43 protein-coding genes, 3 tRNA genes and 1 pseudogene (1 of these 47 running past the window's edge) are annotated in these 57,671 nt (G+C 67.2%); 12 read left to right on the plus strand and 35 right to left on the minus strand.

All coding sequences use genetic code 11. The annotated features are described in order from the left end of the window. From E5198_RS03930 to E5198_RS03975, 10 genes and pseudogenes are all read left to right on the plus strand, one after another. A pseudogene (locus E5198_RS03930) lies at window positions 1-257 on the plus strand (hypothetical protein); the annotation flags it as partial. Next, entirely contained in the window at window positions 254-1,918 is a 1,665-nt protein-coding gene (locus E5198_RS03935) for a BatD family protein (protein ID WP_136488716.1), read from the plus strand. The pseudogene E5198_RS03930 and the gene E5198_RS03935, both read left to right, overlap by 4 nt. Window positions 1,919-1,985: 67 nt before the next feature. Next, a complete protein-coding gene (locus E5198_RS03940; RefSeq protein ID WP_136488717.1) occupies window positions 1,986-2,402 on the plus strand; it encodes an SAM-dependent methyltransferase in 417 nt (138 codons plus the stop codon). After that, window positions 2,399-3,706, plus strand: coding sequence for a KGGVGR-motif variant AAA ATPase (locus E5198_RS03945; RefSeq protein WP_136488718.1), 1,308 nt, complete (start codon window positions 2,399-2,401; stop codon window positions 3,704-3,706). Before E5198_RS03940 ends, E5198_RS03945 begins: the two co-directional genes overlap by 4 nt. Further along, complete coding sequence (locus E5198_RS03950) at window positions 3,703-5,142, plus strand: hypothetical protein (RefSeq protein WP_136488719.1); 1,440 nt, start codon at window positions 3,703-3,705, stop codon at window positions 5,140-5,142. The genes E5198_RS03945 and E5198_RS03950 overlap by 4 nt, the downstream gene beginning before the upstream one ends. Before the next feature lie 193 nt (window positions 5,143-5,335). After that, entirely contained in the window at window positions 5,336-6,670 is a 1,335-nt protein-coding gene (locus E5198_RS03955; protein WP_136488720.1) for a cytosine permease, read from the plus strand. 110 nt (window positions 6,671-6,780) lie between these two features. Further along, a complete protein-coding gene (locus E5198_RS03960; RefSeq protein WP_136488721.1) occupies window positions 6,781-7,971 on the plus strand; it encodes a hypothetical protein in 1,191 nt (396 codons plus the stop codon). A 362-nt stretch (window positions 7,972-8,333) separates the two neighbouring features. Continuing rightward, complete coding sequence (locus tag E5198_RS03965; protein ID WP_136488722.1) at window positions 8,334-10,079, plus strand: hydantoinase B/oxoprolinase family protein; 1,746 nt, start codon at window positions 8,334-8,336, stop codon at window positions 10,077-10,079. 21 nt (window positions 10,080-10,100) lie between these two features. Further along, window positions 10,101-12,185 carry a hydantoinase/oxoprolinase family protein gene (locus tag E5198_RS03970; RefSeq protein ID WP_136488723.1) on the plus strand — a complete coding sequence of 695 codons (2,085 nt, stop codon included), beginning with the start codon at window positions 10,101-10,103 and terminating at the stop codon, window positions 12,183-12,185. A 104-nt stretch (window positions 12,186-12,289) separates the two neighbouring features. Then, a complete protein-coding gene (locus E5198_RS03975) occupies window positions 12,290-13,255 on the plus strand; it encodes a helix-turn-helix domain-containing protein (protein WP_136488724.1) in 966 nt (321 codons plus the stop codon). Between the two features lie 287 nt (window positions 13,256-13,542). Here the strand turns inward: E5198_RS03975 and E5198_RS03980 are convergent, their stop codons facing one another. The 5 genes from E5198_RS03980 to glaH form a co-directional block, all read right to left on the minus strand. Beyond that, window positions 13,543-18,120, minus strand: coding sequence for an AAA family ATPase (locus tag E5198_RS03980; RefSeq protein WP_136488725.1), 4,578 nt, complete (start codon window positions 18,118-18,120; stop codon window positions 13,543-13,545). 581 nt (window positions 18,121-18,701) lie between these two features. Then, a complete protein-coding gene (locus E5198_RS03985) occupies window positions 18,702-19,145 on the minus strand; it encodes a GNAT family N-acetyltransferase (RefSeq protein ID WP_218569038.1) in 444 nt (147 codons plus the stop codon). Between the two features lie 205 nt (window positions 19,146-19,350). Beyond that, entirely contained in the window at window positions 19,351-20,709 is a 1,359-nt protein-coding gene (locus E5198_RS03990; protein WP_136488726.1) for an aspartate aminotransferase family protein, read from the minus strand. A gap of 39 nt (window positions 20,710-20,748) precedes the next feature. Beyond that, complete coding sequence (lhgO, locus tag E5198_RS03995) at window positions 20,749-21,978, minus strand: L-2-hydroxyglutarate oxidase (protein ID WP_136488727.1); 1,230 nt, start codon at window positions 21,976-21,978, stop codon at window positions 20,749-20,751. A gap of 86 nt (window positions 21,979-22,064) precedes the next feature. Next, window positions 22,065-23,039 carry a glutarate dioxygenase GlaH gene (gene glaH / locus E5198_RS04000; RefSeq protein WP_136488728.1) on the minus strand — a complete coding sequence of 325 codons (975 nt, stop codon included), beginning with the start codon at window positions 23,037-23,039 and terminating at the stop codon, window positions 22,065-22,067. A 178-nt stretch (window positions 23,040-23,217) separates the two neighbouring features. On the opposite strand from glaH, the gene csiR reads away from it, so the two are divergent. Continuing rightward, entirely contained in the window at window positions 23,218-23,925 is a 708-nt protein-coding gene (gene csiR / locus E5198_RS04005; RefSeq protein ID WP_136488729.1) for a DNA-binding transcriptional regulator CsiR, read from the plus strand. 137 nt (window positions 23,926-24,062) lie between these two features. On the opposite strand, the gene E5198_RS04010 is transcribed toward csiR, so the two are convergent. The 15 genes from E5198_RS04010 to E5198_RS04080 form a co-directional block, all read right to left on the minus strand. Continuing rightward, window positions 24,063-25,781 (minus strand): bifunctional protein-serine/threonine kinase/phosphatase, encoded by a 1,719-nt coding sequence (locus tag E5198_RS04010; protein ID WP_136488730.1) that lies wholly within the window; start codon window positions 25,779-25,781, stop codon window positions 24,063-24,065. Window positions 25,782-25,823: 42 nt separating this feature from the next. Next, entirely contained in the window at window positions 25,824-26,636 is an 813-nt protein-coding gene (locus E5198_RS04015) for a formate/nitrite transporter family protein (protein WP_136488731.1), read from the minus strand. 58 nt (window positions 26,637-26,694) lie between these two features. Further along, window positions 26,695-27,045 (minus strand): nitrite reductase small subunit NirD, encoded by a 351-nt coding sequence (gene nirD / locus E5198_RS04020; RefSeq protein WP_136488732.1) that lies wholly within the window; start codon window positions 27,043-27,045, stop codon window positions 26,695-26,697. Further along, window positions 27,045-29,603, minus strand: a complete 2,559-nt coding sequence (nirB, locus tag E5198_RS04025) for a nitrite reductase large subunit NirB (RefSeq protein ID WP_136488733.1) — start codon at window positions 29,601-29,603, stop codon at window positions 27,045-27,047. The genes nirD and nirB overlap by 1 nt, the downstream gene beginning before the upstream one ends. 342 nt (window positions 29,604-29,945) lie before the next feature. Next, window positions 29,946-30,662, minus strand: coding sequence for an ABC transporter ATP-binding protein (locus E5198_RS04030; protein WP_136488734.1), 717 nt, complete (start codon window positions 30,660-30,662; stop codon window positions 29,946-29,948). After that, window positions 30,659-31,531, minus strand: a complete 873-nt coding sequence (locus tag E5198_RS04035; RefSeq protein WP_136488735.1) for an ABC transporter ATP-binding protein — start codon at window positions 31,529-31,531, stop codon at window positions 30,659-30,661. Before E5198_RS04035 ends, E5198_RS04030 begins: the two co-directional genes overlap by 4 nt. Further along, window positions 31,528-32,796 carry a high-affinity branched-chain amino acid ABC transporter permease LivM gene (gene livM / locus E5198_RS04040; protein ID WP_136488736.1) on the minus strand — a complete coding sequence of 423 codons (1,269 nt, stop codon included), beginning with the start codon at window positions 32,794-32,796 and terminating at the stop codon, window positions 31,528-31,530. The genes E5198_RS04035 and livM overlap by 4 nt, the downstream gene beginning before the upstream one ends. Further along, on the minus strand, window positions 32,793-33,707 hold the full coding sequence (locus E5198_RS04045; RefSeq protein WP_136488737.1) for a branched-chain amino acid ABC transporter permease LivH: 915 nt from the start codon (window positions 33,705-33,707) through the stop codon (window positions 32,793-32,795). Before E5198_RS04045 ends, livM begins: the two co-directional genes overlap by 4 nt. Before the next feature lie 161 nt (window positions 33,708-33,868). Further along, window positions 33,869-34,993 carry a branched-chain amino acid ABC transporter substrate-binding protein gene (locus tag E5198_RS04050; RefSeq protein ID WP_136488738.1) on the minus strand — a complete coding sequence of 375 codons (1,125 nt, stop codon included), beginning with the start codon at window positions 34,991-34,993 and terminating at the stop codon, window positions 33,869-33,871. Window positions 34,994-35,292: 299 nt separating this feature from the next. After that, entirely contained in the window at window positions 35,293-37,950 is a 2,658-nt protein-coding gene (pepN, locus tag E5198_RS04055) for an aminopeptidase N (RefSeq protein ID WP_136488739.1), read from the minus strand. Between the two features lie 11 nt (window positions 37,951-37,961). Continuing rightward, the gene (locus tag E5198_RS04060; protein ID WP_136488740.1) at window positions 37,962-38,792 is read right to left on the minus strand and encodes a DUF2797 domain-containing protein; all 831 of its coding nucleotides are present in this window, start codon (window positions 38,790-38,792) and stop codon (window positions 37,962-37,964) included. Then, a complete protein-coding gene (locus E5198_RS04065; RefSeq protein ID WP_090347312.1) occupies window positions 38,792-39,055 on the minus strand; it encodes a YeaC family protein in 264 nt (87 codons plus the stop codon). The genes E5198_RS04060 and E5198_RS04065 overlap by 1 nt, the downstream gene beginning before the upstream one ends. A gap of 142 nt (window positions 39,056-39,197) precedes the next feature. Continuing rightward, window positions 39,198-40,061 (minus strand): rhomboid family intramembrane serine protease, encoded by an 864-nt coding sequence (locus E5198_RS04070; RefSeq protein ID WP_136488741.1) that lies wholly within the window; start codon window positions 40,059-40,061, stop codon window positions 39,198-39,200. Continuing rightward, entirely contained in the window at window positions 40,058-41,029 is a 972-nt protein-coding gene (locus tag E5198_RS04075) for a metallophosphoesterase (protein ID WP_136488771.1), read from the minus strand. The genes E5198_RS04070 and E5198_RS04075 overlap by 4 nt, the downstream gene beginning before the upstream one ends. A gap of 2 nt (window positions 41,030-41,031) precedes the next feature. Further along, complete coding sequence (locus tag E5198_RS04080; RefSeq protein ID WP_136488742.1) at window positions 41,032-41,919, minus strand: NAD(+) kinase; 888 nt, start codon at window positions 41,917-41,919, stop codon at window positions 41,032-41,034. Between the two features lie 104 nt (window positions 41,920-42,023). Between E5198_RS04080 and E5198_RS04085 the strand changes: the two genes are divergently transcribed. Then, window positions 42,024-42,983: a DUF1853 family protein gene (locus tag E5198_RS04085; RefSeq protein WP_136488743.1), complete on the plus strand. Its 960-nt coding sequence runs from the start codon at window positions 42,024-42,026 to the stop codon at window positions 42,981-42,983. On the opposite strand, the gene E5198_RS04090 is transcribed toward E5198_RS04085, so the two are convergent. The 15 genes from E5198_RS04090 to E5198_RS04160 all read right to left on the minus strand — a co-directional run. Then, on the minus strand, window positions 42,974-43,918 hold the full coding sequence (locus E5198_RS04090; protein WP_136488744.1) for a 1-aminocyclopropane-1-carboxylate deaminase/D-cysteine desulfhydrase: 945 nt from the start codon (window positions 43,916-43,918) through the stop codon (window positions 42,974-42,976). The genes E5198_RS04085 and E5198_RS04090 overlap by 10 nt on opposite strands. Further along, on the minus strand, window positions 43,918-45,300 hold the full coding sequence (locus tag E5198_RS04095; protein ID WP_136488745.1) for a chromosome partitioning protein ParA: 1,383 nt from the start codon (window positions 45,298-45,300) through the stop codon (window positions 43,918-43,920). Before E5198_RS04095 ends, E5198_RS04090 begins: the two co-directional genes overlap by 1 nt. Window positions 45,301-45,932: 632 nt before the next feature. Then, a tRNA-Asp gene (locus E5198_RS04100) sits at window positions 45,933-46,009 on the minus strand. A gap of 105 nt (window positions 46,010-46,114) precedes the next feature. Further along, window positions 46,115-46,191: transfer RNA gene (locus E5198_RS04105), tRNA-Asp, on the minus strand. Between the two features lie 46 nt (window positions 46,192-46,237). Continuing rightward, window positions 46,238-46,313: transfer RNA gene (locus E5198_RS04110), tRNA-Val, on the minus strand. 95 nt (window positions 46,314-46,408) lie between these two features. Continuing rightward, the gene (locus E5198_RS04115) at window positions 46,409-47,173 is read right to left on the minus strand and encodes an SDR family oxidoreductase (protein ID WP_136488746.1); all 765 of its coding nucleotides are present in this window, start codon (window positions 47,171-47,173) and stop codon (window positions 46,409-46,411) included. After that, window positions 47,173-48,384 (minus strand): O-succinylhomoserine sulfhydrylase, encoded by a 1,212-nt coding sequence (locus E5198_RS04120; RefSeq protein WP_136488747.1) that lies wholly within the window; start codon window positions 48,382-48,384, stop codon window positions 47,173-47,175. The genes E5198_RS04115 and E5198_RS04120 overlap by 1 nt, the downstream gene beginning before the upstream one ends. Window positions 48,385-48,483: 99 nt before the next feature. Further along, window positions 48,484-49,989 (minus strand): amidophosphoribosyltransferase, encoded by a 1,506-nt coding sequence (purF, locus tag E5198_RS04125; RefSeq protein ID WP_136488748.1) that lies wholly within the window; start codon window positions 49,987-49,989, stop codon window positions 48,484-48,486. A gap of 25 nt (window positions 49,990-50,014) precedes the next feature. Then, on the minus strand, window positions 50,015-50,542 hold the full coding sequence (locus E5198_RS04130; RefSeq protein WP_136488749.1) for a CvpA family protein: 528 nt from the start codon (window positions 50,540-50,542) through the stop codon (window positions 50,015-50,017). 81 nt (window positions 50,543-50,623) lie between these two features. Continuing rightward, complete coding sequence (locus E5198_RS04135) at window positions 50,624-51,211, minus strand: SPOR domain-containing protein (protein WP_136488750.1); 588 nt, start codon at window positions 51,209-51,211, stop codon at window positions 50,624-50,626. 15 nt (window positions 51,212-51,226) lie between these two features. Beyond that, window positions 51,227-52,525 carry a bifunctional tetrahydrofolate synthase/dihydrofolate synthase gene (gene folC / locus E5198_RS04140; RefSeq protein WP_136488751.1) on the minus strand — a complete coding sequence of 433 codons (1,299 nt, stop codon included), beginning with the start codon at window positions 52,523-52,525 and terminating at the stop codon, window positions 51,227-51,229. Further along, entirely contained in the window at window positions 52,522-53,406 is an 885-nt protein-coding gene (gene accD, locus E5198_RS04145) for an acetyl-CoA carboxylase, carboxyltransferase subunit beta (protein ID WP_136488752.1), read from the minus strand. The genes folC and accD overlap by 4 nt, the downstream gene beginning before the upstream one ends. Before the next feature lie 262 nt (window positions 53,407-53,668). After that, the gene (locus E5198_RS04150) at window positions 53,669-54,289 is read right to left on the minus strand and encodes a phosphoribosylanthranilate isomerase (RefSeq protein ID WP_136488753.1); all 621 of its coding nucleotides are present in this window, start codon (window positions 54,287-54,289) and stop codon (window positions 53,669-53,671) included. A gap of 77 nt (window positions 54,290-54,366) precedes the next feature. Further along, complete coding sequence (gene truA, locus E5198_RS04155) at window positions 54,367-55,221, minus strand: tRNA pseudouridine(38-40) synthase TruA (RefSeq protein WP_136488754.1); 855 nt, start codon at window positions 55,219-55,221, stop codon at window positions 54,367-54,369. Window positions 55,222-55,223: 2 nt separating this feature from the next. Then, window positions 55,224-57,671, minus strand: partial view of a FimV/HubP family polar landmark protein gene (locus tag E5198_RS04160; RefSeq protein ID WP_136488755.1) — the 3' portion only. It continues 918 nt past the right edge of the window; the window shows 2,448 of its 3,366 coding nt (coding positions 919-3,366); its start codon lies off the right edge, out of view; its stop codon occupies window positions 55,224-55,226.

Here is a 57,671-nt window from a genome sequence, read left to right on the forward strand (position 1 = left end):
CAACCGCCGCCGAGGCCGGCCCGGCCGCCAGCGCCGTGCCCAGTGCCGGCGCCTTCGGCAGCGGCAGCGCTGGCGAGGAGCTGCTCGAGCCCGTCGGCGCCACGCCCGCCGCCGTCGGCGAACCCGTCCTCCCCATTCAGGGCGAGCAGCGCCAGGCCCTCGAGCAGTGGCTGCGGCAGATCCCCGACGACCCGGCCGAACTGCTGCGGCGCAAGTTCTGGTACGAACAGCAGCGCCACCAGGAAAAACCGCGATGACCTTTCCGACGCCCCGCGCCCTGCGCGCCCTGATCCTGCTCGCCACGCTGGCCCTGCTGTCGCTCGCCCGCGGCGCCCTGGCCGCCGAGCTGCGCGCGCAGGTCGATCGCCACGAGCTGACGGTCGGCGAGATCGTCGAGCTGACCCTGCAGAGCGACGACCCGACCCTGTTCGGCCGCCCCGACCTGAGCGTCCTGCAGGCGCAGTTCGAGGTGCTCGACACCCGCCTGCTGACCCGGCCGGCCGAGAACGGCACGCCGGGCGACCTCGACAGCCTGCTGGTGATCGGCCTGCAGCCGAAGCTGGCCGGCCGCCTGCGCATCCCGCCGCTGCAGATCGGCGAGGCGTTCTCCCCCGCCATCGAGCTGGAGGTGCACGAGGCCGCCCCGCGCGCCGGCAGCGAAGCCCTGGCGCCGGTGTTCGTCGATGCCCACCTGGACGAGGACAGCGTCTATGTGCAGGCCCAGGCCATCCTCACCCTGCGCGTCTACCACTCGCTGGCGCTGTACGACGACAGCCGCCTGAGCCCGCTGGAGCTGGCCGATGCGCGGGTCGAACCGCTGGGCGCCACGCGCACCTACGAGACCCTGCTCGACGGCGTGCGCCACGGGGTGATCGAGACCCGCTACGCGCTGTTCCCCCAGCACAGCGGCGAACTGCGCATCCCCGCCCTGCTGTTCAGCGCCACCGCCCTCGCCCCGGGCGAGGCCGGCGCGCAGCCGTTCGGCCCGCGCAGCGGGCGGCCGATCCAGGTGCGCTCGCCGGAGCTGACCCTGCAGGTCAAGCCCAAGCCGGCCGACTATCCGGCCGGCACGCCCTGGCTGCCGGCGCGGGTGCTGACCGTCAGCGAGCACTGGAGTCCCGAGGAGCAGCGGGTGCAGGTCGGCGACTCGCTGACCCGCAACCTGCTGGTGCGCGCCGAAGGCCTGGCCAGCGCCCAGCTGCCGGTGCTGGACATGCCGGTGCAGGAGCACTGGCTGCGCCGCTACCCGGAGCAGCCGCGCCTGCACAACCGCGTCGGCGAGCACGGCCTGACCGGCAGCCGCGAGGAAAGCAGCGCGCTGGTACCGACCACCCCCGGGCGCATCGAGCTGCCGGCGCTGGAGGTGGTGTGGTGGAACACCGTCGAGGATCGTCTGATGCGCAGCCGCCTGCCCGGCCGCACCCTGGTGGTGGAGGACAACCCGAACCTGGTCGATACCCCGCCGGTGGTGCCCGGCGAGCTGGCGAGCCGCGAGGCGCGCCTATGGCCCTGGCAGCTGGCCACCGCCATCTTCGCCCTCACCACCGCGCTCGGCTTCGGCCTGTGGTGGCGGGCGCGGCGCCTGCCAGCGGTGATCCGCGCCGCCGCCAGCGGCCCCAGTCCGCGCACCCTGCAGGACGACCTGCGGCGCGCCTGCCAGAGCAACGACCCCCACGCCACCCGCCAGGCGCTGGACGCCTGGGCGCGCCAGCAGCCGGAGACCCTCGCCGACATGGCCGCGCGCTACGTGCCGCTCTCCGACGCCCTCGACGGCCTCAACGGCGCGCTGTACAGCGCCAGCGGCCACTCCTGGCAGGGCGAGGCGCTGTGGCAGGCCGTCGGCAGCCTGCCGCCGGCCAGCAACGGCAACGCCGGCCCGCCGCCAGCCGGCTCGCTGCCGCCGCTGTATCCGCGCTGAGCACTCGAGGGCTCGCATGCCATAATCGGCTGCGCCCGAGCGTACCGTCCCCTATCAAGGAGCCTTCATGCAGGCCGACTTTCTCGATGCCCATGAACGTCACTGGCAGGATGCCGAACTGCTGCTGACCAATCAGCGACTGGCGAATGCCGATCATCTGTATGGTATGAGCGCCGAGTGCGGCCTGAAGAGACTGATGCTCGCGTTTGGCATGACATATGACTTTCAGAAGAATCTCCCTTCTGACAGAAAGGATCAGCAGCATGTCGACAAGCTCTGGATGCGCTATGACGATTATCGGACAGGCCATCACCAAGGTATGGGTTATGGCCTGCCGCCTGCCAACCCCTTTTCCAACTGGCACGCATCTCAACGCTATTCCAGCCAGGCAGATTTCAGTACGCCACGTGTGACCGATCACCGGACCGGCGCCGAGCTTGTCTGCAACCTGATTCGCAAGGCCAGACGTGAGGGGCTGCTATGACCACTTTCGACCAGATTCTGACCACCACCCATGCGGTTCTACAGCAGAACGCCCCCGACTTGCAGACTGTGGGAGTGCTGCTGATCAACCGTGACTTGAATGGCCGAGTACGGCTGATCGCACAGGAGACGGTCCGTAGCGATCCTCGGGCCATACAGGTACTGGAGAACATCTGCGCGCAACTGGCTGAACGGCTCGGGCCACATGCCTGGCCGGTGGAGCGTGCAATTCTGTTCGAAGATGATCTGCAGCAAGCCCGCAGCGACGCCCCGAGCTTCTCCCTGCGCGATTTCCCGCAGGTGCATGTCGTTGACCGCCTGGCTACCGAAGGCGACTGGGCACGCATATCCGCCGAATCCACTGGTGCCCCTCGCATCGTTTTCTTCTCCATCAAGGGAGGAGTAGGCCGCTCGACCGCACTGGCCGCGACAGCCTGGTCACTGGCACAAGCCGGCAAGCGGGTACTGGTGCTTGACCTGGACCTGGAGTCGCCAGGCCTGTCCTCGGCCCTGCTGCCGGAGGACTACCGACCGGCCTTCGGCATCACCGACTGGCTGGTCGAGGATCTGGTCGGCAATGGCGCATCCGTCCTCGGAGAAATGCTCAGCATCAGCCCATTGAGCCATGATGGCGAAATTCTGGTCGTGCCCGCACACGGCAGCGATCCCGGGGAATACATCAACAAGCTCGGACGGGTATGGATGCCCAAGGTGCACGCCGATGGCACCCGTGAAGGCTGGTCGGCGCGTCTGTCGCGTCTGATCGGCGCGTTGGAGCACAGCCAGCGCCCCGACGTGATCCTGCTCGACTCGCGCGCCGGGATCGACGAAGTGGCCTCCAGTTGCGTGACCGACCTGGGAGCTGGCCTGGTATTGCTGTTTGCAATCGACGGCGAGCAGACCTGGACAGGTTATCGCATCCTGTTCGAACACTGGCGGCAATACGCTGTTGCCCCGCTCATTCGTGAGCGCCTGAAGGTGGTCGGTGCCATGCTGCCTGACGACGAACGTCGTATCGAATACTTCGATGGTCTGCTTGAGCGCAGCCATGAGCTGTTTATCGAAGCACTCTACGATGAAATCCCCGCGGGGGAGATCGGCGATGAGAGCTGGACATTCGATGTCGACGACATCACCGGCCAGCACTATCCCCTGCCGATCGGCTGGAATCGGGGCTTTTTTGCCCTGCAATCACTCCATCAGCGGATGGGCAGTCTGGATCAGCGGCAAGTCGATCATGTCTTTGCCGAGCTCATCCAGTACATTTCCGCATTCGTTCAGCAAAAGACCCGGACAGACGCATGACCCTGGCCCAAGCCCTCCGAGAGGCAATGCTGGAAGCTCAGCTGGAAACCAGTAACTACGGGGAAACCCCGGCAGCCAGCAACCTGTACATCCCTCCGGCACACATCAAGGCACTCAATCTGGAGTCGACGCTGGTGGTCGGGGGTCGGGGAGTCGGCAAGTCCTTCTGGACTGCCGTGCTGGGTAATGCCGGACTGCGCAGTCTGATCGGCAGCAGCGTTCGCCGGCTGGATCAGGCGGAGGTCTGCATCGGTTTTTCGCTCAACGAAAATATCGACCGACATCCGAACCGCGACAGTTTTTCCCAGCTACTGACGGCTGGCCATGCTCCCTATGACATCTGGCGGGCCGTCATTCTGCACTGGCTTGCCGAGCAGCTCGGCCACTCGCTACCGGTCTCTCGGTGGCCTGCACGGGTCGAATGGCTGAAGCAGCACCCGGAAGACGTTTCCCGACTGATGGTGCAGGCCAACCAGAAATTCGCTGGTGAAAACCGCTATGCCCTGTTTGTGTTCGATGCACTGGACCGCACCAGTAACGACTGGCGCATCATGGACGAAATCGTGCGCGGCCTGCTGGAGGCCGCTCTCTGGCTGAAGTCCTTTTCGCATCTGCATGCCAAGGTATTCCTGCGGGAAGATCAGATGGAGCGCAACGTCACCAACTTCGCGGACGCCTCCAAACTGCTGGCCAGCCGGGCTACCCTGAACTGGGAGCGTCACGACCTGCATGGCCTGCTCTGGCAGCGCCTGATCAATGCACCGGAGAGCGCGGGTGAACGGCTGCGTACCCTTTTCCAGACTGTCGCGGGCTGCCAGCCGAGCCAACGTGAAGGCGTCTGGCAACTGCCCGATGAAGCACGCCGGGAAACACCGCTGCAACGCACCCTCTTCGAGAAACTGGCCGGCCCATGGATGGGACGCGATCCTCGTCGAGGCGTGCCCTATATCTGGTCCGTCAGTCATCTGGCCGATGGCCGTGGTCAGACCTCGCCACGCTCGTTCCTGGCCGCCATCCGGCAGGCGGTAGAGGATTCGGTTCAGCGCTATTCGGCCGAGGAATTGCCAATCCACCACGAAAGCATCAAGCGTGGAATTCGTAAGGCATCGGACAATCGGGTCGAAGAGCTTGCCGAAGAGTTCCCGTGGATCAGGACCTTCCTCGGATGCCTGAAAGGTCTCACGGTGCCCTGCAACTACGAGCTGATTCTGGAGCGCTGGCAAGATGCCTTCCCGACCGGACCGGCCTCTGCCTCTCTTGATGACCGCCTCCCTCCGCAGCATGCCGAGCGCGGCTGGGACGGCATCTGCGAAGACCTGCAGCGTCTCGGTCTGCTCGAGCGCAAGAAGGACGGCCGGATCGACATGCCCGACCTGTACCGCGTTGGCTTCGGACTTGGTCGCCGGGGCGGGGTCAAGCCGAGCAGCAAGCAATAAAGACGCTTGCTGCAGCCTAGCACCAATCATTCGCGCAGAAGCTCACACGCGCCATGCTCCTAGCGCGGCAGGCGCCGCGCAGCCCCTGTGCACCCGTCGGCAAAAACCCGGGCCCGCTGCGGCAAGCCCGGCGGCGGCGTTTTTTCTACTGTCATGACCTCTCGTTTCTTCCAACAACAACAAGAGATCTGTCATGGCCGGAAAACCTGCAAACCAGCATTCGGGTACCGATAGCGCGGTACCGCTCGATCAACGTCTCAGCCGCGGCTCGCTGACCATGGCCTGGTGGGGCATCTGCAGCGCGATGTTCTACCTGGTGGTCGGCGCCGCCCTGGCGATGGGCTTCGGCACGCGCAACGCGATCATCGGCCTGCTGCTGTCGGTGGTCTGCTACGGGGCGATCAACGCGGTGATCAGCCGCTACGCCATCGCCAGCGGACTGTCGGTGGCGCAGTTCTCGCGCCATCTGTTCGGCCGCGCCGGCGCGGCGCTGGCGACCCTGCTGTTCAGCGCCACCGCCATCTACTACGCCGCCTTCGAGGGTTCGGTGATGGCCGTGGCGCTCCACCACTACGCCGGCGCGGTGAGCCTCGAGCAGGCCTACCTGATCGTGGTGGTGTACAGCGTGCTGCTGATCTTCGGCCACGCCATGCGCTGGCTGGACAAGCTCAACGGCGTGCTGCTGCCGCTGTACCTGCTCGGCCTGGTCGCGGCGCTGCTGGTGGCGGTCGACCAGTACGGCTACTCCGCCGCCTGGCTGGATCTCGCGCCGGAAGGCGGCGCGCCCGCGTACGGTTGGTGGAACTGCTTCATCTACTTCATGGGCGTCTGGGTGCTGATGATGTACACCTGGGACTACGCCCGCTTCGGCCGCGCCGAGGACAGCGACTACCACGCCCGCTTCAACTTCGGCATGCCGTTCTACGCCGTGGCCTTCCTGCTCAACGGCCTGGCCGGGATCTTCCTCGCCGCCACCATCCCCACCGAGGGCGGCGTCAGCGAGGTGTCGGTGGTGCTGTCGATCGTCCAGCTGATGGGCCTCTGGGGCCTGCTGTTCGTGTGGGTCACCCAGACGCGCATCAACACCGGCAACTTCTTCCTCGGCGCCACCAACCTGCAGGCGCTGGGGGCCAGCCTGGGCCTCGGCCGCGTGCCCTACGTGGTGTGGGCGGCGCTCACCGGCCTCACGGTGTACCTGCTGATGCGCTTCGACGTGTTCAGCTACATCCTCCAGGCGCTGGCCTGGCAGAGCATCTTCATCGTCGCCTGGGTGGCCATCGCCCTGGCGCACATCTTCGCCGCCCGCGGCGCCGCGCCGGCCGACGACACCAGCCTGCCGGCCTTCGACGCCCGCGGCCTGCTGGCCTGGTTCGCCGCCGCCGCGGCCGGCATCGTCCTGCTCAAGGCCGGCGATGCGACCCTGGCGACCTTCTCGGCGCCGGTCACCTTCGTCGTCGCCTTCGCCGGCTACCGCCTGCTGGCCAGCGGCCGCCGCCGCGCCTGGTCGGCCGGCACCGACAGCCTCTGAGCCTGGAGCAGGCGCCCGCCTGCCCATCTTCCTCATCACGGAACGCGCCGCCTCCCGGCGGTGCGCTTCCGGTGTGCCCGCAAAACAACGACAACACTCGGAGACACCCGATGCGTCACCCGCTCACCCGCCGCACTTCCCTGCTGCTGTGGCCGCTGCTGGCCGCGCCGCTGCTGACCGCCTTCGCCCTGCCGGCCGCCGCCGTGCAGGTCACCGACAACCTCGACCTCGGCGGCGCGATCCGCGGCCGCCTGGACTACGACCCGGACCGCGACATCTCCGAGTTCGGCTTCGACACCGCCTTTCTCACCGCCACCTACACCTCGGACAGCTGGATCGGCGCGGCCAAGTACCGCTTCTACGGCAAGCACCGCCCGTTCGACTACACCGACAAGATCGGCGACATCTCCTTCGCCGAGTACGCCTGGCTGGGCTACCGGTTCGACGCCGAACGCCAGGTGCAGGCCGGCCTGATGCCGATCCCGTTCGGCCTGCAGCCCTACTTCGGCAGCACCTTCTTCGAGTCGCTGGGCAACGTGATCGGCCTGGAGGACACCCAGGACATCGGCATCAAGTACACCCAGAAGAACGCCGACTGGGACCTGCAGGCCGCCTGGTTCGCCATGCCCGCCGAACAGGGCAAGGGCACCAGCCGCGGCGGTCGCACCTACGGCACCAGCGTGGCGACGGCCGACGCCTACGTGGTCGACGGCAGCGACAACCACGAGGAGAACATCGTCGTCGCCCGCCTGGCGCGCAACCTGCAGCTCGGCGACTGGGCCTCGGAAGTGGGCGTGTCGGCGCTGGCCTCGACCCTGGAGAACCAGGACACCGGCAAGGACGGCGACCGCCGCGCCTTCGCCGTGCACTACCTCGGCCAGAACGGCCCGTGGGGCGTGCAGCTGCTCGCCGCGCGCCAGTCGATGAGCCCGGAGAACCCCGGCAGCGACCGCCTGGTGTCCTTCGGCAGCTTCGACGGCACCTTCAACGTCGCCGCCAAGGGCAACCTGTACGTCGCCGACCTCAGCTACGCCCTGCCCGGCCAGTACGGCTGGTTCTCCGGGGTGAAGTTCTATGCCAACTACAGCCACTTCACCAAGGACGCCAGCGGCTTCGAGGACTCGCAGCGCTTCATCGCCGGCAGCTCGTTCACCTTCGGCCCGCTGTGGATCGCCCTGGAATGGCTGCACGGCAAGCACGACCCGTACATCGGCGGCGGCAGCTACACCCAGAGCCTCGGCGCCGGCGGCAGCGACCGCTGGGAGAACCAGGTGTACAGCAACGTCGGCTACTACTTCTGACCTCTTCCGCATTCCCAACCAAGGCAATCGCATGAACGGTGTAGGAGCGAATTCATTCGCGACCAGGTCGCGAATGAATTCGCTCCTACAGGGAGGGCTACAGGGCATTTAGCCCACGCATGTTGGCCTTTTCAGCTTCGTGCGATTGCTCTGGTATCCCCCTTCGCCCCCTTTCAGGCCAGCCTCGCGCTGGCCTTTTTTTCGTCCGCGCCAGCGGCAAGCCACGCACGGCCGAGTGCACGCAGACGCAACAAAGGGTGCGCCCCGCGACAAGCCCGCCCGCCGCGCGCCGCGTAGCTTGTAAGCCAGGGCGGAGCCTTGCGGGGCCGCCTCTCCGACAACAACAAGATGTGTGGTGAACCATGAGTACAGTAGATCCGATCACCCTCGCGGTCGTGCGCGGGGCGCTGGAAACGGCCCAGCGCGAGATGACCCTGACCCTGGAGAAGACCGGCCGCTCCAGCGTGTTCAACCTGGCCCACGACTACTCCAACGCCCTGTTCGACCACTTCCCGGAAATGATCCTGCAAGGCCAGGACATCCCGATCCACCTGGGCTCGCTGATCCCGGCGATGAAGTGCGTGGCCGAGTTCTTCGACGGCGACATCGCCGAAGGCGACGTGATCTATCACAACGACCCGGCCTACAAGGGCAGCCACATCCTCGACTGCTGCATGTACAAGCCGGTGTTCTACCAGGGCGAACTGGTGTTCTGGACGGTGTGCAAGGGCCACCTCACCGACATCGGCGGCCCGGTGCCGGCCGGCTACAACCCGGACGCCAAGGAGATCTACGCCGAGGGCCTGCGCATCCCGCCGGTCAAGCTGTGGGCCGGCGGCAAGCGCCGCGAGGACGTGTTCAACCTGCTGCTCACCAACATGCGCGCCCGCCCCTACCAGGAGGGCGACCTCAACGCCCAGTACGGCGCCTGCTGCGTCGGCGAGCGCCACCTGCTGGAGCTGGTCGAGAAGTACGGCGTCGCCCAGGTGCGCGCCTGCATCGCCGAGCTGAAGAACATGGCCGACCGCCACATGCGCGCCCTGCTGCGCGACGTGCCGGACGGCCACTACAGCGGCACCGCGATCCTCGAGGACTCCGGCCACGGCCTCGGCGAGCTGGCGATCACCGCCCACGTCGAGATCCGCGGCGACGAGGCCCACGTGCGCATCGAAAGCCCGCCGCAGGTGCCCTACTTCATCAACTCCTACGAGGGCAACTCGGTGTCCGGCGTCTACCTGGGCCTGATGATGTTCGCCCAGGTGCCGCCGCCCTACAACGAGGGCCTGTACCGCTGCGTCAGCGTCGATCTCGGCCCCAAGGGCACCCTGTGCAACGCCGAGGAACCGGCGCCGCACGTCAACTGCACTACCACGCCGATGGAAACCCTGGCCGACGCCGTGCGCCAGGCGCTGGAGCAGGCCGCCCCCGAGCGCGTCACCGCCTCCTGGGGCCACGCCAGCGGCATCAACATCGCCGGCCACGACCCGCGCCGCGAGGGCGACGAATACGTGACCATGGTGCTCGCCTCGATCATCTCCGGCGCCGGCGCCAACAAGGTGATGGACGGCTGGCACGCCTGCGGCCCGCTGTGCTGCTTCGGCGCGCTGATGAGCGGCGACATCGAGCTGCTCGAGTACTCCTACCCGATCGTCATCCACCGCTACAGCCTGATGAGCGACAGCGGCGGCGCCGGCGAATTCCGCGGCGGCTCCGGCACCCGCCTGGAGATCGAACCGCTGGAGCACGAGATGACCGTGGTCGGCTTCGGCGAGGGCCGCCAGCTGGCCACCGCCGGCGCGGCCGGTGCGCGCAACGCACTGATCGAGCCCAAGCTCGGCCGCCTTATCCACCGCCGTGCCGACGGCGAGGAAACCCACTACATCCAGAACCCAGTGCTGACCGTGCGCCCCGGCGAGCGGGTGATCAACGTCAACCCCGGTGGCGGTGGCTACGGCGACCCGCTGCGCCGCCCGGTCGCCGCGGTCCTCGACGACCTGCGCAACGGCCTGGTCTCCGCCGAGGGCGCCCGCCTCGAGTACGGGGTGATCGTCGACGCCGACGGCCATCTCGACGAAGCCGCCACCCGCGCCGCCCGCGCCCCCCACTGAGCACTGCTGAGGAACATCGACATGCGTAACCAATATCGTCTGGGCATCGACGCCGGCGGCACCTTCACCGACTTCATCCTCGCCGACCGCGACGGCGGCGTGCAGCTGTTCAAGGCGCCGTCCACCCCGCAGGACGGCACCCTGGCCATCCGCGCCGGTCTCGCGCAGATCGCCGACGCCGTCGGCCGCTCGCCGGCCGAGATCATTGCCGACTGCGACCTGTGCATCAACGGCACCACCGTGGCGCTCAACGCGCTGATCGAGCGCACCGGGGTCAAGGTCGGCCTGCTGTGCACCGAGGGCCACGAGGACAGCCTGGAGATCCGCCTCGGCCACAAGGAGGAAGGCCACCGCTACGACGCCCACTACCCGCCGGCGCACATGCTGGTGCCGCGCCACCTGCGCCGCCCGGTGGGCGGGCGCATCCTCAGCGACGGCCGCGAGTACAGCCCGCTGGACGAGGCCGCGGTGCGCGAGGCCATCGACTACTTCCGCGCCGAGGGCGTCGAGGCGGTGGCGATCTCCTTCGTCTGGTCGGTGCGCAACCCGGCCCACGAGCTGCGCGCCGCCGAAATGGTGCGCGCCGCCCTGCCCGGGGTGTTCGTCTGCACCGGCGTCGAGGTGTTCCCGCAGATCCGCGAGTACACCCGCACCTCCACCACCGTGGTCAACGCCTACCTGAGCCCGGTGATGGCGCGCTACGTCGAACGCATCGACGCGCTGTTCGAGGAACTCGGCGCCCAGCAGCCGGTGCGCTACTTCCAGTCCAACGGCGGTCTGGCGCCGGGCGGCATGATGCGCGAGCGCGCGGTCAACGCGATCAACTCGGGCCCGGCCTCGGCGCCGCAGGCCGGCCTGTCGGTGGCCAAACCGTTCGACATCGACAACGTGATCACCGTCGACATGGGCGGCACCTCGTTCGACATCACCCTGACCAACGCCGGGCGCACCAACTTCAGCAAGGACGTCGACTTCCTGCGCCAGCGCATCGGCGTGCCGATGATTCAGGTGGAGACCCTCGGCGCCGGCGGCGGCTCGATCGCCCACCTCGACGAGTTCGGCATGCTCCAGGTCGGCCCGCGCAGCGCCGGCGCCAAGCCCGGCCCGGTGTGCTACGGCAAGGGCGGCACCGAGCCGACCGTGACCGACGCCAACCTGGTGCTCGGCTACCTGCCCGACGGCGCCCTGCTCGGCGGCAGCATCCGCCTCAACCGCCAGGCGGCGCTGGACGCCATCCGCAGCAAGATCGCCGACCCACTGGGCATCAGCATCGAGCGCGCGGCCTACGGCATCACCACCCTGGTCAACCTGAACATGGTCAACGGCATCCGCCGGGTGTCCATCGAGCGCGGCCACGACCCGCGCGACTTCGCCCTGATCGGCGCCGGCGGCGCGGCCGGCATGCACGTGGTGCGCCTGGCCGAGGAGATCGGCATCCACACCGTGCTGATCCCCAAGGTCGCCTCCGGGCTGTGCGCCTTCGGCCAGATCCTCTCCGACATGCGCTACGACCAGCTGACCACCCTGCCGATGCGCCTGGACGCCGGCCACGTCGACCTCGCGCAGCTCAACCAGGCGCTGGCCGAGCTGCGCGACAAGGGCCTGGACAACCTGCGCGAGGACGGCTTCGGCGCCGACACCATCGAGTGCCACTACACCCTGGAGATGCGCTACCTCGGGCAGATCCACGAGTGCAGCGTGGAACTGGCCAGCAGTCGGCTCGACGAGCAGGGCCTGGCCGCGCTGTGCGAGTCCTTCCACCAGCGTCACCAGGCGCTGTACTCCTACAGCGAGCCGGGCAGCCCGGTGGAGCTGGTCAACCTCGAGTGCTCGGTGATCGGCCGCCTGCCGCGCCCGCCGCTGCCGGAGCTGCCGGTGCCGGCCGAGGTCGGCGAGGCCGCCCCGTCCAGCCTGCGCAAGATGCTGTTCAGCGCCGACGGCGACTGGCAGGCCACCCCGGTGTACGACGGCAACCAGCTGCAGGCCGGGCAGACCGTGCAGGGCCCGTGCGTGATCGAGGAAAGCACCACCAACATCGTCATCCCGCCGGGCTGGCAGGCGACCCTGACGCCGACCGCCACCTACCGGGTGACGCCACGGACTTGACCACCCGGTCACCCAGGCCAATGATGGCGAAATAACGGCGCGGCAGGGATTTCCACTTCCCTGCCGCGCTGTCCTCAGAACAACGATAATCGTGAGGACCGGCCATGGCTCAACAGCTCTCCACCCGGTACTGGCCGCAACAGGAACGCCAGCTCCGCTGGGCAGAAGCTATCGGCACCACCTACTTCCCCCTCAGCCTGGAGTTCGCCCCCGGAGCGACCTTCCAGGGCAGCCTGCACGTCTGGGACACGCCCAGCACGCCGCTCACCCTCTCCCGCCTGCGCTCCAGCCAGCTCGCCTACTCGCGCAGCAAGGCCCAGGTCAGCCAGGACCCGGAGGCCTGCTACCTGGTCACCGTGCCGCGGCAGACCGAAGTCCTCTTCGAGCAGGACGGCCGCGCCCTGCGCTGCCAGCCGGGCGGCTTCATCGTCGAGCGCGGCGATGCGCCCTACCGCTTCCACTACGCCGCCGACAACGACCTCTGGGTGTTCAAGCTGCCCGAGCGCGCCCTGCACGGCCAGCTGCGCGGCGCCGAGCGCTACACCCGCTTCTGCTTCGACGCCCGCCGCGGCCTGGGGCGGATCTTCGTCGAACAGCTCGGCCTGTGCGCGGCGCGCTTCGACGAGTGCGACGCAGCCGCCCGCCACCTGCTGCTGGAGCAGGCGCTGGCCACCCTGCTGATGGCCCTGCGCCAGGACGAGCGGGTGCTCAACAGCGAGACCTCGACCCTCGCCGCCGTGCACCTGCAGCGCGTCGAGCAGTACATCGAGCGCCACCTGGCCAACCCCGAACTGAACCCGGCGCAGATCGCCGAGGCCTGCGGCCTGTCGCTGCGCTATCTGCACAAGCTGTTCGCCGCCACCCCCTACACCCTCGGCGAATGGGTCCGCCTGCAGCGCCTGGAGGCCGTGCACCGCCAGCTGCGCGACCCGCACTGCCACCTGTCGATCGGCGAACTGGCCTTCCGCTGGGGCTTCAACGACCAGGCCCAGTTCACCCGCGCCTTCCGCCAGCAGTACGGCTGTACTGCGCGGGAGGTGCGCGGGGGGTTGCAGAGGCGGCCGGAGTGAGGGCGAAAGTCAATGGGAAACCGCGGCCAGGGAGGGCGCGGTTTTTCATGTGAAAAGACGGAGTTCTTGACCAGCCTGCTGCATGTGTCTGAAGACAGATTTCGCCTGGGATGACCAGTGATTTTCCAGTGACTACAGGCAGCTAAGAAAACTCTGAAAAAGTCCCGATTTCGTGAAATTGCCGGTCTGCAGCCCCCGGGGTTGCTGGGGCTAATTTTCCGAAAACAGACTTTTTCAGACCATCCTTAGCTGTCAAGCTACGGGGTAGCTACTGGTTCCGGGGCAAATCATGGGCGCTCGGCAGCCTTCAGCCAATCTGTTACACCATTGACCCCCAGCGAAAGTAGCGTGTCTTGTATCTCTACCACAATATTTAACATCACCCCTCCGTCGGACTCTTCCCGTTCTTCTGCTTCAGCAAAGAGTCGCGTCATCAATTGGGTGAGGCTGTCTTTGTGATCATAGAGATATGGCTTGCAACTATTGACGTAGGCTAGATAGATTTTGGCTGCTGCCAGTGCTTGCTCTGGATCACTTTGAGCAATCGCATTCAGCCATTCATGAAAACCGAAAAGCCGATGGTGTTTGCTTTCACTATCGCCGTCGTTTTCGAAAATATAAAAACAGCTTCGAACAACCTCTACTGGCACAGAAATCGGGGGCATCTGATCTCCAAAAATACGCTCAATTTTTCGAGCAACAGCCAATGCATGTGTGCCGCCTGCATTCAATCCAGCCTCCAGCCCCGCAAAGCATTCCTCTCGATACTGTTGAATATTTTCAGTGTGCGTCCAGACAGTTGCTGCCCCCAACCAAGCCTCTGTGCTATCAAGAACGTTCAAATCCTCTATAAATTCAGCAAGTTCAATGTGTCGTGTCAGACTGCATAAGGCCGAAATACGCCCCCAAACCTCCAAGTCTTTGCCTCTACCTTCAAGGCGAAGACGCGCAAGCAAAGGTCTCACTACCACGAAGTGATTATGATAAGCGTAATACAAACAGGGTTCGGCGATTTGCCAAAGCCCCTCTGCGTCATGCATGGCAACATGAAACAGGTTCCAACCCAGCTCAAAATTCTTGCTTTGCAAATAAGGTAGCCGTCGAAGGACTACAGCGCGAATCGCAGGATTTTTATCTCCTGCATAACGACGCAATGTGGGCTCTAGTAGCTCAGGAAGTGTGCCTCCGATTTTTTGGACATCACTAGCCAGAATCATCAAGGCTTCAGCCACGTCTCCTTTGGCCATATTGATCCCCAACGAGATCAAACTAACGTTATCACCCGTGATCGGGTTAGCTTCTTCGAGTCGCTCAAAGCCTATGGTCAAAAATACCAGTCGTTCGGCATCCCTCAGGGTTTTGACAACATTGGCGCAGGCTTCCAATGCCTTAGCTGCTGGACGTCGGAGCTGCCAGTGCTGCGAATGCCTTTCCAGCTCATCGATAATATTGCTAGCCAAGGCAGAGGCCTCTGGCTCTTCGATCGGCACCCAATTTTCGTTCGCTTGCAGGCTGCCATAGCGACAAGCCAAGTATGTAGCGACACCATCCATAATGTCATCGCGAAAACTTGCTGGAATATCCGCCCAGAAATTTGACAAGAATCCCAAGAATCGAGCGGGATGCCGTGAGGAAGCCTCTCGAAGTTGCCAACCAACCTCGCGTTCGCCGCCGACCAGAAAATCAACCCCCCCCCTATCTACATGACCACTGTAGTGTGCCAGCAGGCGCAACAGCACGTTATTACTGGCATCTAGGAATACCTCGAATGAGAATGGAGCTCTGACTACGCCGCCCCACGAGAGAATTTTCGGTTGGCGATCAATCACTCCGGCCTTTTTCTCATAATCATCAATTACCGCCTGCGCTTCTGGTGAACGCAGGTAGCAAGGGATTGCACTGATCAACTCGGCACGCTCTTTCAGCACCCAACAATGCTCGATATCTTTAGATAAATACTTATCCCATATGCCTAATATGGTCGCAATCACAGCATCTTGTGTCGCCTCGCCGAGAAGCTTGAATGCCGACTTAATTAACTCACCAAGCTCGTAATTCAACTCAAACTCAAGCATATTCTGATCACACAACATGTGACCTATCAGGTCAATATTGGCTTCAGGCGTCACAATACAAGCCTGTACCGCGAAGTAGAGCAAGGCGCCCTCGTGGTTGAAGCACAGGCGCTCTCGGTTGTCTTGCCACCAGCTTGAATGCGTTTTTGCATGATGGACAATTGATGATTCCACCGCGTCAAGTAGAGCAACCATGTTATCTACGTGATGCATGTCTTGCCGACTATGCGTCTTCTGGTACGATGTCTCGCTCAAAAAACCATGTCGATAGCCTATACGCGTTTCTCCGTAACGCGACTTGCGTACATCGCTCCATTGCTCAATCGACGTCACGACCAGATCAAGAAATTTAGTGGATTGCTCCATACGTTGTCGGACGCAGCCGCCCTGGCGGTCGCCAAACTCATGGGCTTGGCAATGCAATTTATTATCGAACCGGTATTCCAGAAGATCTTTTTCGTCAACCCCGCCTACCATATAACGCCAAAGCAGGTCATCTCCTACAACCCCGGCTTCTACGCAGCGAGCAATTGAACGCCCCAAGAAGCCATGATCGGCATATGGCATATCCAGAAGCCGCTGTAGCAGCGGAACAACCAGTGCCAAATTTTCCATTGTGATTTCAGACAAATAAAACGGAAGCTGCCCAGCGATTCGATTGCTATCTACCCAGTCCAGAGAAAGTACCTCATACCAGAATGAAAAGACCAACTGCGCATCTTCATTCTTCCATCGCGCGATGTGATAGGCATGCGCGGCGTAACCTTCGGCATCCCGCTCTGCCTTCAAAACTGGTACTAGATATTTAAGCCAAAAACGATGCCACTCAATCGCCCTGGCCGTGGTATAGATCACCTGAAAAACATCGCGGTGCTTTTCTCGCAATTCCCGCATTAAGGGCCAGTCATCGTCGACAGGTACCTGTTCTGAAAACGACTCGGCAACCAAGCGTCGGATATGGAAGGCTGCGTTACCTGTCAACACCGCCCGCGTTTGCTTTCTGAACTCACGTCGCTCCCCCAAAGCCAACTGTGCAACGAAGCTACGAATGCTGGGGCGGACAAACGGAACTGGGGGCAAACTCTGTATGAATTGATTCAGCGTAATTCCGCTACGCAAGGCTCCACTGATGACTAAAACGTCAAGCAGGGTCTGATGACCGAAGGTCAGCTTGCCATCCTGAGTTTCTTGCAAAACGTTAAGGCTACACAGAGAGCGCAGAATCTCCTGCGAGGAAGAAAAGCGCTGATAAGGTACGACTAAACTACGTGACTCGAGCATTTCTGCAGCGATGGCTTCAATTGCTTGTATTGCAGGATCACCAAGCGAGGCATTGCCCCGTACAATCACATCGAGATAACGCTGCGCCAAAGCTTGGCTGGTTACGACGTTGAAACCGCCCTCTCGTTGTGCCAACTCGACAAACAATGCTAGTTCCCGATGGTTTCGAATTAGCTCTCGTGTAACAGCATCAATCTCGACGGACGCAATCCCCAACCCCTCAATTAAAGGCGCAATTTTTCCATCCCAATCCAAAGGCGGGCATTTGAATTCGCAATCCCATTGCCTTTCCGCGATTCGGCGGTCGTACTGCCTGTCAAAGTCGCGACAAGCGGTAATTACGCTCACATTTTCAATCAATAGGAGACGGTCTATTTGAGCCAGAAAATAGGTGAGCACGCGATGGTCTCGGGCGATAGAAAGCACATCCAGAGAGTCGATTATCACAACCACCTGCGCGCTTTCCGCCATACGAGCTGCTTGGTTTACCCACTGTTCAGACAGCCCAAAAGCTTGTCGATCCTGCGAAGTTGCCAGATCAGCAAACTCGCGTGATTGGATGAAGAGAGGCACGATATCTGAGCGGTGTTGTGCGTGTCGCTCCAAGGTCTCCTGTACCTCAAGCATCACACAGGTTTTTCCCGAACCAGGTAAACCAGTAAGCAATATGGCGCGTTTTCCAGCGTCGATGGCGGCCAGCAGTTCGCTCACCACCGGGTTGTGCATCCGCTGACCTGCCACATCACGCCGCCATGATCTCCCGATGGCTGAGATACTGGAAAATGATGCGCGAACCTCCGCAATATTCACGGGAGGAGCCAGCAGCGCTCCAGCCTTGTGAAGAATGGCTTCGAGAGATTTTTTGGTGAATCGATGCTGGGCGTTTGCGGATGAACCATCACCGCTCATGCGCGCCCCCAATTGATCTAGATGAACCCAGAGTGCGTTGAATGCAGAATCTGGATTACTGACCATGCTACGCAGACGTTCTAGTAGCTGGCTTTGCATGCGATCCAGAGCGCTGCTGGTTTCAAACTCTGTACGGCGAAGGAATTCGTAGGTTGAAAGACCTGGGGCGGCAGAGGAGAGTAATCTTGATAGGGCAGCATTTGTTTTCTGATTTGCGATGCTCAAACTAGCTTCATAGGCGTTCGCATCATGCTGAGTTGCGCTGTGTTCTTTTAACTTCCCCACCCCTCCAAAGTTATTGCGCGAATAGAAATAAACTTCCGAGTATTTATTCTGTTTAAGCAGCCTAGCGGCTTTGTCTAGTTCACTCGCAAGATCAGTTATCGACCACGCTTCGAAATCGATTTGATTTTTTTTGCACTGGCAAGCGATCAGCGTGCCATCGGATTTACCAATGACCACATCGTCGACTAGATAAGTTATCGAATCAACTTCAAGCCATTGATAGTTTTCGTCGGATAGAACTGTCAATGCCCAATCAAATGCCACCAATGTTTGGTAGCCGTCGCCGCGGTTCGAGCGTATGCCAGCAATACTCATATCGATCCCCGTTGATAGGTATCCATTACCCTAACTCACAGAACACTCAGTTTATTACGGACTACCATGAACCGCCTCAGAATTTTTAGTCACACTGTCATCTGAGTGGCGGGTAAGTGGCGAATTGGCAGCCTGATTCAATACCCCAGACAAAAGGCAGCTCAGACTGTGGTGCTTCCGTTCGCACACCTAGGTCTTGTACGAAAAGTCGGTTTGCCTTGAGCGGAAAGGTAAAAACAGCCCAGAAAAGGCATCCAGCCCCAAAATCGATCATTTATTGATCACTTTTGAGGTCCTTCAAATCCGGCTCAGGACTTTTCGTACAGAGCCTAACAGCAGGTTTTAGGGAGCAGCAGCCTTTCAGATGGCCGCTATCCGGAAATGACGAATTTCCGCTTCTGGCCGATTTCTGTCTGTCTCGACTGGCCGCTCTGGGGCGTCGTCACCATGACCGGCATTGCTCGGACTGCAGGCAACCGGCCGACCAAGCCACTACTACCATTCTTGCGTCCTACAGAAAAGGGCCGGCTCACGCCGGCCCTCCTCTCACCCACTGCGCCATATCATCCTGCGAGCACGAACTACCCACCCAGCCTCTTGACGAAGTGATGGCAGCCAATCTGGTAGTGATGGCGCATGTACAGCCGATGGGCCGCCGCCCGCTCGCGGCCGACGCCGGAGTCCAGGTGCACGGCGCTGCAGCCCAGGTGCGCCGCCTCGGCCTCGGCCCACGCCATCAGGCGGTCGCCGAAACCGCGCCCGCGCCATTCGGGCAGGGTGGCGATGTCGACGATGTACAGCGACTGGCCCAGCCACAGCGAGTGCTGGATGCGGTAGCCGAGCACGGCGGCGGCCGCGGGCGAGTCGTCGCCAAAGATGCCGGCCAGCTGGTAGCCGTTGGGGCGCAGCTGCTGGTCGATCACCCGCGCCATCTCCTCCGGCGCGTAGTGCGGCCAGAGTTCGCGCAAGGCGTCGACCGCGCTGGCGGTGTTTTCTGCCGTGATCGGCACGACCGGGATGTTCAAGGGGACCTCCTTTTCGGGTTGCGTTCCGTGGTTCAGGCAGGCCTGCCGCTCTGCTGCGTCGGCTGACGCGAAAAGGCCGGCTTACGCCGGCCCGGGCGCCAGATCCGTAGGGGCGAATTCATTCGCCTTGGCGGGGTATCCGGGCGAATGAATTCGCCCCTACAGGAGTGGGCCGGGCGCAGAGGCCGCGCCGGCCCTTCTCAGCTCACTTCGCCCACTGCGCCGTATCCTCCAGCGCGCGCTCGAAGCGTTCGAGCAGCAGGCCCATCTCCTGCTCGTCGATGATCAGCGGCGGGCAGAAGGCGATGGCGTCGCCCATGGCGCGGGTGATCAGGCCGTGCTGCTGGGCGCGGCCGGCCAGGTAGCGGCCGAGGGTGCCGGTGGCCTGGTACGGCGCCTTGCTGTCCTTGTCGCCGACCAGTTCGACCGCGGCGATCAGGCCGCAGCCGCGCACCTCGCCGACCAGCGGGTGGTCGGTGAAGCGGCGCAGCGCGGCGTGCATGCGCTCGCCCATGGCCGCGGCGTGGGCGACCAGGTTGTCCTCCTCGATGATCTTCAGGTTCTCCAGCGCCACCGCGGTGGCCACCGGGTGGCCGCTGGCGGTGAAGCCGTGGCCGAGGGTGCCGAGCTCGCCGCTCTGCGCCTCGATCGGCTGGTACACCGCGTCGTTGATCAGCACCGCGGCGATCGGCTGGTAGGACGAGGACAGCTGCTTGGACACCACCATGATGTCCGGGCGGATGCCGAAGGTCTGGCTGCCGAACAGGTTGCCGGTACGGCCGAAGCCGCAGATCACCTCGTCGGCGATCACCAGGATGTCGTACTTGCGGCACACCTGCTGGACCTTGGTCCAGTAGGTGTGCGGCGGCACGATGACGCCGCCGGCGCCCATCAGCGGCTCGCCGATGAAGGCGGCGACGGTTTCCGGGCCCTCGGCGAGGATGCGCTGCTCCAGCTCGGCGGCCAGGCGGTCGGCGAACTGCTCCTCGCTCTCGCCCGGCAGCGCGTAGCGGTAGTGATGCGGGCAGCCGACGTGCAGGAAGCCCGGCAGCGGCAGGCCGAAGCCGCGGTGGTTGGCCGGCAGGCCGGTGAGGCTGGCGCTGGCCACGGTGATGCCGTGGTAGGCGTTGGTGCGGGCGATGAACTTCTTCTTCTCCGGCTTGCCGAGGGCGTGGTTGCGGTACCACACCAGCTTGACCACGGTGTCGTTGGCCTCGGAGCCGGAGTTGGTGAAGAACACCTTGCTCATCGGCACCGGCGCCATCTGGATCAGCTTCTCGGCCAGCTCGATGCTCGGCCGGTGCGCCTTGTGGCTGAACAGGTGGTAGAACGGCAGGGTCTCGAGCTGCTGCTGCGCGGCGCGGATCAGGCGCTGGTTGCTGAAGCCCAGCGCGGCGCTCCACAGCCCCGACATGCCTTCGATGTAGTCCTTGCCCTGTTCGTCGTAGACGTACACGCCTTCGCCGCGCTCGATGATCAGCGGGCCCTGCTCCTGGTGCAGGCGGGCGTTGGTGTAGGGGTGCAGCTGGTAGTGGATGTCCTTCTCTTGCAGCGATTGGCTCATGACGCACGCTCCATGGGGGTTGGGCAAGGCATTTGGGGCTCAGGCGGTCTGGCGCTGCCTGTTGAACCCGGGCAGGTCGGCGAGCTGGGCGTCGATCTGCTCGATGATGTAGGCACCGATCGGGATGGCCGAGGTGGCCGCCGGCGACGGCGCGTTGCACACGTTGACGCTGCGCCGGGTGTTGCGGAACAGGAAGTCCTCGATCAGCTTGCCCTCGCGGGACACCGCCTGGGCGCGCACGCCCGCCGGGTAGGGCTTGAGGTCCTTGAGCTCGATGCTCGGGCAGTACTTGCGCACTTCCTGCAGGTAGCCGCGCTTGAACAGCGAGTTGCGCATCTCCACCAAGCCGGGGCGCAGGTTGTTCTTCAGCACCCTGAGGATGCCCGGGTCGGTGAGCATGGCGAAGGTGTCGGACAGCGAGATGTCGCGCTTGCGGTAGCCCTCGCGCTTGAGCGCCAGCACCGCGTTGGGGCCGACGGTGACGGTGCCGTCGATCATCCGCGTCAGGTGCACGCCGAGGAACGGCATGGACGGGTCGGGGATCGGGTAGATCAGGTGGTTGACGATGCGGTTGTGCTCGGCCGGCAGCAGGTAGTACTCGCCGCGAAACGGGCAGATGCTGAAGCCCGGGTCGAGGCCGAGCATGCGCACCACGCGGTCGGCCATCAGCCCCGAGCAGGAGACCATGAAGCGGCTGCAGAATTCGCCGGCGCTGGTCTTCACCACCATCTCGGTGGGGCGCTCGTCGAGGCCGATCACCTCGGTGCCGTAGCGGATCTCGCCGCCGCGCATCTGGAACTCGCGGGCCATGGCCGCGGTGACTTCGGCGTAGCTGACGATGCCGCTGGAGGGCACGAAGATGCCGCCGATGCCGGTGATGTTCGGCTCGCGCTCGCGCAGCTGTTCGGCGCTCAGCCACTCGCGCTCCAGGCCGTTGGCGGCGGTGCGCTCCCACAGCGCCTTCATGCGCTGCATCTCCAGCTCGTTGGTGGCGACCAGCAGCTTGCCGCACTCGTCGAAGCGGATGCCGTTCTCGGTGCAGAACTCCTTGGTCGCGCGGTTGCCGGCCAGGCAGAACTTGGCCTTGAGGCTGCCGGGGGTGTAGTAGACGCCGGCGTGGATCACGCCGCTGTTGTGGCCGGTCTGGTGGCGGGCCGGAGCGGATTCCTTCTCCAGCAGCAGCATCCGGCAGTCCGGGTAGGCGCGGAGCAGTTGCATGGCGGTGGACATGCCGATGATGCCGCCGCCGATGATGATGAAGTCGTACACCTTGTCTGCCCTTCTTCTGGAATGGTGGTTATGGGGCACGCGGGGACGACGCACGCAAGCCGTCCCCGCGAATGGCGAGCAGAACCTTACTGGCGCGGCTGGCGCAAGACCTTCTTGTGGGTGAAGTAGCCGCGCTGGCGCATCAGCTCGCGGCGCAGGCCGGGATGGGCGATGAAGCGGTCGCGGCCGTGCAGCCAGCAGTGGTTGTTGATCAGCAGGAAGCTGCCCACCGGCACGCGCACCGACAGCTTGGCCGGGCTGTTCTCGATCGAGTCGCCGAGATCGGCCAGCCAGTTGCCTTCCTCGAAGTTCTTCGGCTGCACGAACTGGTCGATGTAGCTGATGATCGGCCGGCCGGCGACGTCGGTGTCGAACACCGCGTGCCAGATGTCCTTGGTGACGTTCTTGCTCGGCGGCGCGCTCCAGCGCATCTCGCGGCGGGCCAGCGGGTGGGTGTAGAAGTGCTCCAGCCCTTCCCAGTCGTCCAGGTGCAGCAGCAGCGAGTTGCCGCCTTCCATGTTCTGCTCGTCGATCTTCAGCATCAGCACGTAGTCGGTGTCCTGCTCGACGAAGGTGCCGTCGGTGTGCAGCTCCATCACCCGGTGGGCCTGGCGCAGGTAGCTGTCGGAGTTGTCCTCGTTCTTCACCACGAAGCGCGCGTAGTACTGGCCGCTCATGGCGTCGTAGTTGGAGCGGCCGAACAGGTGGGCCACCGCGGTGGTGAACTTGACCATGTCCTCGGCCTGCGCCACCGAGTCCAGCCCCTCGGGGGTGATCAGCAGGGCGCCGCTGTCGCGGTCGGCCAGGCTGTCGATCAGCAGCGGCTGCAGGGTGTGGGCGCACAGCTCGTCGAGCAGGCGCGCGCAGCGGAAGCGCAGGAACGACTTGTACTCCAGCGCCTGCACCGGGTAGTCGGCGGTGGCGGCGAGGAAGGCCTCGACGGTGCTGCGCGGGAAGGTCAGCTGCAGCAGGCGCGGCGAGATCGCGGACGGCGCCAGGGTGAAGCCCTGCGGCTCGACGGGCTGGGCGACGGAAGGCTTGAGTTGGACAACGCTGGACATGGCGGGCGCTCCTGGACAGGACGACAATGGATTGAGACGTTCTTGTTTACTGTCGGCGTATTTGAAAAATATCGACATTTTTATCGCATGTCAAAAATTTCCAACACTTGTAGACAAAAGGTGCAGTCCGCCCGCCTTTGGGTATGATGGCCGGGCACCACGAGGAAGGACGGCGAACATGGAAACCCTTGTTTCCCAAGAGAATCTGGCGATCCGCGGGCATCAGCTGCTCAAGCGCGACATCATTCGCGGCCTGTTCCGCCCGGGCGAGAAGCTGCTGATGAGCGGCCTGAAGGCGCGCTACGGGCTGGGCGTCGGCCCGCTGCGCGAGGCGCTGTCGCAGCTGGTTGCCGAGCGCCTGGTGGTGGTCATCAGCCAGCGCGGCTATCGGGTGGCGCCGATGTCGCTCAGCGAACTGTTCGATATTTACGACGCCCGCGCCAACCTGGAGGCCATGCTGCTCGGCCTGGCCATCGAGCGCGGCGACGACGCCTGGGAGGCGGAGATCCTCGCCCGCGCCCACACCCTGACCAAGGTGGTGGAGGTGCGCAACGCCGAGGAGCAGCTGAGCGTCTGGGACGCCCGCCACAAGGCGTTCCACACCGCCATCGTCGCCGGCTGCGGCTCGGCGCAGCTGCTGCAGGTGCGCGCCTACCTGTTCGACCAGGCCGAGCGCTACCGCCACCTGTGGCTGCAGCACACGGTGTTCTCCGAACAGGCGCTGGAGGCCAAGCGCCGCGAGCACGCCACCCTGGTCGAGGCGATCCTCGCCCGCGACAAGGAGCGCGCCTGCCAGCTGATGCGCGAGCACCTGCTCGGCCCGGTGCCGATCATCACCGAGCTGATGCAGACGCACGGCATCGCCGCCGGCCAGCCGAGCGGCTAGGCGGGCGCCGGCGGTGAGACAGGTCCAGTTCCCGAACGCGCAGTGGAAAACCGAGGGCTCGGAGAGACCGAGCTGTTCGGCAATGGGCTGACCGGGACCGAGGCTGCCAGCGCCCCTCCCCTGTCCCGCCCGGCGAGTCAGCCGCCGAGCAGCTGCCAGGCCAGCAGGACAGCGAACAGCAGGCTGGCGCTGCGCCAGAACAGCAGCGGGTTGCGCTCCAGCAGCGGCGGCCGGCGCCGGTTGAGGTATTCGGCGCTGGGCTGGCGCAGGTCGTGGACGAATTCGGAGAGCTCGGCCTGGCGGCGGTTGGGATCGGGCTGCAGGGCCTTGCGCAGTACCTCGTCGATCCACGGCGGGATGTTGCGCTCGCCGTGCGCCAGCGGCCGGTAGACCAGGCGGTTCTGCTCGGCGCGGTTGCGACACTTGGCGACCTCGGCGCCGTAGGGCAGGTCGCCGCCGAGCAGCTGGTAGGCGATCACCGCCAGGGAGAACAGGTCCGAGCGCGGCGAGCCGGGCTCGCCGATGAAGTACTCCGGGGCCATGTACTGCAGGGTGCCCGGCAGCGCCTGCGCCGCCCGCTGCGGCGTGCGCTCGGCGAGGCCGGCGACCTGTGCCGAGCCGAAGTCGATCAGCCGGACGGTGCCGCTGGCGTCGATCAGCAGGTTCTCCGGGCGCAGGTCCTGGTGGAGCATCTCCAGACGGTGGAAGGCCTGCAGGCCGCGGGCGATCTGCTCGACCAGGTCGCGCACCTTCTCCAGCCCCGGCCGCGGGTTGTCGATCATCCACTGACGCAGGGTCTGGCCCTCGACGTATTCGCTGACGGTGTAGAGGTAGCGGCGCCGGCGCGTCTGCGGCGGGGCCTTGAGCACGTGGGCGCTGTCGATGCGGCGGGCGATCCATTCCTCGCCGAGCAGGCGCTCCAGGTGGGCGAGGTCGCCCTGCAGCTCGGTGGCCGGCACCTTGAGCACCACCGGCCGCTCGCCGTCCAGCGCCAGGTAGACGTGGCTGCGGCTGCTGGCGTGCAGGCTGCGCACGATGCGGTAGCCGTCGAACTCCATGCGCGGCTGCAGCAGCGGCGGCAGCGGCAGCTCGCCGAGCAGCTGGTGCAGCTCGCCGGCGTCGGCCTGCGGCAGCTGTTCGATGCGCACCAGCTGCACGGTGAGGTTGTCGTCGCTGCCGCGCCGGTAGGCTTCCTCGACCATCGCGCGGGCGGCGGCGTCGAGGTCGTCGGCGTGGGCGCGCAGCAGCTCGACCATGGCCGCGGGTGGCAGGTGTTCGTGGACGCCGTCGCTGGTGAGCAGGAACAGGTCGCCGGGCTCCAGCGCCAGGCTGCGGTGGTCCAGCTCCAGGTGCGGGCCGATGCCCAGGGCGCGGCTGAGGTAGCTGGTGTCGCGCGAGACCCACAGGCGGTGGTCCTCGGTCAGGCGCTCCAGCTCGTCGCCGCGCAGGCGGCAGATGCGCGTGTCGCCGGCGTGGAACAGGTGCGCGCGGGTGGCCTTGAACACCAGCGCGCTGAGGGTGCAGACGTAGCCGCGGTCCATGTCGTAGCGGTACTGGCTCTGCCGGGTCTGTGCGTAGAGCCAGGCGTTGGCGGCCATCAGCACGCGCTGCGCGGACTTCCTCACCGACCAGGCCTCGGCGGTGCAGTAGTAGTCGGCGAGGAAGCTGGCCACCGCCGCCTCGCTGGCGACCTGGCTGACCGCGCTGCTGCCGATGCCGTCGGCCAGGGCGATGGCGATGCCCTTGCTGGAGAGCTGCGGCTCGGCCGGGATGCAGGCGCCGTGGAAGTCCTGGTTGAGCGCCTTGCGGCCCTTGTCCGAGTACTGGCCGAGGCTGACGACGAGTTGCTGGGACATGGGCGCGGCATCCGGAAAGGGCCCCGGACGGGGCCCGCGGGGTCAGACGAAGGAGCGCTTGGGCGCGGTCTTGACGTGGGTGGCGTAGAGGGTCAGGCCGGTGAAGGCCAGGCCGCCGACCAGGTTGCCCAGGGCGGTGGGGATCTCGTTCCAGATCATGTAGTCCATCACCGAGAAATCGCCGCCCATGATCATGCCGAAGGGGAACAGAAACATGTTCACCACCGAGTGCTCGAAGCCCATGTAGAAGAACAGCATGATCGGCATCCACATGGCGATGGCCTTGCCGCTGACGGTGGTGGAAATCATCGCGCCGACCACGCCCATGGACACCATCCAGTTGCACAGCATGCCGCGCAGGAAGATGGTCAGCCAGCCGGCGGTGCCGAACTCGGCGTAGCCCAGGGTGCGCGCCTCGCCGATGTGCGAGATCTTCTCGCCGATGGCGCCGGGGCTGGTGGAGAAGCCGTAGGTGAAGACGAAGGCCATCATCACGGCGACCGTCAACGCGCCGGCGAAGTTGCCGGTGAACACCAGGCCCCAGTTCTTCAGCACACCGCCGACGGTAACGCCGGGGCGCTTGTCCAGCAGCGCCAGCGGGGTGAGCATGAATACTCCGGTGAGCAGGTCGAAGCCCATCAGGTAGAGCATGATGAAACCGACCGGGAAGAATGCTGCGCCAAGCAGCGGCGAACCGGTCTGGACCGTGATGGAGATGGCGAACACCGCGGCCAGGGCGAGGATGGCGCCGGCCATGTAGGCGCGGATCAGGGTGTCGCGGGTGGACATGTAGATCTTCGATTCGCCGGCATCGACCATCTTGGAGGCGAACTCGGCAGGGACCAGGTAGGACATGGCAGTGTTCTCTGTCGCGGGCAGGGAGGGCGCCGCCGCGGCGGCGTCGGGGTTCGGTTCAGCAGAAGATTTCCACGCGCTCGCCGCGCAGACGCACCGGCCACACCGGCAGGCGCTGCTCGGGGTATTCCAGGCAGCCGCCGTCGCTCAGGCGGAAGTGCTGCTTGTACAGCGGCGAGGCGATCACCAGCTCGCCCTGCAGGTGGCCGAGGAGGCCGCGGCCGATCACGTTGGCGCCGGACCTGGGGTCGCGGTTGCCGATGGCGAAGACCTGCGGCTCGCTGCCTGGCAGGTAGAACAGCGCTACCTGCGCGCCGCCGGCGCGGGCGACGATGCCGGAGTTGGCGACCAGGTCGGCGGCGGCGCACAGCGGCTGCCAGCAGGCTTCGAGTTTCAGGGCGGTGTTCATCAGACGGCCTCCTCGGTCAGGGGAATCAGGTGCAGTTCATCGGTGCGCGCCGGGCGGCGCTGGCCGCGTTCGCGGACGAAGTGGATGTCCGGGTCGCCGCCGTGTTCGTTGACGAAGGTACGGAAGCGCTTGAGCTTCTCCTCGTCCTTGAGGGCGTTGGCCCATTCGCATTCGTAGCGGTCGACCACCAGCTGCATCTGCGCCTCCAGCTCGGCGGCCAGACCCAGGCTGTCGTGGATGACCACGTCCTTGAGGTAGTCCAGGCCGCCCTCCAGCGACTCGCGCCACACCGAGGTGCGCTGCAGCTTGTCGGCGGTGCGGATGTAGAACATCAGCAGGCGATCGATGTAGCGGATCAGGGTCCGGTCATCCAGGTCGGTGGCGAACAGCTCGGCGTGGCGCGGACGCATGCCGCCGTTGCCGCAGACGTAGAGATTCCAGCCGTTCTCGGTGGCGATCACGCCGATGTCCTTGCTCTGCGCCTCGGCGCACTCGCGGGTGCAGCCGGAGACCGCGAACTTGAGCTTGTGCGGCGCGCGCAGGCCCTTGTAGCGGTGCTCGATGTCGAGGGCCATCTTCACGCTGTCCTGCACCCCGTAGCGGCACCAGGTGCTGCCGACGCAGCTCTTCACCGTGCGGGTGGACTTGCCGTAGGCGTGGCCGGTCTCGAAGCCGGCGGCGATCAGCTCGGCCCAGATCTCCGGCAGCTCGTGCAGCTGGGCGCCGAACAGGTCGATGCGCTGGCCGCCGGTGATCTTGGTGTAGAGGTCGTACTTCTTCGCCACCTGGCCGATGGCGATCAGCCCCTCGGGGGTGATCTCGCCGCCGGGGATGCGCGGCACCACCGAGTAGGTGCCGTTCTTCTGCATGTTGGCCATGAAGGTGTCGTTGGTGTCCTGCAGCGGCACCAGCGCCGGGTCCATGATCGGGCGGTTCCAGCAGGAGGCGAGGATCGAGCCCACCGCCGGCTTGCAGATGTCGCAGCCGACATGGCCCTTGCCGTGCCTGGCCAGCAGTTCCTCGAAGCTCTCGATGCCCTCGACGCGGACGAGGTGGTAGAGCTCCTGGCGGGTGTAGGCGAAGTGCTCGCAGAGGCTCTTGTCGACTTCCACGCCGCGGGCGCTCAGCTCGTGCTCGACCACCTGCTTGAGCAGCGCAGCGCAGCCACCGCAGCCGGTGGCCGCCTTGGTGCAGGCCTTGACGCTGGCGATGTCGCTGCAGCCGCCGTCGATGGCGGCGCAGATCGCGCCCTTGCTGACGTTGTGGCAGGAGCAGATGGTGGCCGTCTCCGGCAGGGCGTCGGCGCCCAGCGCCGGGGCATCGCTGCCGGCGGGCATGATCAGGCTGGCCGGGTCTTCCGGCAGCTTGATGCCGTTCTGCGCGTACTGCAGCAGGGTGTCGTAGTAGCTGTTGTCGCCGACCAGCACGGCGCCGAGCACCTGCTTGCCGTCGGCCGAAACCACCAGGCGGCGGTAGCTGGCGCTGGCCTCGTCGATGTAGCGGTAGCTGCGCGAACCGGGCATGGCGCCGTGGGCGTCGCCGATGGAGCCGACGTCGACGCCGAGCAGCTTGAGCTTGGTCGACATGTCGGCGCCGAGGAACGGCTGGGCTTCCTGGCCGCACAGCTGGGCGGCCACGGCGCGGGCCATCTGGTAGCCGGGGGCGACCAGGCCGAAGACGCTGCCGTTCCAGGCCGCGCACTCGCCGATGGCGTGGATGCGCTCGTCACTGGTCAGGCACTGGTCGTTGATCCCGATGCCGCCACGCGGGCCCAGCTCCAGGCCGCAGGCGCGGGCCAGAGCGTCCTGCGGGCGGATGCCGGCGGAGAACACGATCAGGTCGGTCTCGAGAAAGTCGTCGCCGGCGAAGTTCATCCGGTAGCGGTACTCGCTGCCGGCGCTGATGCTCTGGGTGGCCTTGGACAGGTGCACGCCGACGCCCAGATCCTCGATGCGCTGCTTCAGCGCCGCGCCGCCGAAGTCGTCCAGCTGCACCGGCATCAGCCGCGGGGCGAACTCCACCACGTGGGCTTCGAGGCCCAGCGACTTCAGCGCGTTGGCCGCTTCCAGGCCGAGCAGGCCGCCGCCGACCACCACGCCGCGGCGCTGGCCCCGGGCGGCGGCGCGGATTGCGTCGAGGTCGTCGAGGGTGCGGTAGACCAGGCGCGCCTCGCCCGCGGCGCCCTCGATCGACGGCACGAAGGGGTAGGAGCCGGTGGCCAGCACCAGCCTGTCGTAGCCGAAGCGGCCCTGGCTGGTGACCACCTCGCCGCTGGCGCGGTCGATCTCCAGCACCGCGGTGCCCAGGTGCAGGGTCAGGCCTTCGGCTTCATAGAGCGAGGCGGCGCTCATGGCCAGGGACTCGGCGTCGCGGTCGCCGAAGTACTCGGAGAGGTGCACGCGGTCGTAGGCGCGCTGCGCCTCCTCGCCGAACACCTCGATGCGGTAGTGCGCCAGGGCGCCGCCCGCGAGCAGTTGCTCGACGCAGTGATGCCCGACCATGCCGTTGCCGACGATGATCAGCCGTTGCTTGTCAGTGGAGAGGTCTGTGCTGTGCATGGCGTTTCCCGGTCGAAGCCCATCAGGTGTATCCGCGGCAATGAAAAAAGGCGCCTGAGACCTCGCGGTCCCAGGCGCCTTTGCCTGTTCTGTGCGGCGCCCTCGGAGGCGCCCTGTCGCCCATCGCCTGCGTTGGCGGCTCGATCGCCGTTGATCGAGTGGGCGGCCCCTCAGCGGGGCTCGAGTATGACGAAGCATTTGCCGTGCCAACTCTGCCGCATGGCGCGACTGGCGGGCTGCAGCGGCCCTCCGGGGGGCCGTGCGCCGTCACCCGGCAGCGAAATGGAACCAGAATGGTGCAGCGATGGCGCATCTGCCCCGCGATGAGGCCCGCCGCCGGGCTCAGTGCCCGCCCAGATAGGCGCTGCGCACCTCGGGATTGCCGAGCAGCTCCGCCCCGGAGCCGCTGAGGCGGATCTCGCCGTTGACCAGCACGTAGCCGCGGTCGGACAGCCTGAGGGCATGGTTGGCGTTCTGCTCGACCAGAAAGATGGTCATGCCACCGGCGGCCAGCTCGCGCAGGGTCTGGAAGATCTGCCGCACCACCAGCGGCGCCAGCCCCAGGGAAGGCTCGTCGAGCAGCAGCAGGCGCGGCCGGCTCATCAGCGCGCGGGCGATGGCGAGCATCTGCTGCTCGCCGCCGGAGAGGGTCATGGCGCGCTGCTGGCGGCGCTCCTCGAGGCGCGGGAACAGCGCGTACATGCGCCGCAGATCCTCGGCGGCGTGCCGCTGGCCGACGGTGATGGTGCCCATCAGCAGGTTCTCCTCGACGCTCATGTCGGGGAACACCCGCCGCCCCTCGGGCACCTGGGCCACGCCGCTGGCGGCGACGTGATGGGCGGAGCGGAAGGTGATGTCCTCGCCGGCGAGGAGGATCTGCCCGGCGCTGGCGCGCGGCTGGCCGAAGATCGACATCAGCAGGCTCGACTTGCCGGCGCCGTTGGCGCCGATCAGGCACACCGTCTCGCCCTCCTCCACCCGCAGGCTGACCCCGCGCAGGGCCTGCACCGGGCCGTAGAACAGGTCGAGGTCGCGCAGTTCGAGCAGCGGCGCGCTCATGCCGGCTCCTCCTCGTCGGCGCCGAGGTAGGCGGCGATCACCTTCGGGTCGCTGCGGATCGCCGCCGGCGCGCCCGCGGCGATCACCTCGCCGTGGTCGAGCACCACGATGTGGTCGCAGATGCCCATCACCATGCCCATGTCGTGCTCGATCAGCAGCACGCTGAGGGCGTGCTCCTCGCGCAGGCGGCGGATGATGGCGCCGAGCGCCACGGTCTCGGCCGGGTTGAGGCCGGCGGCCGGCTCGTCCAGGCACAGCAGCTGCGGGCGGGTGCACATGGCGCGGGCGATCTCCAGGCGGCGCTGCTGGCCATAGGCCAGCTCGCCGGCCAGGCGGTTGGCGCAGTCGACCAGGTCGACCAGCTCCAGCCAGTAGAAGGCATGGGCCAGCGCCTGCTCCTCGGCGCGGCGGAACGCCGGGGTGTTCAGCACGCCGGCCAGCAGGCTGCGGTTCAGCCACAGGTGCTGGGCCACCAGCAGGTTCTCCAGCACCGACATCTCGCGGAACAGGCGGATGTTCTGGAAGGTGCGCGCCAGGCCGGCGCGGTTGACCCGGTGGGTGCCGCCGAACAGCTTGAACCACAGCCGGCTGGCGAACTGCCGCGGGCGCACGAAGTCGCCCGGGCGGAACGGCTCGCCGAGCACCTGCAGCACGTCGGTGCGGCGCCCGCGGGCGTTGAGCTGGATGCTGCCGGCAGTGGCGCGGTAGAAGCCGGTCAGGCAGTTGAACACCGTGGTCTTGCCGGCGCCGTTGGGGCCGATCAGCGCGGTGATCGAGCCGCGGCGCACGCCCAGGCTGACCTCGTGCAGCGCGCGGATGCCGCCGAACTGCATGCACAGGCGCTCGACGCGCAGGATCTCGTCGCTCATGGTGCCACCCCCGGGCGCGGTGCGAAGCCGCGCCGGCTGACGCGGATCAGCCCGCGCGGGCGCCAGATCATCATCAGCACCATGAGCATGCCGAACAGCAGCACCCGGTAGTCGGCGAAGCTGCGCAGCAGCTCCGGCGCCACGGTGAGGACGAAGGCGGCCAGCACCACGCCGAGGGTCGAGCCCATGCCGCCGAGCACGACGATGGCGAGGATCAGCGCCGACTCGAAGAAGGTGAACGAGCTGGGGTTGACGAAGCCCTGGTAGCTGGCGAAGAACACCCCGGCCAGCCCGGCGGTGGAGGCGCCGAGCATGAACGCCGAGAGCTTGACCAGCACGTGGTTGAGGCCCAGCGCGCGGCAGGCGATCTCGTCCTCGCGCAGCGCCTCCCAGGCGCGGCCGATCGGCATGCGTGTCAGCCGCGTCTTGACGTGCAGCACCAGCAGCACGGTGAGCAGCAGCACCGCGTAGATGAACACGAACTTGAGGTTGGGATCGTAGGCGATGCCGAGGAACTCGTGGACCGGCACGCCGCCCTCCTTCGCCCGCCGGCCGAACTCCAGGCCGAGGAAAGTCGGCGCCGGCACCGGCATGCCGTTGGGGCCGCCGGTGAACGACAGCCAGTTGTTCAGCACCAGGCGGATGATCTCGCCGAAGCCGAGGGTGACGATGGCCAGGTAGTCGCCGTGCATGCGCAGCACCGGGAAGCCGAGCAGCGCGCCGGCCAGCGCGGCGGTCAGCGCGGCCAGCGGCAGCACGCTCCAGAAGCCGAGGCCGAGGTACTCGTAGCCCAGCGCCAGGCCGTAGGCGCCGATGGCGTAGAAGGCCACGTAGCCGAGATCGAGCAGGCCGGCGAGGCCGACCACGATGTTCAGGCCGAGGCCGAGCAGCACGTATATCAGGCCGAGGATGACCACGGTGAGCAGGTACTTGCTGGCCAGCAGCGGGAAGATCGCCGCCGCCAGCAGCACCAGCGGGATGGCCCAGCGCAGCGCCGAGCGCTGCCCGGGCGGCAGCACCTGCACGCCGGCGCCGCCGCCGTCGAAGCGCTGCAGCCAGCGCCGGCCGCTCGCCGTGTGCAGGAACAGGCCGAGCAGCAGGCGGCCGAGCATCACCGCACCGACCAGCACGGCGAGCCGCGCCGGCTCCAGGGTGAAGCCGTAGCCGTCGAGCACCACGCCGACGATAGGGCCGAACACCACCAGGGCGATCAGCCCGGCGAGGACGCTGTCGAGCAGCACGTGACGCAGGTCGGCGCCGCTCATACCTTGGTCACCTGCGGCCGGCCGAGCAGCCCCTGCGGGCGGAAGATCAGGATCAGCACCAGCAGCGAGAAGCTGAACACGTCCTTGTAGTCTGTGTTGACCAGCCCGGAGAACTGCGCCTCGGCGACGCCGAGCAGCAGGCCGCCGAGCATGGCCCCCGGCAGCGAGCCGATGCCGCCGAGCACCGCGGCGGTGAACGCCTTGATGCCGATGACGAAGCCGGCGTAGAAGTCGAAGGTGCCGTAGTTGAGGGTGATCAGCAGGCCGGCCAGCGCGGCCATGGCCGCGCCGATGACGAACACCGCGCTGATCACCCGGTCGGTGTCGATGCCGAGGATCTGCGCCATCCGGCGGTCCTGCTGGGTGGCGCGGCACATGCGGCCCAGGCGGGTGCGCTGGATCACCCAGGTCAGCGCGGCCATGCCGGCGAAGGCGGCGACCAGGATGAACACCTTGGTGTAGCTGATCTGCAGGAAGCCCTCGCCGACGTGCAGGCGGAAGGCGCCGTCGAGCAGGGTCGGCACGCCCTGCTGGCGCGCGCCCTGGCTGAGCTGCACGTAGTTCTGCAGGATCAGCGAGATGCCGATGGCGCTGATCAGCGGCGCCAGGCGCGTGGAGTTGCGCAGCGGCCGGTAGGCGATGCGCTCGATCACCCAGCCGTAGGTGGCGGTGACCGCGACGGTGAACAGCAGGGTGGCGAAGATCAGCAGCGGGAAGGAGTGCAGGCCGAAGAAGCCGAGCAGCGCCAGGCCGATGGCCGACAGGTAGGCGCTGATCATGTACACCTCGCCGTGGGCGAAGTTGATCATGCCGATGATGCCGTAGACCATGGTGTAGCCGATGGCGATCAGCCCGTAGACCGCGCCCAGGGTCAGGCCGTTGACCAGTTGCTGCAGGAAGATGCCGTCCATGCGTGTCGCCTCAGGGGAGAACTGTGGGAGGGCGGGCCTGCAGCACCGTAGGGTGGAAAACGACCGCAGGTCTTTTCCACCACCTCACGCTTTCGGTGGAAAACCGCTGCGCGGGTTTTCCACCCTACGGATCGGAGATGCCCGCCTTTACCGGACTCGCCTCATGGCAACTGGTGGTACTTGCCCTGGTCGTCCCACTGGTAGAGCACGTAGTCGCTGACCTTGAGGTCGCCCTTGGCGTCCCACGCCTTGGGCCCCATCACCGTCGGCACGCTGTTGCTCTTCAGCCACTCGCTGGCCTTGGCCAGATCGTTGGAGCCGACCGCGTTGAAGGCCGCCGCCATGGCCTGCAGCGAGGCGTAGGCGTACAGGGTGTAGCCCTCCGGCTCGTAGCCGCCGGCACGCAGCTTCTCGATCACCGCCTGGCCGTCGGCGATCTTGCGCGGGTCGGCGCCGAAGGTCATGTAGGCGCCCTTGACGTACTGCGGGCCGCCGGCGGTGGTGACCATCTCGTCGGTGACCACGCCGTCGCCGGAGACGAAGTGGGCGGTCAGGCCCTGCTCGCGCATCTGCCGCAGCAGCGGACCGGCCTCCGGGTGCAGGCCGCCGAAGTAGACCACGTCGACCTCGGCAGCGCGCAGCTTGGTGACCAGCGCATTGAAGTCCTTCTCGCCGCGGGTCAGCCCCTCGTAGAGCACCTCGCTGACGCCGCGCTCCTTGAGCCGCGCGCGGGTGGCGTCGGCGATGCCCTGGCCGTAGGTGTCCTTGTCGTGGATCAGCGCCACCCGCTTGCCCTTGAGGGTGTCGATGATGAAGTCGGCGGCGACCTGGCCCTGCTGGTCGTCGCGCCCGCACATGCGGAACATGCCGGTCAGGCCGCGCTCGGTGACCTGCGGGTTGGTCGAGCCGGGGGTGATGGTGAGGATGCCGGCCTCGTCGTACACCACCGAGGCGGGGATGGTCGACGACGAGCAGAAGTGGCCGATCACCCCGGCGACCTGCTCCTGGTCGACCAGGCGGTTGGCCACCGCCACCGCCTGCTTCGGCTCGCAGGCGTCGTCGCCCTTGACCAGCTTGATCGGCTCGCCGTTGATGCCGCCGGCGGCATTGATGTCGGCCGCCGCCTGGGTCGCCCCGCGCCAGTACTGCTCGCCGATGGCCGCGCTGGGGCCGGTGTGCGGCCCGGCCACGCCGATCAGCACGTCGGCGTGGACCTGCGAAGACAGGCCCAGCGCGGCGCCTACCGCGAGGGCGAGAAAGCCTTTTCCTGCAATCTTCTGCATCATGGACGGGAACTCCTGGAAGGGGGATGTTCGCGGCTGCGCACGCCATTGCCCGAATGCCCGGAGCCAGTCCTGCCCCGGGATAATCGGCATAACACACACCACTTCATTTCTTTTTAGACTATGGCGCGCGCTTCACAAGTCATCCCGCGCCGTCCGCCTGCGCGCCAAGCACCAGCCACCCCGCCCTGCCACCTGCCCCGCACCGAAAACACTGCACCCGCTGGCAGCTGCCGCAGGATCGGGAGTCCGCAAACGAGAAGCCCCCGCCATCTGGCGGGGGCTTCTGGGTCATGCCCGGCTTACGCCAGGCTCTTGCTCACCACCTCGTAGACGTCGCTGGACAGCTCGCCGCTGGCGAGGATGCGCTCCAGCTCGCCGCGCATCAGCGCCTGGCGGGCGCTGTCGAACTTGCGCCAGCGGGTCAGCGGGGTCAGCTGGCGGGAGGCGATCTGCGGGTTGAGCGCGTTGAGGGCGATCACCTGGTCGGCCAGGAAGCGGTAGCCGGCGCCGTCGGCGCGGTGGAAGTTGACGTGGTTCTGGTTGGCGAAGGCGCCGATCAGCGCGCGCACCTTGTTGGGGTTCTTCAGGGTGAAGGCGTGGTGGTGCATCAGCGCCTGCACGCGCTCGAGGCCGCCGGGCAACGGGCTTGCCGCCTGCACGGCGAACCACTGGTCCATGACCAGCGCGTCGTCCTTGAAGTAGTCGGCGAACTTGGCCAGCGCCTGGGCCTTCTCGGCGTCGAACGGCGAGTTGACCAGCACGGCCAGCGCGGCGAGGCGCTCGGTCATGTTGTCGGCGTGTTCGAACTGCTCCTCGCAGGCGTCGACCACCTCGTCGTCCTCGGCCAGCATCAGATAGGACAGGGCGATGTTCTGCAGGCTGCGCCGGGCGATCTGCGCCGCGTCGGCGGCGTAGGCGGTGCTGCGCGAGGCCTCGCGGCAGGCCTGGTAGCGGCTCCACAGCAGGTCGAACAGCTCGCGGGAGATTTGCTTGCGGGCGAACTCGCGGGCGATGTGGATGGCGTCGACGTCGGCCACCTCGCTGAGCTCGGCCAGATAGGCCTCGGCCGGCAGGGAGAGCATCTCGGCGACCATCGCGGCATCCAGGCCCTCGTCGGCCAGCACCGTGCGCAGCGCCTCGACCAGGCGGGCATCGAGGTGCAGGGGCTCGCTGCGCTGCTGCTGGCCGACCAGCTCCTGCAGCACCTGCACGGCGAGCTGCTGGCCGGCCTCCCAGCGGTTGAAGCCGTCGGAGTCGTGCTGCATGAGGAACATCAGCTGGTCGCGGCCGTAGGGATAGTGCAGCTTCACCGGCGCGCTGAAGCCGCGCAGCAGCGAGGGCAGCGGCTGGGTCGGCACGTCGACGAAGGTGAAGCTCTGCTCGGCCGCGGTCACCGCCAGCACGCGCGAGGTACCGGTCGCCTCGGCCTCGCCGGAGAGGCGCAGCGCCAGCTCCTGGCCGTGGGCGTCGAGCAGGCCCATGGCCACCGGGATGACGAAGGGCTGCTTGTGCTCCTGGCCGGGGGTGGCCGGGCAGCTCTGGCGGAAGGTCAGGGTGTAGGTCTTGGCATGGGCGTCGTAGCAGTCCTCCACGCTCAGGCGCGGGGTGCCGGACTGGGTGTACCAGCGCTTGAACTGGCCGAGATCCTGGCCGCTGGCGTCCTCCATGGCCTTGACGAAGTCGTCGCAGGTCACCGCCTGGCCGTCGTGGCGGGCGAAGTACAGGTCGCTGCCCTTGCGGAAGGCCTCGGCGCCGAGCAGGGTGTGGATCATGCGCAGCACTTCCGCGCCCTTCTCGTAGATGGTCAGGGTGTAGAAGTTGGAGATTTCCATGTAGGCGTCCGGGCGCACCGGGTGGGCCATGGGGCCGGCGTCCTCGGCGAACTGCTGGGTGCGCAGGAAGGCGACGTCCTCGATGCGCTTGACCGTGCGCGAGTTCATGTCGGCCGAGAACTCGGCGTCGCGGAACACGGTGAAGCCTTCCTTGAGCGACAGCTGGAACCAGTCGCGGCAGGTGACGCGGTTGCCCGACCAGTTGTGGAAGTACTCGTGGGCGACCACCGCCTCGACGCGCTGGTGGGCGGCGTCGGTGGCGGTTTCCGGGTGGGCCAGCACGCAGCTGGAGTTGAAGATGTTGAGGCCCTTGTTCTCCATGGCGCCCATGTTGAAGTCGTTGACCGCGACGATCATGAAGATGTCCAGGTCGTACTCGCGGCCGTACACCTCCTCGTCCCACTTCATCGACTTCTTCAGGCTGTCCATGGCGTGCTGCAGCTTGCCGATGTTCTCCGGTTCGACGTAGATGCGCAGGGCGACGTCGCGACCGCTCAGGGTCCTGAAGCTGTCCTCGATGCACCACAGGTCGCCCGCCACCAGGGCGAACAGGTAGGCGGGCTTCTTGAACGGGTCCTGCCAGGTGGCCCAGTGGCGGCCGTCCTCTTCCTGGCCGCTGGCGATCGGGTTGCCGTTGGACAGCAGGATCGGATAGGCCTGCTTGTCGGCGCTGAGCGTGGTGGTGAATTTGCTCATCACGTCCGGGCGGTCGAGGTAGAAGGTGATCTTGCGGAACCCCTCGGCCTCGCACTGGGTGCAGAACATGCCGCTCGACTTGTACAGCCCTTCCAGCGCAGTGTTGCTCTCGGGGTGGATGCGCACGCTGCTGTCGATGACGAACTGCGCCTGGGTCGGCTGCAGGGTCAGGTGGCTGTCGCTCAGGTGGTAGTCGCCCTTGGCCAGCGGCACGTCGTCCATGGCCAGGGCCAGCAGCTCGAGCTGCTGGCCGTCCAGCACCAGCTTCGGCAGGCCCTCGCCGGCCTCGGGGTTGCGACGCATGACCAGTTGCGCATGGACCAGGGTGTGGTCCTCGAACAGCTCGAAGGTCAGGTGGGTCTCGTCGATCAGGTAGTCGGGAGCCTTGTAGTCCTTGAGGTAGACGGTCTTCGGTTGTTCGCTGCGCATGGCTGGCTTCCTTAGGGTTGCTGCACGGCCATCTGGTAGGCCGTGTACTTGCGAATGTTGATCACGCCGGTATCGAAGATCAGGTACTGGCCCTTGATGCCCTGCAGTGTGCCCTCGACCACCGGGTTCTTGTCCAGATCGAAGCTGGCGATCTTCGCCGGGTAGGCCGCGACCGGATAGCGCATCTCGACCACCGAGGCCTCCGCCAGCGGCTGGATCGCCTGCAGGCCGAAGCGCTGCTGCAGGGCTTCGAGGCCCTCGCGGCAGGTATCGAACAGCTGCTCGCGCACCGCCGGCAGGTCGACCGGCTCGGCGTCGCCCTTGAGCAGCGCGCGCCAGTTGGTGCGGTCGGCGACCTGGCTGCGCAGCAGGTCCTCGACCAGCCCGGACTGCTGGCGGGTGGCCACGCGCAGGATCGGCAGCGCCTGGCTGGCGCCCTGGTCGAGCCAGCGGGTCGGCAGCTGGGTGGCGCGGGTGATGCCGACCTTCACCCCGGAGGAGTTGGCCAGGTAGACCACGTGGTCGGTCATGCAGAACTGCTCGCCCCAGCTCGGCTCGCGGCAGGTGCCGGCCTCGTAGTGGCACTTCTCCGGGCTCATGATGCAGCTGTCGCACTGGGCGAGCCTGGTCATGCACGGATAGCAGTAGCCCTGGGCGTAGCTCTTCTTGGTGCGCCGCCCGCAGTGGCTGCAGTGGATGGCGCCGAGGTACTCCAGGCGCAGGCGCTGGCCGATCAGCGGGTTGAGCGGCAGCTCACGGTCGTCCAGGCGCAGGGCGTACTGCACCGGGGCGTCCAGGCGCACCGCCATCTTGGTCAGCGCGCCGCGTGCGATCTCGGCCATCAGTGCAGGGTGTCCGAGCTCTTGAACAGGATGTTCGGCACCTCGAAGGACTTCGACTTGCACTCCTGCGGGCCCATGTAGCCGGTGCGCTCCTCCTCGGGCAGGTTCTTGATCTCCCAGGCGATCATCGCCTGCAGGCTGAGCTCCTTCTGCTCCTGGGTGAGCTTGCGGCCGTCCGGCCACTTGCCGATCTCCACGGCGAGCTTGAGGCTCTGGTAGATCTCGGGGGTGATGTTCTCGATCATTTCGGCGAAGGACGTCATGGGTAGCCTCCAGGGAAAAAGAAGTGATTCTAGCGGGGCCGGATGGCCGTAGGGTGGAAAACGACCGCAGGTCCTTTCCACCGTCCTGCGCGGCACACCGATGGACAGGGCGGCGCCGTTGTCCACCCTGCGGGTATCTCGTTCAGCGCCGGCGGCGCGCCAGCAGACCGCCGAGCACACCGGTGGCGCAGCCGATCAGCAGGCCACCGACGTGGGCAGCGTTGGCGATCTCGCCGAGGCCGAGGGCGCCGATCAGACCGGACAGGCAGACCAGCAGCCACACCAGCATCATGCCGACCACGCCGGGCGGCAGGCGGTAGTGCGGATTGGGCGCCAGGCGCTGGAACAGCCAGCAGTGGCCGAGCAGGCCGTAGAGCACGCCGGACAGGCCGCCGAAGATGGCCGGGCCGCCGAACACGAACTGCGCGACGTTGGACACCAGGCTGTAGAGCAGGACCAGCGCCAGCAGCAGCAGGCTGCCCTGGCGCCACTCGACGCGCCGGCCCAGCTCCCACAGCCACAGGCTGTTCATCGCCAGGTGCAGCACGCCGAAGTGCACCAGCATCGGACTGACCAGCCGCCACCACTGGCCGGCGGCGAGGCTGTCGCCCAGCGGCAGGAACCAGGCGTAGTCGCCGTCGATGCGGAAATCGCTGAAGGTCAGCCAGCTGACCAGTCGCAGGTTGTCGCCGAACCAGGTGGCCAGGGCGACGGCGAAGGTCAGCAGCAGGATCAGGCTGGTGACCGGCAGGCCGCGCAGGCGCGCCAGCCACTGGCCGCTGGCGGCCGGGCGCGGCGCGGCCGGCGCTTCGCCGTAGGGGGCGCCGCCGGGATAGCGGGCATAGAGTTCGCGCACCTGCTCGGCCAATGCCTCGTCCGGCACCCAGAGCACCTGCTCGCCAGACTCCTCGCTGACCCGGTGCGGCACGCCGAGGCGCTGCAGCAGGGTGACGAAGGCCGCCAGGTCGTCGCCCAGCGGCCGGCGCAGGGCCGCCACCGGACTCATGCGTCGGCCTCCAGGCGCTTGACCTCGACCCAGAAGAACTTGTTGGGGTCCAGGCGGGTTTCCTGGTCGAGGCGGTAGGCCACCAGCTTGCCGCGGCGCACCGCGCTGTAGTCGAGGCAGGCCAGGTTGGGGCGCAGCGGCGCCGGGGTGCCGTTGCACCAGTAGTGGCCGACGAACAGCATCGGCTCGTCCTCGCCGTAGCGCAGCAGCGCGGCCTTCTGCGCGTTGGTCAGCGGCAGGTTGGCCACCTCGTCGGGCAGCGCGTCGGGCTGGAAGACGATGTCGCCGTAGGTCTGCGGATCGTCCTCCCAGAACTTGGTGCGGAACACCGAGCGGGTGAAGCCGTCGCTGCTGGTCAGGGTCAGGCCCTGGGGCAGCGGCATGTCGATGCCGCGCAGCAGGCGCTGGAAGCAGTGGGCGGCGAAGCTGTGCGGATCGCCGCCCTCCTGGATGAAGGCGCGGTCGATGCGCCCGTCCGGGAAGCGTTCGCGCAGGCGCGCGATCAGCCCGGCATCCCAGCAGGCGTGCACCAGGCGGAAGCGCCCGGCGTCGAGGAACATCGGCAGCTCGTACATCCAGGCGAGGAAGTCGTGCCAGTCGCCCGGATGGTCCTCGAACTGCGCCAGGGTCTCGCGGATGAGCCGCTCGTGGCGCGGGACGTGCTCGCGGGCGAAGGTCCGCCCGCTGCCGGGCAGCGCCGGGGTGGTCCAGCCCAGCGCGTACCACTCGTGGTTGCCCAGCAGGCACAGCGCCTGGCCGGCGGCCACCATGTCGTGGACCAGGTGCATGGCCTCGCGGATGTGCGGGCCGCGGTCGAGGATGTCGCCGAGGAACAGCACCATGCGCTGCGGGTGGCGCCAGACGCCGCCCTGGCGGCGGTAGCCGAGGCCGGCCAGCAGGCGTTCGAGGGCTCGCGCGCAGCCATGCACGTCACCGATCAGGTCGTAGCTGCGCGCCGGGTCGAGCAGCACTAGTCATGCCCTCCGAGCCGGCTGCCCCAGCCCAGCTTGGTCCGGCAGACCTCGTAGTAGTTGTGCTCCAGCGGATGGATCAGCTGCAGTTTCTGCGCCTTCTTGCGGATGGTCAGGGTGTCGCCGGGGGCGCAGGTGAAGTGGTTCTGGCCGTCGCAGGACACCAGCGGGTAGATCTGCATGTCCGAGGCGATCACCACCTTCAGCTCGCTGTTGCCGTCGACCACGATCGGCCGGCTGGACAGCGTATGCGGGTACATCGGCACGATGACGATGGCGTCCAGCTTGGGGTGCATGATCGGCCCGCCGGCCGACAGCGCGTAGGCGGTGGAGCCGGTGGGGGTGGAGACGATCAGGCCGTCGGCCTTCTGGCTGCAGACGAACTGGCCGTCGATGTACATCTCGAACTCGATCATCCGCGTCGACTTGCCGGGGTGCAGCACCACGTCGTTGAGCGCATCGCTCTGGCCGATCGACTCCAGGCCGCGGCGCACGTGGGCCTCGAGCAGGAAGCGGCTCTCCAGCAGGTAGCGCCCGGCGAGCACCTCGCTGACCCGGACCTCCAGCTCGTCGGGACGGATGTCGGTGAGAAAGCCCAGGCTGCCGCGGTTGATGCCCAGCACCGGGGTGCCGTGACGGGCCATGGCGCGGGCGGCGCCGAGCAGGCTGCCGTCGCCGCCGACCACGATGACCAGGTCGCAGATCTCGCCCATCAGCTTGCGCGTGCAGGTCTGCATGCCATGGCCGGGCAACATCTCGGCGATGCTCTCCTCGAGAATCACGTGCAGGTTGCGCTCGCCGAGGAAACGTTTCAGGCGACGAATGGTGTCGAGCACCTGCGAGCTGCCCAGGCGCCCGATGATGCCGATGTTGCGGAACTGCTCCATGAGATCCTGCCGGCTGCTGTCTGCGGAAGGCCCGATTATGGAGGATGCGCCGGGCGCCGGGCAAACCGCGACAGGCCCGAGCGCCAGCGGCTATGCTCGCCGGCATGAGCCCGTTCGCCGATCTTCTGCCCCTGCTCCCCGAGCTGCGCCAGCCAGCCGTGCGCGACCTGGCCTGGACCCTGCTCAGCCCGCCGCTGCTCGAGGCGGTGGACGGCTTTCGCCCGCGCCATCCGCTGCGCGCCAGCGGCTGGGCGGCGCATCCCCACGTGCTCGAGCTGTGGCTGCGCGCGCTCGACCGCCAGCCGCAGGCCCTGCTCGCGCAACTGGCGGCGGCGCGCGGCAACCGCCTGGGGCGCTACTACGAGCAGCTCTGGCAGTACGCGCTCGACCAGGCGCCGGGCATCCGCCTGCTGGCGGCCAACCTGGTGATCCGCGAGCGCGGCCACACCCTCGGCGAACTGGACCTGCTGCTGGACGACGACGAGGGCCTGCAGCACATCGAGCTGGCGGTGAAGTTCTACCTCGGCCCGGCCCGGGCGGATGGCGGCGACGCCGCGGCCTGGCTCGGCCCGGGGCGTCTCGATCGCCTCGACCTCAAGCTGGAGCACCTGCGCCAGCACCAGCTGTGCCTCAGCGAGCTGCCGGCGGCCCGGGCGCAGCTGCAGGCGCTGAGCCGCAAGCCGGTACAGGCCAGCCCCTGGCTGGGCGGCTACCTGTTCTATCCCTGGCGCATCCCCTGCAGCCCGCCGCGCGGCGCTGCGGCGCAGCACCTGCGGGGAAGCTGGGTGCGCCGGCATGACTGGCCGGCCTGGCAGGCGGCGCACCCGGGCGGCTGGCAGCCGCTGCCGCGCATGGCCTGGCTGGCGCCGGCGGAGTGCACGGCGGACGAATGCTGGGACGAGCCGCGCCTGAGCGCCTGGCTGGCCGAGCTGCCGGCCGACGCCGCGCCGCGTATGCTGGTCCGGCTGCAGCCCGCCGATGGTGGGCGCTGGCAGGAGCAGGCGCGGATCTTCCTGGTTGACGACTACTGGCCGCAGGCGGCCGGCAGCGGCGCTCAGGACTGAGCGGCCAGCTCGTGCAGGCGGGCGTCGAGGGCCCGGCGTCCCTGCAGGCCGCCGCTGTGCACGGCGACGACGCGGCTGCCGCGGGCGATCGCGCCCTGCGCGACCGCCTCCTGCAGCGCCAGCAGCAGCTTGCCGGTGTACAGCGGCTCGAGCGGCACGCCGGTCTCGGCCTCGAACGCCAGGATGAAGCGCGCCAGCTCGGCATCGAGGCGGGCGAAACCACCGCGGCTGGCGTCCACCAGCCGGTAGCCCTGCCCCGCCGCTCGGCCGGCCTCGCCCAGCAGGCGCGCCACCGCTTCGGGAACGCCATGGTCGGCCGGCAGCGCCAGGCAGCCGATCAGCGGGTGCCGGCCAGCCTCGCCGAGCACCAGCCCGGCCAGGGTGGTGCCGCTGCCGGCGGCGGCCCACAGCTCGTGGTAGTCGTCCCAGCCCAGCGCGGCCAGGCCATCGGCGATCATCTCCACCAGGCCGGCGCAGGACTGCGCCGCGGCCAGGCTCAGGCCGCCCTCGGCCACCGCCAGGAAAGCGGGATAGCGCTCCCGCCAGGGCTCCCAGAACCCCGGGCTATGGCGTTCGCGGTAACCGCCATAGCCCAGCCAGTGCAGCTGCATGCCGAAGCCCTGCAGGTCACGGACGGTCGGGGTGTCCTGGGCATGCCCGCGCAGCAGGCCGACGGTGGCGAAGCCGAAACGCGCCCCGGCGGCCGCCAGGGCATGCAGGTGGTTGGAGTGGGCGCCACCGAGGCTGATCAGCCCCGGCGCGCCCAGGCGGCGGGCCTCGGCGAGGTGCGGGGCGAGCTTGTACCACTTGTTGCCGCTGATCAGCGGATCGATCCGGTCCAGGCGCAGCAGCGCCAGCTCCACGCCGGCGCGCGCCAGCCAGCTGCAGCGCACCGCCTGCAGGGAGGGCCGTGGCGGCCAGTCACGATGCGCCATCAGTCGCCATGGGTGCGCGAGCGAACCCTCACGCCATGACGGGCACAGCAGTCCGACTCGCCGGCGACGAACCGACTGGGCGTCTCGACGCGGTCGATCGGCATGCCGCAACGACTGCCCCCAGGCAGCTCGGCAGTGCAGGCCGGCTGCTGGTAGTGCTCGAGCCACTGGCGGTACTGCGCCTCGCTGACGAAGCACTTGGCGGCGACATAGGCCAGGGGATTGCCCTGATAGGCGGCCAGGTCCTGCAGCGGCAGGGTCAGGTGGCCGGCGCCCGGGTGGTAGGCGACGAACACCACGCCCAGCGCAGCCAGGCGCTCCAGCGTCTGCTCGCCGCCCTCGCCGGCCAGGCGGTCGCGCTCCTCGGTGAGGCGCGCCAGCTCGCTGCGCAGACGCGCCGACTCCGCGGCCTGGGCGGCCAGTCGGGCATCCTGGCGCGCCAGGCGCTCCTGATACTCGAGCACCGCCGCACCGATGCGCGCCGCGGCCTCCTGCTCGAACTGGGCTCGCAGCGTCTCGAGATCGCTGCGCCCGCTCCGTGCCAGCGTGGTGAGCTGGCGCTCCATGTCCTGCCGCACCTGCTGGAAGCTGGCGGCCTGGGCAGTCAGGCGCTCCTTGAGCGCCTCGTTGCGCTGAGCCTGCTCGCCCAGCGCCTGCCTGAGCTCGAGCAGGCGCTGCTGCAGGGCCTGCTCGCGCTGCTCCGCCTGCAGGCGCAGCCGGGCGCGCTCCTCCTCGTGCTGCTGGGACAGGCTGACGATGCGCAGGCGCTGCTGACGCAGCAGCTGGGCCGCCTTGAGACGCTGCTCGCGCTCGAGCTGCTCGGCCTTGCGGGCAGCCTCGAGGGCGCGCGCCTGTTCCTCCGCGTCAGGGACGAACCACTTGTGCTCCGGCGCCATGTGCAGCTTTTCCGGCTCCACTGCGGCCGCCGAATCGTCCTCGACCAGCACGCCGAGATTGTTGCGCTTGGCGGCGTCGCGGATCAGCAGCAGATCGTTCTGCGTCGGTGACAGACCGGGATCCCACAGGTGCATCTGGTGCCAGGACACCGGGCACTGGCTGCGACAGGCCAGGCGAATCGGCCCGGCCCCCAGGTCGGGCCCGCTGCCGGTACGGTCGGCCAGATGGCGCAGGGGAATGTTCCAGCCACGGTCGGCCTCGCCGTGGTCGCCAAAGTCGATGTAGAAGCACACCACCGCCTTGACCAACAGTCGCGGGTTGATCAGCACGAAGGCTGCCCGCATCTGCTGATCGGCAAACGCCGGCAGGTTGACCACGCCATCGAGCAGGGCTTCGAATTCCGGGTAGAGCATTTCCTTGCAGACGCCGCGTTCATTGAAGAACATCACGGCCTCTACGATCTGCGGCTTTTTCTGCAAGCTCATCGAGCTCCCTCGCACACGCATCCACGTCCAGCGTCCTGCCGGACCGAGATCATTTATCAGCATCTGGCGCATGTACACTGCATGACGCCTGCATCAGCGGCCAAAGTCTAGGAGAAAGCCCCCCCCCGCAATGTGAAGGGGTTGGCAGGCCATCGGACCGCCGACAGCCGGTAGGCGAAGCAGCGGCCAAACTGTGACCTGGTAGCCGGGCCGTCTGGCCGGCGGTTAAGCGCGGACCCGCCAGCTCTCGTCGACCGGGGTCGCGAGCCTGGAGGCTGGTGCGTGGGATTGGGTGAGGCGATCACCGATCGCCGGCCCGGCACCCTGCGGCACCAGGCAACGCCGGCTCGAAACCGGCAACCCCGGGCGATCCCGGGAGTGTCGCCGCGACGGACGACGGCAGCCCTTACAGTTCGGTGGCGTCGTCCGCCGGTTCCGGCACATCCCGCTCGGCTGCCTGCAGCTCCAGCAGTTCTTCCTGATAATCGTCCATAACGGTCTCTCTTCTTGTCTGACTTCATGTGGTCCAACCTCTGACCACAAGTATCAGCCTAAAGATCCCGAATGACGAAAGCATGAATGTTGCAGAAAGTGAAAAGCCCCTCGAGATTGCTCTCGAGGGGCTTTCGATATGGCGCAGTGGACGGGACTCGAACCCGCGACCCCCGGCGTGACAGGCCGGTATTCTAACCGACTGAACTACCACTGCGCGTCGGCTGGACTTGCGTCCGGTACAACTTGGTGAAGCGTCTGAGCGAAGAGCCATCTGGCTTCTGCGATCTCGAACCCGCTGCAAAGGCGAATCCGGAAATAATGGCGCAGTGGACGGGACTCGAACCCGCGACCCCCGGCGTGACAGGCCGGTATTCTAACCGACTGAACTACCACTGCGCGTCGGCCGGACTTGCGTCCGAATACTTCATTGCGTGACAAGGTTTGGTGGCTGATGACGGGATCGAACCGCCGACCCCCTGCGTGTGATGCAGGTGCTCTCCCAGCTGAGCTAATCAGCCATTTGCCTTGCGACGGGGGCGAACTTTACGCAGGTAGCGGAGCTAAGTCAACAGCCCACAAGGATTTTTTTCGTTTTTCGGTTTCCCAGCGCCCTTCACGCCGGGTAGATCATGCGCCGGGTCATGCCGCCGTCGACGACGAACTCCTGGCCGGTGACGAAGCCCGCCTCGGGCGACAGCAGCCAGGCCACCAGCGCCGCCACATCCTCCACCGTGCCGACGCGGCCGGCCGGATGCTGGGCATGGTCGGCCGCGCTCAGCGGAGCGGCGCGCTGCGCCGAGGGATCACGGGCGTCGATCCAGCCCGGGCTGACCACGTTGACGCGGATCTCCGGGCCGAGGCTGACCGCCAGCGCGTGGGTCAGCGCCAGCAGGCCGCCCTTGCTCGCCGCGTAGGCCTCGCTGTCCGGCTCGGACTGGTGGGCGCGGGTCGAGGCGATGTTGACGATCGCCCCGCCGCTGGCGCGCAGGTAGGGCACGCAGGCCCTGGCCAGCAGCAAGGCGCCGCTCAGGTTGACCGCCAGCACGCGATTCCAGTGTGCCAGCGACAGGCTCTCCAGCGGCGGATTGTGCGCCTCGGCCAGCGCCGCGTTGCAGACCAGCGCATCGAGGCGGCCGAACTGACCGATCAGCTCGGCGACGCCGAGCGCCACCTGCTGCTCGTCGGCGACGTCCATGCGCACGAACCAGGCCTGCTCGCCCAGTGCACGGGCCACCTGGGCACCGCGCGCGCGGTCGACGTCGGCGAGCACCACCTGCCAGCCCTCGGCGATCAGCCAGGCGGCGCAGCCCAGGCCGATGCCGCGGGCGGCTCCGGTGACCAGCGCCACCGGACGCATTCCTTCCGCCCGCCGCTCCATCACAGCGCCGCCAGACCGCGGGCCAGGTCGGCCTTGATGTCCTCGAGGTCTTCCAGGCCCACCGCGACGCGGATCAGGCTGTCGCCGATCCCCGCCGCCGCGCGCGCCTCGGGGCTCAGGCGGCCGTGGGAAGTGCTGGCCGGATGGGCGATGGTGGTCTTGGTGTCGCCGAGGTTGGTGGTGATCGAGATCATCCGCGTGGCGTCGATGACCTTCCAGGCCGCCGCCTTGTCACCCCTGACCTCGAAGCTGACCACCGCACCGAAGCCGCTCTGCTGGCGCCTGGCCAGCTCGTGCTGCGGATGACTGGGCAGACCGGCGTAATAGACCCGCGCCACCTGGGGCTGCTGCTCCAGCCACTCGGCCAGCGCCTGCGCGCTGGCGCAATGGGCCAGCATGCGCACCTTGAGAGTTTCCAGGCCCTTGAGGAACAGCCAGGCGTTGAACGGGCTGAGGGTCGGCCCCGCGGTGCGCAGGAAGCCGACCACCTCCTGCATGTGCCTGGCGCTGCCGGCCACCACGCCGCCCAGGCAGCGGCCCTGGCCGTCGATGTACTTGGTGGCCGAGTGGATGACGATGTCGGCGCCGAGGGCCAGCGGCTTCTGCAGCACCGGGGTGCAGAAACAGTTGTCCACCGCCAGCAGGGCACCCTTGCGATGGGCGATCTCGGCCAGGGCGGCGATGTCGACCAGCTCGGCCAGCGGGTTGGACGGCGACTCGACGATGAACAGCCTGGTGTTGGGTTTGCAGGCGGCGGCCCAGGCGTCCAGGTCGGCCAGCGGCGGGTAGTCCACCTCGACGCCGAAGCGCTTGAAGTACTTGTCGAACAGGCTGATGGTCGAGCCGAACACGCTGCGCGATACCAGCACATGGTCGCCGGCGCTGCACAGGCTCATCACCAGGGCGAGGATCGCGCCCATCCCGGAAGCGGCGGCGACCGCCTGCTCGGCACCTTCCAGGGCGGCGATGCGCTCCTCGAAGGTACGCACGGTGGGGTTGGTGTAGCGGGAGTAGACGTTGCCGGGCTGCTCGCCGGCGAAGCGCGCGGCGGCGTCGGCGGCGCTGCGGAACACGTAGCTGGAGGTCATGAACAGGGCTTCGCCGTGCTCACCCTCGGGACTGCGATGCTGGCCGGCGCGCACCGCCAGGGTATCGAAGCCGGCGCCCTCCAGATCGCTGTCCAGCCTTCCGGCCTGCCATTCTTGCATCATTGAACCTTCTCCTCGGCGCGGCAGGAAGGCTCTCGGAATGGCCGGCACTGCCGCCGGTTGTGCGGGTGGCGGCGCCCGGTGGGGCGCCGCCCGGGGGCTTCAGTTGTTGTGCAGGTCGATGATCGCGCCCGGCGCGCCGCCCTTGGCCTTGGCCAGGTCGTTGCGCGCCTGCTCGATACGATCCAGGTAGGCCTCGTTGACGTCGCCGGTGACGTACTGGCCGTCGAACACTGCGCTGTCGAACTGCTCGATCTTGATCTTGCCGCCGCCGACCGCTTCCTTGAGATCGTCGAGATCCTGGTAGACCAGCCAGTCGGTACCGATCAGCTCGGCCACTTCCTCGGTCGTGCGGCCGTGGGCGATCAGTTCGTGGGCGCTCGGCATGTCGATGCCGTAGACGTTGGGGTAGCGCACCGCCGGCGCCGCCGAACAGAAGTACACGTTCTTCGCGCCGGCATCGCGGGCCATCTGGATGATCTGCTTGCAGGTGGTGCCGCGAACGATGGAGTCGTCGACCAGCATCACGTTCTTGCCACGGAACTCCAGGTCGATGGCGTTGAGCTTCTGACGCACCGACTTCTTGCGCGCCGCCTGGCCGGGCATGATGAAGGTACGGCCGATGTAGCGGTTCTTGACGAAGCCCTCGCGGAACTTCACGCCCAGCCTGTTGGCCAGCTCCAGCGCGGAAGTGCGGCTGGTGTCGGGAATCGGGATGATCACGTCGATGTCGTGGTCGGGGCGCTCGCGCAGGATCTTCTCGGCCAGCTTCTCGCCCATGCGCAGGCGCGCCTTGTACACCGACACGCCATCCATGATCGAGTCGGGACGGGCCAGGTAGACGTACTCGAACAGGCACGGCGAGAGCTGCGGGTTCGCCGCGCACTGGCGGGTCTGCAGCTGGCCCTCGGGAGTGATGTACACCGCCTCGCCCGGCGCCAGGTCGCGGATCAGGGTGAAACCGAGCACGTCGAGGGCGACGCTCTCGGAGGCGATCATGTACTCGACGCCCTCGTCGGTGTGACGCTGGCCGAACACCACCGGGCGGATGCCGTGGGGATCGCGGAAGCCGACGATGCCGTAGCCGGTGATCATCGCCACCACGCCGTAGCCACCGCGGCAGCGCTGGTGCACCCCGGCCACCGCGGCGAAGATGTCGTCGGCGGTGGGCTGCAGCTTGTTGCGCACGGCCAGCTCGTGGGCGAACACGTTGAGCAGCACTTCCGAGTCGGAATTGGTGTTGATGTGGCGCAGGTCGGACTCGTAGATCTCGCGCGACAGCTGGTCGACGTTGGTCAGGTTGCCGTTGTGCGCCAGGGTGATGCCGTAGGGCGAGTTGACGTAGAACGGCTGCGCCTCGGCCGAGCTGGAGCTGCCGGCGGTCGGGTAGCGCACGTGGCCGATGCCGATGTTGCCGATCAGGCGCTGCATGTGCCGGGTGTGGAACACGTCGCGCACCAGACCGTTGTCCTTGCGCAGGAACAGGCGACCGTCATGGCTGGTCACGATGCCGGCAGCGTCCTGGCCGCGGTGCTGAAGAACCGTAAGGGCGTCGTAGAGCGCCTGATTGACGTTCGACTTACCCACAATACCAACGATGCCACACATGTGACGCAACCCCTACAAAGTCAGGCTAGAGCGGAAAGGCCGCGCGACCGGGAAGGCCGACGGCGGAAGACGACTGCTGGAAGAGCCCGAGCACCAGATCCTTCGACCAGTCGGCAATCATCAGAAATTCGGGCAGCAGCGCCGACTGCTGCCACCAGGGATCCTGCTGCACCGGCGCCAGGCTGAGCAGGCCCACCACGATCACCACCAGCAGCACGCCACGGGCCACGCCGAAGACCATGCCGAGCAGGCGGTCGGTGCCGGTCAGGCCGGTGGCCTGCACCAGCAGGCCGAACAGGTGGGTGACCAGCGCGCCGATCATCAGGGTGACCACGAAGAGGATCGCGCCGGCGGCGATCACCCGTGCCGACGGCAGCTCGATGTAGGGGGCAAGGTGCCCGGCCAGGGCGCCACCGTACAGCCAGGCCACCACACTGGCACCCAGCCAGCCGAACAGCGAAAGGGCCTCGCGAACGAATCCGCGGGTCAGGCTGATCAGCCCGGAAATGGCGATCAGCGCGATGATGGACCAGTCGACCCAGGTGAATGACACAATGCTGCTCACTGGCGAAATGCGGAAAATAGAGCGGCAATTCTAACAGAGCGCAGGCCGGCGAGTCAGCCGCGATTGCGTTCAGCGCCGTTCGGGCTGGAAGCGCACCACGATCGGACTCAGGCGGTGCTGACGGGCGATCTGCTCGCGCATCCGCTCGGCATCCCCGCGCTCGAGCAGCGGACCGACGAATACCCGGTTCATCCCGTCCGCCGAGCGGATGTAGGCATCGAGCCCCTGACTGCGCAGCTTCTGCTGCAGCTCCTCCGCGCCGGCACGGCTGGACAGGCTGGCCAGCTGCACCGCCCAGCTGACCGGCACGCCGTCGGCATCGAGGCGGGCGGGCGGTGGGGATGACTCAGCGACAGGTGCAGGTGCAGGAGTCTGCGCCACGGGTGGTGCCGGGACGGCGTCCCCGACAGGCGGAGCGGCAGGCGCCACGGCCGCCTCATCCGCCAGGGGCGCGACGACCTGTGGCTCCGGCACGACGACCGGCTCCGGCGTCGCCGTCATCGCCGACGGCATTTCCGGCATCGGCGGCGCCTCGACACGCACGCGGCGCTGCTCGTCCTCACGGTTGAACAGCATGGGCAGGAACACCACTACCAGCGCCAGCAGCACGGCGGCCCCGACAATCCGTTGTTTCAGTCTCCGGTCCAGCATGGCCATCGGCTGCCTCTCCGCTTATCCCTGATGGGGCTGCTGGTCGCTGCCGAGCTGTTCCAGCCAGTGCAGGGCCTCGGCCACGCTGTAGAAGGAACCGAACACCAGGACCTCGTCGTCCTCGCCGGCCAACTCAAGCTGCGACTCGAGGGCCGCAGCCAGCGAAGCACAGGCGCAGGCGCTGGCGCCGCGCGCCGCGAGAGCGGCCTGCAGTTCCGCGGCACTGCGGCTGCGCGGGGTCGGCAGCGGCGCCACGGCCCAGTGAGCGATCTGCCCCAGCAACGGCTCGAGCACGCCGGCCAGATCCTTGTCGGCCAGCAAACCGAACACGGCCAGGCGACGCCCGGCCAGGGGATGCAGGGCCAGGCGCGCGGCCAGGTACTCGGCGGCATGCGGATTGTGGCCGACATCCAGCAGCAGGTTCAGCGTCCTTCCCCGCCAGCATAGCCGACGGCGCTCCAGGCGGCCGCTGACGCGGGTCTCGCGCAGCGCCTCGACCAGCGTCCCAGGCTGCCAGGGCAAGCCCAGCAGGACGAAGGCCTGCAGGGCCAGGGCGGCATTCTCCATCGGCAGATCGAGCAGCGGCAGGTCGTTGAGTTCCAGCGGCTGACCGGACGGATCCTGGCCACGCCAGTGCCAGCCCGTTTCGCCGAGCGCCAGGTCGAAGTCGCGTCCGCGCAGACGCAGCGGGCAGCCCAGCTCGCGGGCGCGCGCCAGCAGCACCGGGGGCGGATCCAGGTCACCACAGGCGACCGGCTTGCCGGCACGGAAGATCCCGGCCTTCTCCACCGCCACACTGTCGCGGCTGTCGCCCAGCCACTCGACATGGTCGACACCGATGCTGGTGACCACCGCCAGGTCGGCATCGACCAGGTTCACCGCATCCAGGCGACCGCCCAGACCGACCTCGAGCACCACCGCATCCAGCGCCGCGCGCTCGAACAGCCAGAAGGCCGCCAGGGTGCCCATCTCGAAATAGGTCAGCGACGTTTCGCCCCGCGCCGCCTCGACAGCGGCGAAAGCGGCGCAGAGCGCCTCGTCGCTGGCTTCGCCGTCCGGCAACTGCACCCGCTCGTTGTAGCGCAGCAGGTGCGGCGAGCTGTACACGCCGACACGCAGCCCGCTGGCGCGCAGCAGGCTGGCGAGGAAGGCACAGGTCGAACCCTTGCCGTTGGTGCCGGTGACGGTGATCACCCGCGGCGCCGGGCGGCCGAGACCGAGGCGCTCGAGCACTGTGCGAGCGCGCTCCAGGCCCATGTCGATCGACACGGGATGCAACTGCTCCAGGTAGCTCAGCCAGTCGGCGAGGCTGCGACTCATGCGCTGAGCGGCTCCGCGACCGGGGTCGGCTGGTGGGTCAGCTGGGCCAGCAGGCGGGCCAGGCGCGGACGCAGCTCGGCGCGATGGACGATCATGTCGATGGCGCCGTGATCGAGGAGGAACTCGCTGCGCTGGAAGCCTTCCGGCAGCTTCTCGCGCACGGTCTGCTCGATCACCCGCGGGCCGGCGAAACCGATCAGCGCCTTGGGCTCGGCGACGTTGACGTCACCGAGCATGGCCAGGCTGGCCGACACACCACCGTATACCGGATCGGTCAGCACGGAAACGAAGGGGATGCCCTCCTCGCGCAGACGGGCGATCACCGCCGAGGTCTTGGCCATCTGCATCAGCGAGATCAGCGCTTCCTGCATGCGCGCGCCGCCGGAGGCGGAGAAGCAGATCAGCGGGCAGCGCTTCTCCAGGGCGACGTTGGCGGCGCGCACGAAGCGCTCGCCGACGATCGAGCCCATGGAGCCGCCCATGAAGGAGAACTCGAAGGCGCAGGCGACCACCGCCAGGCCCTGCAGGGTGCCGCTCATGGCGACCAGCGCGTCCTTCTCGCCGGTATCCTTCTGCGCGGCGCTCAGGCGGTCCTTGTACTTCTTGCTGTCACGGAACTTCAGGCGGTCCACCGGCTCCAGCTCGGCGCCGATCTCCTCGCGGCCTTCGGCATCGAGGAAGAAGCCCAGACGGGTACGCGCGTTGATGCGCATGTGGTGATCGCACTTGGGGCAGACATCCAGGGTCTTTTCCAGCTCCGGACGGTAGAGCACCGTGTCGCAGGACGGGCACTTGTGCCACAGGCCCTCGGGCACCGTGCTTTTCTTCACCTCGGAACGCATGATCGAGGGAATCAGTTTGTCTACCAGCCAGTTGCTCATGCTCTGTTCTCCGTAGGCCCGGACTGGCGCGCACCGGGTGCGCGCACAGCTCCTCGAGCAGATTCACGTTGGGACCACGATCCGACACGGCTCGCCCGGCAGCCCTGCTGCCCGCACGACGACGCCCGCATCGCTCGCGACCATGGTGCGCGCGGCCGCCGCAGCGGCCATCACGCGATAAATTCAGCACCGACAGGTCCAGCCCTGCGGCGATCTCAGGCTAATGGACGGCGCGCCGGTGGCGACCGTCACATGGCCGACGTCAACTGCCGCGCACCGCCGCGACGAAGGCCCGCACCCTGGCGGCATCCTTGACACCCTTGCTCGCCTCCACCCCGCCGCTCACGTCCACCGCCCACGGACGCACCTGGCGGATCGCCGTCGCGACGTTCTCCGGCGTCAGGCCGCCGGCGAGGATGAGCGGACAGCCGGGCTCCTCCGGCACCAGCGACCAGTCGAAGGCTTCGCCGGTACCGCCCGGCACGCCGGGGACGAAGGTATCCAGCAGGATGCCGGCGGCCTCGGGATATTCGGCGCAGCGCGCGCGGATGTCCTCTCCCGGACGCACGCGCAGGGCCTTGATGTAGGGGCGGTGGTAGCCGACGCAGTCGGCCGCCGTCTCGTCGCCGTGGAACTGCAGGAGATCCAGCGGCACCGCGCCGAGGATCTCGTTCAGCTCGCAGCGCGAGGCGTTGACGAACAGGCCGACGGTGGTGACGAAGGGCGGCAGCGCCGCCACTATCTCCCGAGCGCGGTGCACGTCGACCGCCCGCGGACTCTTCGCGTAGAACACCAGACCGATGGCATCGGCGCCGGCCTCGGCCGCCACCAGGGCATCCTCGACGCGGGTAATCCCGCAGATCTTGCTGCGAACCACTGACAACGGGACACCCTCCGGCAGACAAAGTCGCGATAGTAGCAAATGCCCCGGACAGCGTCAGCCTGCCTGGCGACTCGGGTTCAGGACTCCAGCGCGGAAAGGAAATGCGGGCCCAGGTAGCGCTGCGGCAACTGGAACTCGTCCGGGTACTCCACCTGCACGAGATACAGCCCGTAGGGATGGGCGGTCACTCCGCCGCTGCGGCGATCGCGCGCGGCGAGGATTTCCGCCACCCACTGCGGCTCGCGCTCGCCGGCGCCGATGGCCATCAGCACCCCGGCGATGTTGCGCACCATGTGGTGGAGGAAGGCGTTGGCGCGCACGTCCAGCACGATGAAGCGGCCATGTTCGATCACCTCCAAATGATGGATGGTCTTGATCGGCGACTTGGCCTGGCACTGCACGGCACGGAACGAGGTGAAGTCATGAGTGCCGACCAGCGCGCGGGCAGCGGCACGCATGCGCGCCACCTCCAGCGGACGGTGGTTCCAGGTGATCTCCTCGGCCAGGTGCGCCGGACGCACCGGGTCGTTGTAGATCACGTAGCGGTAGCGACGCGCCACGGCGGAGAAGCGCGCGTGGAAGTGCGCCGGCATCGGCTGCGCCCAGGTCACGCTGATGTCGCCCGGCAGGTTGGCATTGGTACCCATGATCCAGGCCTTGAGCGGACGCTCGACGCCGGTATCGAAGTGCACCACCTGTCCGCTGGCGTGCACCGCTGCGTCGGTACGCCCGGCACAGATGATCGACACCGGCTCGGCAGCCACCTTGGACAGCGCCTTCTCCAGCGCCTCCTGCACCGAGGGAACCCCGGCCTCCTGGCGTTGCCAGCCGCGATAGCGCGCCCCCTTGTACTCGACGCCGAGGGCAATCCTGGAAACGCCAGCGGCAGCCGTCTCGGCTGCCGCTGGTACTGCAATGTCTGCGAACGTCATGCTCAGGCGATGCGCCCCATCATCTCGCGCGCTTCCTGCTGCTGGCCGGCATTGCCCTCCTTGAGCACCTCGTCGAGGATGTCGCGGGCGCCATCGGCATCCCCCATGTCGATGTAGGCGCGGGCCAGCTCCAGCTTGGTCGCGGTCTCGTCGGTATCGGCGAGGAAGTTGAAGTCCTCGTTGCCGGTCAGCTCCGGCACCGCAGCCACTTCCGCCACGTCGAACGACGGCAGCTCGGCGCCGGCAGCCGGCTCGGCGACTCCGGACTGGGCGAGGAACTCGTCGAACGCGGCATCCAGATCATGCTCCACCCCGCTGCTCGCTCCCAGCGCCTGCAGCTCGAGTTCCAGTTCGTCCAGTCCCTCCAGGCTGGCGGTTGCCGGCACCACGCCCGGCTCCCCCTCCTCGGGATCGGCCAACTCCAGGCCGGCCAGATCCAGCAGGAGTTCGTCCTCGCCGCTCACGGCGACGCTGTCGGTGGCCGGCTCAGCTACGCCAGCCTGCGGTGCGTCGGCCTCGGCCAACAGGAACGAGTCGTCCAGCCCCAGCTGATCCAGCTCGGCGAGCAGGCTCTCGTCGTCCCCACCGGCGACCGGCGACTGCGGCTCGGCGGCCAGCAGCGCATCGTCCAGGCCCAGTTGATCCAGTTCGGCGAACAGCGCCTCGTCGCTCGACTCGACGACTGCCGGCGCCGGCTCATCCGCCAGCAGCGTATCGTCCAGACCCAGTTGATCCAGCTCGGCGAACAGCGCCTCGTCACCCAGCTCGGTGACTGCCGGTGCCGGCTCATCCGCCAGCAGCGTATCGTCCAGACCCAGCTGATCCAGTTCGGCGAACAGATCCTCGTCGCTCTGCGCGGCACCGGGGGCGCGGGCGCCCTCCTCGGCCTGCAGGGTTTCGCCCAGCCCGAAGTCAACGTCTGCAGCCGCAGGCGGCAGCTCGATGGCATCCAGCTGCAGGTCGAAGTCCAGAGCGTCCGGCTCGGTCAGCCCCTCGCTGGCGACCACATCCGACTTCGCCGGCTCGAGCCCCAGCAGATCGTCGCCCAAGCCCTCCAGGGTCAGCTCGTCCAGCCCCTGGCCAGCCTCGACGGCGGCCTGCGGGCTGGCCGCCAGCTCGCGCTCGAGTTCGGCCTCCAGATCGTCGAGACTGAGGTCGAAGTCGCCGGCCGGCTCGCTCGCTGCGCCCGCCTGCTGCGCTGCGCTCGGCGCCAGGTCGTCGAGGGTGAGGTCGTCGAGGGAGAACTCCTCGTCCTGCCGGGCAGCGACCTTGTCATCGCCAGCGCCGGCCGAGAAATCGAAAGCATCCGCCGCCGCGGCCGCGCCGATGCCGATGGCGGCAGCGCTGGCGAGGATCTGCGGATAGCGGGCACGCAGCTGATCGATCTGCGGCTGGGCGCCGCCAATCTCGCCCAGCTCGGCCTCCTGACGGACGAAACCTTCACGGTCGCCCATCTCGGCGCAGACTTCCATCAGCTTGAGGCGCAGATCGGCGCGCTGCGGCTCCTCGTTGATGGCGTTGCGCAGCAACTCGGCGGCCTGGGTGAAGCGACCGTAGGTGCTGTACATCTCTGCCTCGCCCAGCGGGTCGGAGCCCTTCAGCGACGGCATGGGCGCCCCCGGCGCACGCTCGTCGGCCAGCGGCTCGCCCAAGTCCGGGACGTCGACCGGAGCGACCGCCGCTGCGGACGATGCCCCCGGATCGGTGAACAGCTCGCCCGGCGCATCGTCGCTCGGCTTCTGCGCCTTGCGCCGGGCATTGATCATCAGACCCAGGCCGGCCAGCAGAGCCAGGGCGCCGCCTCCAGCGGCCAGCAGCAGCGGGTCGGCCAGCACCTCGTCGAGCAGGCTCGGCTCGTACGCCGGCTCGGCCTCGACCGGCAGGGCGGCCGGCTTGACCGGAGCAGGCTCGGGCGCTTCGGCAACCGGGGCCGGTGCGGGCTGCTCGCTTGCAGCCGGAGCGGGCTCAGCCGCCGCGGGTTCGGCAGCGACCGGCGCCGCAGCGGCCTCGACCGGCTTGGCGCCGGCTTCAGCCTCGGCGCCGGCCTCGGACTCCGGTCTGGTATCGGCCGCCGGCTGCGCTTCGGCTGCGACCTGCGGCTTGCCGTCGGCAGCAGCTTCGACCTTGCCTTCGGCCGTCGGCTGGGGCGCTGCGGCAGCCACCGCAGCCTCGGCGCCAGCAACGCCGGCAGCCGCGACCGGCGCCGCGGCCTCGCTCGCCAAGCCGCCCTGCAGCTTGGCCAGTTGTTCGTTCTTCAGCTCGATCAGGCGCTGCAGCTTGTCCAGCTGGCTCTGCAGGTCGCCGAGGCGCTCCTTGAGCTCCTGGTTCTCGCGCTGGGTGGTCGCCAGGCTTTCCTGGTTGACCGCCAGCTTGTCGGCCAGCGCCTTGCTGTCGGCGGCGGCGCCGTTGTCGCTGCCGCTGGTCGACTTGCCGGCAGCGGCGGACACCAG

The sequence above is a fragment of the Pseudomonas sp. A-1 genome, assembly GCF_004801855.1.
Taxonomy (GTDB): Bacteria; Pseudomonadota; Gammaproteobacteria; order Pseudomonadales; family Pseudomonadaceae; genus Geopseudomonas.

What these genes read in the sequence shown, in the direction of transcription:
- E5198_RS04090 (WP_136488744.1), bottom strand. Translation starts at nt 43,918, where the DNA reads ATGGCGCATCGTGACTGGCCGCCACGGCCCTCCCTGCAGGCGGTGCGC.
- E5198_RS04010 (WP_136488730.1), bottom strand. Translation starts at nt 25,781, where the DNA reads ATGTCCCAGCAACTCGTCGTCAGCCTCGGCCAGTACTCGGACAAGGGC.
- E5198_RS03945 (WP_136488718.1), top strand. Translation starts at nt 2,399, where the DNA reads ATGACCACTTTCGACCAGATTCTGACCACCACCCATGCGGTTCTACAG.
- E5198_RS03980 (WP_136488725.1), bottom strand. Translation starts at nt 18,120, where the DNA reads ATGAGTATTGCTGGCATACGCTCGAACCGCGGCGACGGCTACCAAACA.
- nirB (WP_136488733.1), bottom strand. Translation starts at nt 29,603, where the DNA reads ATGCACAGCACAGACCTCTCCACTGACAAGCAACGGCTGATCATCGTC.
- E5198_RS03950 (WP_136488719.1), top strand. Translation starts at nt 3,703, where the DNA reads ATGACCCTGGCCCAAGCCCTCCGAGAGGCAATGCTGGAAGCTCAGCTG.
- csiR (WP_136488729.1), top strand. Translation starts at nt 23,218, where the DNA reads ATGGAAACCCTTGTTTCCCAAGAGAATCTGGCGATCCGCGGGCATCAG.
- livM (WP_136488736.1), bottom strand. Translation starts at nt 32,796, where the DNA reads ATGAGCGGCGCCGACCTGCGTCACGTGCTGCTCGACAGCGTCCTCGCC.
- E5198_RS04115 (WP_136488746.1), bottom strand. Translation starts at nt 47,173, where the DNA reads ATGGAGCGGCGGGCGGAAGGAATGCGTCCGGTGGCGCTGGTCACCGGA.
- E5198_RS04120 (WP_136488747.1), bottom strand. Translation starts at nt 48,384, where the DNA reads ATGATGCAAGAATGGCAGGCCGGAAGGCTGGACAGCGATCTGGAGGGC.
- E5198_RS04065 (WP_090347312.1), bottom strand. Translation starts at nt 39,055, where the DNA reads ATGACGTCCTTCGCCGAAATGATCGAGAACATCACCCCCGAGATCTAC.
- purF (WP_136488748.1), bottom strand. Translation starts at nt 49,989, where the DNA reads ATGTGTGGCATCGTTGGTATTGTGGGTAAGTCGAACGTCAATCAGGCG.
- E5198_RS03965 (WP_136488722.1), top strand. Translation starts at nt 8,334, where the DNA reads ATGAGTACAGTAGATCCGATCACCCTCGCGGTCGTGCGCGGGGCGCTG.
- accD (WP_136488752.1), bottom strand. Translation starts at nt 53,406, where the DNA reads ATGAGCAACTGGCTGGTAGACAAACTGATTCCCTCGATCATGCGTTCC.
- E5198_RS03975 (WP_136488724.1), top strand. Translation starts at nt 12,290, where the DNA reads ATGGCTCAACAGCTCTCCACCCGGTACTGGCCGCAACAGGAACGCCAG.
- E5198_RS04085 (WP_136488743.1), top strand. Translation starts at nt 42,024, where the DNA reads ATGAGCCCGTTCGCCGATCTTCTGCCCCTGCTCCCCGAGCTGCGCCAG.
- E5198_RS04015 (WP_136488731.1), bottom strand. Translation starts at nt 26,636, where the DNA reads ATGTCCTACCTGGTCCCTGCCGAGTTCGCCTCCAAGATGGTCGATGCC.
- E5198_RS04035 (WP_136488735.1), bottom strand. Translation starts at nt 31,531, where the DNA reads ATGAGCGACGAGATCCTGCGCGTCGAGCGCCTGTGCATGCAGTTCGGC.
- E5198_RS04135 (WP_136488750.1), bottom strand. Translation starts at nt 51,211, where the DNA reads ATGGCCATGCTGGACCGGAGACTGAAACAACGGATTGTCGGGGCCGCC.
- E5198_RS03970 (WP_136488723.1), top strand. Translation starts at nt 10,101, where the DNA reads ATGCGTAACCAATATCGTCTGGGCATCGACGCCGGCGGCACCTTCACC.
- truA (WP_136488754.1), bottom strand. Translation starts at nt 55,221, where the DNA reads ATGACGTTCGCAGACATTGCAGTACCAGCGGCAGCCGAGACGGCTGCC.
- E5198_RS04070 (WP_136488741.1), bottom strand. Translation starts at nt 40,061, where the DNA reads ATGAGTCCGGTGGCGGCCCTGCGCCGGCCGCTGGGCGACGACCTGGCG.
- E5198_RS04080 (WP_136488742.1), bottom strand. Translation starts at nt 41,919, where the DNA reads ATGGAGCAGTTCCGCAACATCGGCATCATCGGGCGCCTGGGCAGCTCG.
- E5198_RS03940 (WP_136488717.1), top strand. Translation starts at nt 1,986, where the DNA reads ATGCAGGCCGACTTTCTCGATGCCCATGAACGTCACTGGCAGGATGCC.
- E5198_RS04060 (WP_136488740.1), bottom strand. Translation starts at nt 38,792, where the DNA reads ATGGCCGAGATCGCACGCGGCGCGCTGACCAAGATGGCGGTGCGCCTG.
- nirD (WP_136488732.1), bottom strand. Translation starts at nt 27,045, where the DNA reads ATGAACACCGCCCTGAAACTCGAAGCCTGCTGGCAGCCGCTGTGCGCC.
- E5198_RS03935 (WP_136488716.1), top strand. Translation starts at nt 254, where the DNA reads ATGACCTTTCCGACGCCCCGCGCCCTGCGCGCCCTGATCCTGCTCGCC.
- glaH (WP_136488728.1), bottom strand. Translation starts at nt 23,039, where the DNA reads ATGTCCAGCGTTGTCCAACTCAAGCCTTCCGTCGCCCAGCCCGTCGAG.
- E5198_RS03955 (WP_136488720.1), top strand. Translation starts at nt 5,336, where the DNA reads ATGGCCGGAAAACCTGCAAACCAGCATTCGGGTACCGATAGCGCGGTA.
- E5198_RS04050 (WP_136488738.1), bottom strand. Translation starts at nt 34,993, where the DNA reads ATGATGCAGAAGATTGCAGGAAAAGGCTTTCTCGCCCTCGCGGTAGGC.
- E5198_RS04045 (WP_136488737.1), bottom strand. Translation starts at nt 33,707, where the DNA reads ATGGACGGCATCTTCCTGCAGCAACTGGTCAACGGCCTGACCCTGGGC.
- E5198_RS04030 (WP_136488734.1), bottom strand. Translation starts at nt 30,662, where the DNA reads ATGAGCGCGCCGCTGCTCGAACTGCGCGACCTCGACCTGTTCTACGGC.
- pepN (WP_136488739.1), bottom strand. Translation starts at nt 37,950, where the DNA reads ATGCGCAGCGAACAACCGAAGACCGTCTACCTCAAGGACTACAAGGCT.
- E5198_RS03990 (WP_136488726.1), bottom strand. Translation starts at nt 20,709, where the DNA reads ATGAGCCAATCGCTGCAAGAGAAGGACATCCACTACCAGCTGCACCCC.
- E5198_RS04095 (WP_136488745.1), bottom strand. Translation starts at nt 45,300, where the DNA reads ATGAGCTTGCAGAAAAAGCCGCAGATCGTAGAGGCCGTGATGTTCTTC.
- folC (WP_136488751.1), bottom strand. Translation starts at nt 52,525, where the DNA reads ATGAGTCGCAGCCTCGCCGACTGGCTGAGCTACCTGGAGCAGTTGCAT.
- E5198_RS03960 (WP_136488721.1), top strand. Translation starts at nt 6,781, where the DNA reads ATGCGTCACCCGCTCACCCGCCGCACTTCCCTGCTGCTGTGGCCGCTG.